At 63.0% G+C, this 56,515-nt stretch carries 52 protein-coding genes and 2 tRNA genes (1 of these 54 cut by a window edge); 35 read left to right on the forward strand and 19 right to left on the reverse strand.

Annotated elements, in window-relative coordinates:
• A partial coding sequence (locus NN5_RS04185) for an ArdC family protein (RefSeq protein ID WP_067732772.1) occupies positions 1-740 on the reverse strand: 740 nt, incomplete at its 3' end.
• Positions 741-977: 237 nt separating this feature from the next.
• On the opposite strand from NN5_RS04185, the gene NN5_RS04190 reads away from it, so the two are divergent.
• Positions 978-1,571 carry a DUF6088 family protein gene (locus NN5_RS04190; protein ID WP_067732773.1) on the forward strand — a complete coding sequence of 198 codons (594 nt, stop codon included), beginning with the start codon at positions 978-980 and terminating at the stop codon, positions 1,569-1,571.
• 136 nt (positions 1,572-1,707) lie between these two features.
• Here the strand turns inward: NN5_RS04190 and NN5_RS04195 are convergent, their stop codons facing one another.
• The gene (locus tag NN5_RS04195) at positions 1,708-2,379 is read right to left on the reverse strand and encodes a HEPN domain-containing protein (protein WP_067732774.1); all 672 of its coding nucleotides are present in this window, start codon (positions 2,377-2,379) and stop codon (positions 1,708-1,710) included.
• 20 nt (positions 2,380-2,399) lie between these two features.
• Positions 2,400-3,383, reverse strand: coding sequence for a helix-turn-helix transcriptional regulator (locus NN5_RS04200; protein ID WP_067732775.1), 984 nt, complete (start codon positions 3,381-3,383; stop codon positions 2,400-2,402).
• 117 nt (positions 3,384-3,500) lie between these two features.
• On the opposite strand from NN5_RS04200, the gene NN5_RS04205 reads away from it, so the two are divergent.
• The 5 genes from NN5_RS04205 to NN5_RS04225 are packed head-to-tail and all read left to right on the forward strand — an operon-like array spanning position 3,501 to position 21,508.
• Positions 3,501-6,794: a TM0106 family RecB-like putative nuclease gene (locus tag NN5_RS04205; RefSeq protein WP_067732776.1), complete on the forward strand. Its 3,294-nt coding sequence runs from the start codon at positions 3,501-3,503 to the stop codon at positions 6,792-6,794.
• Positions 6,795-10,025: a DUF8426 domain-containing protein gene (locus NN5_RS26750; RefSeq protein WP_245656222.1), complete on the forward strand. Its 3,231-nt coding sequence runs from the start codon at positions 6,795-6,797 to the stop codon at positions 10,023-10,025. It begins immediately after the preceding gene.
• The gene (locus tag NN5_RS04215; protein WP_067732777.1) at positions 10,025-11,341 is read left to right on the forward strand and encodes an McrC family protein; all 1,317 of its coding nucleotides are present in this window, start codon (positions 10,025-10,027) and stop codon (positions 11,339-11,341) included. The genes NN5_RS26750 and NN5_RS04215 overlap by 1 nt, the downstream gene beginning before the upstream one ends.
• Positions 11,334-18,851: a sacsin N-terminal ATP-binding-like domain-containing protein gene (locus tag NN5_RS04220; RefSeq protein WP_067732778.1), complete on the forward strand. Its 7,518-nt coding sequence runs from the start codon at positions 11,334-11,336 to the stop codon at positions 18,849-18,851. The genes NN5_RS04215 and NN5_RS04220 overlap by 8 nt, the downstream gene beginning before the upstream one ends.
• 14 nt (positions 18,852-18,865) lie before the next feature.
• Positions 18,866-21,508, forward strand: coding sequence for a DEAD/DEAH box helicase (locus NN5_RS04225; RefSeq protein ID WP_217998592.1), 2,643 nt, complete (start codon positions 18,866-18,868; stop codon positions 21,506-21,508).
• Positions 21,509-21,532: 24 nt separating this feature from the next.
• Here the strand turns inward: NN5_RS04225 and NN5_RS04230 are convergent, their stop codons facing one another.
• The 5 genes from NN5_RS04230 to NN5_RS04250 form a co-directional block, all read right to left on the reverse strand.
• The gene (locus tag NN5_RS04230) at positions 21,533-21,874 is read right to left on the reverse strand and encodes a thermonuclease family protein (RefSeq protein ID WP_245656224.1); all 342 of its coding nucleotides are present in this window, start codon (positions 21,872-21,874) and stop codon (positions 21,533-21,535) included.
• A gap of 201 nt (positions 21,875-22,075) precedes the next feature.
• A complete protein-coding gene (locus NN5_RS04235) occupies positions 22,076-22,456 on the reverse strand; it encodes an XRE family transcriptional regulator (protein WP_245656226.1) in 381 nt (126 codons plus the stop codon).
• The gene (locus NN5_RS04240) at positions 22,453-22,818 is read right to left on the reverse strand and encodes a type II toxin-antitoxin system RelE/ParE family toxin (RefSeq protein WP_067732780.1); all 366 of its coding nucleotides are present in this window, start codon (positions 22,816-22,818) and stop codon (positions 22,453-22,455) included. Before NN5_RS04240 ends, NN5_RS04235 begins: the two co-directional genes overlap by 4 nt.
• A 118-nt stretch (positions 22,819-22,936) precedes the next feature.
• Positions 22,937-24,178, reverse strand: a complete 1,242-nt coding sequence (locus NN5_RS04245; RefSeq protein ID WP_067732781.1) for a tyrosine-type recombinase/integrase — start codon at positions 24,176-24,178, stop codon at positions 22,937-22,939.
• Between the two features lie 119 nt (positions 24,179-24,297).
• The gene (locus tag NN5_RS04250) at positions 24,298-24,957 is read right to left on the reverse strand and encodes a JAB domain-containing protein (RefSeq protein WP_084384726.1); all 660 of its coding nucleotides are present in this window, start codon (positions 24,955-24,957) and stop codon (positions 24,298-24,300) included.
• 53 nt (positions 24,958-25,010) lie between these two features.
• Between NN5_RS04250 and NN5_RS04255 the strand changes: the two genes are divergently transcribed.
• From NN5_RS04255 to NN5_RS04295, 9 genes are all read left to right on the forward strand, one after another.
• Entirely contained in the window at positions 25,011-28,232 is a 3,222-nt protein-coding gene (locus NN5_RS04255; protein ID WP_067732854.1) for an intermembrane phospholipid transport protein YdbH family protein, read from the forward strand.
• Between the two features lie 65 nt (positions 28,233-28,297).
• On the forward strand, positions 28,298-28,522 hold the full coding sequence (locus NN5_RS04260) for a YnbE family lipoprotein (RefSeq protein ID WP_067732782.1): 225 nt from the start codon (positions 28,298-28,300) through the stop codon (positions 28,520-28,522).
• Positions 28,522-28,923 carry a YdbL family probable chaperone protein gene (locus NN5_RS04265; protein ID WP_067732783.1) on the forward strand — a complete coding sequence of 134 codons (402 nt, stop codon included), beginning with the start codon at positions 28,522-28,524 and terminating at the stop codon, positions 28,921-28,923. The genes NN5_RS04260 and NN5_RS04265 overlap by 1 nt, the downstream gene beginning before the upstream one ends.
• Before the next feature lie 296 nt (positions 28,924-29,219).
• The gene (locus tag NN5_RS04270; RefSeq protein ID WP_067732784.1) at positions 29,220-29,540 is read left to right on the forward strand and encodes an AtpZ/AtpI family protein; all 321 of its coding nucleotides are present in this window, start codon (positions 29,220-29,222) and stop codon (positions 29,538-29,540) included.
• A 53-nt stretch (positions 29,541-29,593) separates the two neighbouring features.
• Positions 29,594-30,379 (forward strand): F0F1 ATP synthase subunit A, encoded by a 786-nt coding sequence (locus tag NN5_RS04275; RefSeq protein WP_067732785.1) that lies wholly within the window; start codon positions 29,594-29,596, stop codon positions 30,377-30,379.
• A gap of 40 nt (positions 30,380-30,419) precedes the next feature.
• On the forward strand, positions 30,420-30,644 hold the full coding sequence (locus NN5_RS04280; RefSeq protein WP_008833283.1) for a F0F1 ATP synthase subunit C: 225 nt from the start codon (positions 30,420-30,422) through the stop codon (positions 30,642-30,644).
• Between the two features lie 103 nt (positions 30,645-30,747).
• Positions 30,748-31,242 (forward strand): F0F1 ATP synthase subunit B family protein, encoded by a 495-nt coding sequence (locus tag NN5_RS04285; protein WP_067732786.1) that lies wholly within the window; start codon positions 30,748-30,750, stop codon positions 31,240-31,242.
• A complete protein-coding gene (locus tag NN5_RS04290; protein ID WP_084384728.1) occupies positions 31,235-31,810 on the forward strand; it encodes a F0F1 ATP synthase subunit B family protein in 576 nt (191 codons plus the stop codon). The genes NN5_RS04285 and NN5_RS04290 overlap by 8 nt, the downstream gene beginning before the upstream one ends.
• A gap of 158 nt (positions 31,811-31,968) precedes the next feature.
• The gene (locus NN5_RS04295; RefSeq protein WP_067732787.1) at positions 31,969-32,157 is read left to right on the forward strand and encodes a flagellar FlbD family protein; all 189 of its coding nucleotides are present in this window, start codon (positions 31,969-31,971) and stop codon (positions 32,155-32,157) included.
• 79 nt (positions 32,158-32,236) lie between these two features.
• Here NN5_RS04295 and gloB read toward each other — a convergent pair whose 3' ends face one another.
• The 7 genes from gloB to aroA all read right to left on the reverse strand — a co-directional run bounded on the left by gloB (position 32,237) and on the right by aroA (position 38,366).
• Positions 32,237-33,007 (reverse strand): hydroxyacylglutathione hydrolase, encoded by a 771-nt coding sequence (gloB, locus tag NN5_RS04300; protein WP_067732788.1) that lies wholly within the window; start codon positions 33,005-33,007, stop codon positions 32,237-32,239.
• A 72-nt stretch (positions 33,008-33,079) separates the two neighbouring features.
• On the reverse strand, positions 33,080-33,466 hold the full coding sequence (locus NN5_RS04305) for a hypothetical protein (RefSeq protein WP_157081002.1): 387 nt from the start codon (positions 33,464-33,466) through the stop codon (positions 33,080-33,082).
• Positions 33,467-33,567: 101 nt separating this feature from the next.
• Positions 33,568-35,277 (reverse strand): 30S ribosomal protein S1, encoded by a 1,710-nt coding sequence (gene rpsA / locus NN5_RS04310; RefSeq protein ID WP_067732790.1) that lies wholly within the window; start codon positions 35,275-35,277, stop codon positions 33,568-33,570.
• A gap of 219 nt (positions 35,278-35,496) precedes the next feature.
• Positions 35,497-35,901, reverse strand: a complete 405-nt coding sequence (locus NN5_RS04315) for a c-type cytochrome (protein ID WP_067732791.1) — start codon at positions 35,899-35,901, stop codon at positions 35,497-35,499.
• Complete coding sequence (locus tag NN5_RS04320) at positions 35,898-36,521, reverse strand: (d)CMP kinase (protein WP_067732856.1); 624 nt, start codon at positions 36,519-36,521, stop codon at positions 35,898-35,900. Before NN5_RS04320 ends, NN5_RS04315 begins: the two co-directional genes overlap by 4 nt.
• A 52-nt stretch (positions 36,522-36,573) precedes the next feature.
• Positions 36,574-37,017 carry a nucleoside deaminase gene (locus tag NN5_RS04325; RefSeq protein WP_067732792.1) on the reverse strand — a complete coding sequence of 148 codons (444 nt, stop codon included), beginning with the start codon at positions 37,015-37,017 and terminating at the stop codon, positions 36,574-36,576.
• On the reverse strand, positions 37,014-38,366 hold the full coding sequence (gene aroA / locus NN5_RS04330) for a 3-phosphoshikimate 1-carboxyvinyltransferase (protein WP_084384729.1): 1,353 nt from the start codon (positions 38,364-38,366) through the stop codon (positions 37,014-37,016). Before aroA ends, NN5_RS04325 begins: the two co-directional genes overlap by 4 nt.
• A gap of 320 nt (positions 38,367-38,686) precedes the next feature.
• Between aroA and NN5_RS04340 the strand changes: the two genes are divergently transcribed.
• The 5 genes from NN5_RS04340 to rimM all read left to right on the forward strand — a co-directional run bounded on the left by NN5_RS04340 (position 38,687) and on the right by rimM (position 41,934).
• Positions 38,687-39,004, forward strand: a complete 318-nt coding sequence (locus NN5_RS04340) for a TIGR02300 family protein (RefSeq protein ID WP_067732794.1) — start codon at positions 38,687-38,689, stop codon at positions 39,002-39,004.
• Positions 39,005-39,250: 246 nt separating this feature from the next.
• Positions 39,251-39,326: transfer RNA gene (locus NN5_RS04345), tRNA-Ala, on the forward strand.
• A 163-nt stretch (positions 39,327-39,489) separates the two neighbouring features.
• Positions 39,490-40,944, forward strand: a complete 1,455-nt coding sequence (gene ffh, locus NN5_RS04350; RefSeq protein WP_067732795.1) for a signal recognition particle protein — start codon at positions 39,490-39,492, stop codon at positions 40,942-40,944.
• 33 nt (positions 40,945-40,977) lie between these two features.
• Positions 40,978-41,421, forward strand: coding sequence for a 30S ribosomal protein S16 (gene rpsP, locus NN5_RS04355; protein ID WP_067732796.1), 444 nt, complete (start codon positions 40,978-40,980; stop codon positions 41,419-41,421).
• A gap of 3 nt (positions 41,422-41,424) precedes the next feature.
• A complete protein-coding gene (gene rimM, locus NN5_RS04360) occupies positions 41,425-41,934 on the forward strand; it encodes a ribosome maturation factor RimM (protein ID WP_067732797.1) in 510 nt (169 codons plus the stop codon).
• A gap of 47 nt (positions 41,935-41,981) precedes the next feature.
• Here the strand turns inward: rimM and NN5_RS04365 are convergent, their stop codons facing one another.
• Complete coding sequence (locus NN5_RS04365; RefSeq protein ID WP_067732798.1) at positions 41,982-42,299, reverse strand: hypothetical protein; 318 nt, start codon at positions 42,297-42,299, stop codon at positions 41,982-41,984.
• Between the two features lie 103 nt (positions 42,300-42,402).
• Here NN5_RS04365 and NN5_RS04370 point away from each other — a divergent pair, with 103 nt between their 5' ends.
• The 4 genes from NN5_RS04370 (at position 42,403) to NN5_RS04385 (ending at position 45,166) form a co-directional block, all read left to right on the forward strand.
• Positions 42,403-43,320, forward strand: coding sequence for a LysR substrate-binding domain-containing protein (locus NN5_RS04370; RefSeq protein WP_067732799.1), 918 nt, complete (start codon positions 42,403-42,405; stop codon positions 43,318-43,320).
• A gap of 58 nt (positions 43,321-43,378) precedes the next feature.
• Positions 43,379-44,125 carry a tRNA (guanosine(37)-N1)-methyltransferase TrmD gene (gene trmD, locus NN5_RS04375; protein ID WP_067732800.1) on the forward strand — a complete coding sequence of 249 codons (747 nt, stop codon included), beginning with the start codon at positions 43,379-43,381 and terminating at the stop codon, positions 44,123-44,125.
• A complete protein-coding gene (gene rplS, locus NN5_RS04380; RefSeq protein ID WP_067732801.1) occupies positions 44,122-44,493 on the forward strand; it encodes a 50S ribosomal protein L19 in 372 nt (123 codons plus the stop codon). Before trmD ends, rplS begins: the two co-directional genes overlap by 4 nt.
• 400 nt (positions 44,494-44,893) lie before the next feature.
• Positions 44,894-45,166 carry an HU family DNA-binding protein gene (locus NN5_RS04385; RefSeq protein WP_067732802.1) on the forward strand — a complete coding sequence of 91 codons (273 nt, stop codon included), beginning with the start codon at positions 44,894-44,896 and terminating at the stop codon, positions 45,164-45,166.
• A 108-nt stretch (positions 45,167-45,274) separates the two neighbouring features.
• Here the strand turns inward: NN5_RS04385 and NN5_RS04390 are convergent, their stop codons facing one another.
• Both NN5_RS04390 and NN5_RS04395 read right to left on the reverse strand, forming a co-directional pair.
• Positions 45,275-46,117 (reverse strand): hypothetical protein, encoded by an 843-nt coding sequence (locus NN5_RS04390; protein WP_067732803.1) that lies wholly within the window; start codon positions 46,115-46,117, stop codon positions 45,275-45,277.
• A 34-nt stretch (positions 46,118-46,151) separates the two neighbouring features.
• Positions 46,152-46,982, reverse strand: a complete 831-nt coding sequence (locus tag NN5_RS04395; protein WP_067732804.1) for a TrmH family RNA methyltransferase — start codon at positions 46,980-46,982, stop codon at positions 46,152-46,154.
• Positions 46,983-47,151: 169 nt separating this feature from the next.
• Here NN5_RS04395 and NN5_RS04400 point away from each other — a divergent pair.
• The 3 genes from NN5_RS04400 (at position 47,152) to NN5_RS04410 (ending at position 48,953) form a co-directional block, all read left to right on the forward strand.
• Positions 47,152-47,237, forward strand: a tRNA-Tyr gene (locus tag NN5_RS04400).
• A gap of 91 nt (positions 47,238-47,328) precedes the next feature.
• Positions 47,329-48,078, forward strand: a complete 750-nt coding sequence (locus tag NN5_RS04405) for a phosphatidylserine decarboxylase (RefSeq protein ID WP_067732858.1) — start codon at positions 47,329-47,331, stop codon at positions 48,076-48,078.
• Positions 48,075-48,953, forward strand: a complete 879-nt coding sequence (locus NN5_RS04410) for a CDP-alcohol phosphatidyltransferase family protein (protein WP_067732805.1) — start codon at positions 48,075-48,077, stop codon at positions 48,951-48,953. The genes NN5_RS04405 and NN5_RS04410 overlap by 4 nt, the downstream gene beginning before the upstream one ends.
• Positions 48,954-49,416: 463 nt before the next feature.
• On the opposite strand, the gene NN5_RS04415 is transcribed toward NN5_RS04410, so the two are convergent.
• Complete coding sequence (locus NN5_RS04415; RefSeq protein WP_067732806.1) at positions 49,417-49,968, reverse strand: nucleotidyltransferase family protein; 552 nt, start codon at positions 49,966-49,968, stop codon at positions 49,417-49,419.
• Positions 49,969-50,226: 258 nt separating this feature from the next.
• On the opposite strand from NN5_RS04415, the gene rpsB reads away from it, so the two are divergent.
• The 8 genes from rpsB to NN5_RS04455 form a co-directional block, all read left to right on the forward strand.
• A complete protein-coding gene (gene rpsB / locus NN5_RS04420) occupies positions 50,227-50,982 on the forward strand; it encodes a 30S ribosomal protein S2 (RefSeq protein WP_067732807.1) in 756 nt (251 codons plus the stop codon).
• A 115-nt stretch (positions 50,983-51,097) separates the two neighbouring features.
• Entirely contained in the window at positions 51,098-52,021 is a 924-nt protein-coding gene (tsf, locus tag NN5_RS04425; protein ID WP_067732808.1) for a translation elongation factor Ts, read from the forward strand.
• 162 nt (positions 52,022-52,183) lie between these two features.
• On the forward strand, positions 52,184-52,741 hold the full coding sequence (locus NN5_RS04430; RefSeq protein WP_157081004.1) for a hypothetical protein: 558 nt from the start codon (positions 52,184-52,186) through the stop codon (positions 52,739-52,741).
• A gap of 137 nt (positions 52,742-52,878) precedes the next feature.
• A complete protein-coding gene (gene pyrH, locus NN5_RS04435; protein ID WP_067732810.1) occupies positions 52,879-53,601 on the forward strand; it encodes a UMP kinase in 723 nt (240 codons plus the stop codon).
• 3 nt (positions 53,602-53,604) lie between these two features.
• Entirely contained in the window at positions 53,605-54,162 is a 558-nt protein-coding gene (gene frr / locus NN5_RS04440) for a ribosome recycling factor (protein ID WP_067732811.1), read from the forward strand.
• A 34-nt stretch (positions 54,163-54,196) separates the two neighbouring features.
• On the forward strand, positions 54,197-54,886 hold the full coding sequence (uppS, locus tag NN5_RS04445; RefSeq protein ID WP_067732812.1) for a polyprenyl diphosphate synthase: 690 nt from the start codon (positions 54,197-54,199) through the stop codon (positions 54,884-54,886).
• 3 nt (positions 54,887-54,889) lie between these two features.
• Entirely contained in the window at positions 54,890-55,648 is a 759-nt protein-coding gene (locus tag NN5_RS04450) for a phosphatidate cytidylyltransferase (protein WP_067732813.1), read from the forward strand.
• A gap of 5 nt (positions 55,649-55,653) precedes the next feature.
• Positions 55,654-56,515, forward strand: the 5' portion of a protein-coding gene (locus NN5_RS04455; protein ID WP_067732814.1) for a 1-deoxy-D-xylulose-5-phosphate reductoisomerase. The gene runs 290 nt beyond the window's last position; 862 of the gene's 1,152 nt are visible here — the first part of the coding sequence; it begins with the start codon at positions 55,654-55,656; the stop codon falls past the right edge of the window.

Below are 56,515 nucleotides of genomic sequence, written 5' to 3' on the forward strand. Positions count from 1 at the left end.
AAGGCCACCAGCTCCTCAAAGGCATACTTCTTGGTGCCGAAGCTGCCCGTGAGGTCACGGGCCAACCGGGATGCATGGCCCGTGGCATGCCCCAGCTCATGCAGGGCTGTGCGATGCCAGTTGATCGGCTCGAAATACGCCTGGGGCGGCGGCACCTGCACATAGTCATGCGACGGGACATAGAAAGCGCGGTCCCCGCCGATGCGGAAGTCGATGCCGGTCGCCCGGATCAGGGCCTCGACCTGTGGTTCGATGAGTCCGGGCGGAGGCGGTGGAGCAACAACGGCGACATCCTCCGGCAGGCCGTCGCATTGCGCCGCGTTGAACACCGTGAAGCGCTTGAGGAACGGGATCGCGGCCGCTTCCTCGCCGGCCTCGCGGGCGCGGCGCTTCTCGTCCTCCGGCGTGAAACGGTCGGCATAGACGACGGTGGTGCCGCGTTCGCCCCGGCGGACATTGCTGCCGAGCGACAGGGCCTGGCGGAAGGTGAGCCAGCTCTGGCCGGGAAAGCCGTGCTGGATCACCGCGCCCCAGAGGATCAGCACATTGATCCCCGAATAATGCCGCCCGGTCGCGGTGTTCCTCGGCATGGCGAGGGGCGCCTTGACCGAGGCCGATCCCCAGGGTTGGACCCAGGGGAAGCGGCCTGCCTCCAGCTCGGCGATGATCTTGCTGGTGATGTCGTCGTATAGGCTCGCACGGTCGGAGCCGGCACGCCCGTTGCGGTCGTTCCTGAACATCGCGGTTCTCCGCGACGGGCGCCGGAGACCCTTCTCCAGCCCTCAACCCGTCACGGAAATCCCGTCCGCACTCTCACTCTACTGGGGGCGTTGCGGGGATCTCCCCGCAGAAGGGGGCGGCCGAGACCCTGGCTCGGCCGCGGGGGAAGGCTTTCCCCCTTATCCGGTCTTCTTCTTTCAGGTGGGCTTCCTTGAGACTGTCAGAAAACTGCATATGTTCCTGACAAGGGAAAGACGATGACTCGGCTGTCCGAACAGATTCTGGCGCATGCGGCGGGGCTGCCCGAAGGCGCCCCGGTGTCTGCCAAGAGCCTGCTGCATCTCGGAAACCGGACGGCCGTGGATCAGGCGTTGTCGCGCCTGGCGGAGCGCAGGCAGCTCATCCGCGCCGGTCGCGGCGTCTATCTGCGCCCCATCGCCAGCCGATTCGGCACACGCACGCCTTCGGTCGAGCAGGTTGTTGATGCCCTTGCGACCCAAAAGGGAGAGATCATCGTCTCGAACGGCGCCGCCGCGGCGAACGTCCTTGGCTTGACGACGCAGGTGCCCGTCCGCTCGGTCTATCTGACCTCCGGACGCAGCCGAAAGATGCACCTCGGCAAGCAGGTCGTTGAATTGCGGCACGCGCCGCGCTGGCAATTGGCCCTGGCCAACCGGCTGGCAGGGGATGCCGTGCGGGCGCTGGCCTGGCTCGGCCCGGAAAAGGCAGAGGCCGCGCTCACGACATTGAAGCGGAAAATGCCGCCTGACGCATTCGCCGAGCTGGTTGCTGCTGCGCCCCAGCTTCCAACATGGCTCGCGCAGGCCATCGGGAAGGCAGCGTATTGCTGAGATATTCCTTTCATTTGTCGGCTGTCGGCCTTTGGGGCGCCGTCGACCATCCAGGCTGTCCGTGTCCACCAGCCCGGGAAACTCGGACACGGCCGAAGCAGGCCCTCTGGCCACTATGGCATGCAGCTTCAGGCCTTCATGGCACGACCGGGTAAAAGGGCTTGCCCCAGTCCTTGTCGGGATTGTCCATCATCAGATCGGCGAACACGGGCATGAGGAAGCCGAGGATGGCTGCGCCATCGCGGACCTGGGTGCGGTTGATGCCGCTGTTCCAGGTCGAGCCGCCATGGACAAGTTGATTGCGCAATACGTAAAGCCGGTCGAAGACAAAGCTGAGAACGCGCCTGGTATCGCCGCTTTGGACCGCCTGCGCGAAAGCACGCGAGGACGCTTTGAAGCGCTCCTCCCAATCTTCGAAACCAGCGATTCCGTTATGGTGCTGCCAGAACGGATTGAAGACGTAGCGGTTGTCCATCAGCAGCCGCACCGGTCCCGAAAAGCGCTGCCAGATCGCGCCATAGATCCGGCGCTGGTCGTCGAGCGCAATCAGCCTGCCGAAGAAGTCGGCGAAGGCGGCACGCTCGCCCGGCTGGATCGTCTGGAACTCTCCTTCGTCGGCGTAGGCGGCGTTGAACGCGATCCACAGGAAAATGAAACGGGCATCGTCATCTGCCCCACAAGCTTCGGCGCGGCCGATCCAGCTAAGGGCGCGATGGACGCGCAGGCTCATGGTCGGCGGAAAGCCGTCGCGGATCGCACGCTGCTTGGTCTTCAGTTCTGCATGGGTGATGCCGGTCTTTGTCGTCATTCCGCTTCATTCCCGTTGTCTCATGGCAGGGCGTCGAAATCGCTCCTGCGGTGGTTTTCGACCAAGGTGCGCAGTTCCTCGGGCGCGATGACCTCGACCGCGTCGCCCCATTGATAAAGATGCCAGGCCATCTCGAGCCAGCCCGCGGCATGAAAGCGCACGATCAGGCTGCCATCCTCTTGCGCTTCAACGACCTGTCTTGGGTGAAAGCAAAACTCAGCTGCCCGCGCTGCCGCGTGCGGTGCGAAACGCCAGATGACCTCGTCATATTGAGCCGGGTCCTGGTAGACGCCGAAGGATTGCGCTGCATAATCCTCCAGCGAAAAGCCGGGCATCAGGCTGAAGCTTTCGTCCAGGGTCTGGGCGCTCAGGATCTGGTCCATCCGGAAGTTCAGCATGTCTTCACCGCGTGCCGGCTGGCGCGCCACCAGATAACTGCGATGTCCAAGCAGGAGACCGTGGGGCTCGATGATTCGTTCGGGTGCGTCCTCGGTTCGGTAGCGCAGCCGCAGGCGGAACGGGCCGCGTAGCCCCTCGATTACGGCGTCCAGCACCGCCGGCGCCAGATTGACCCTGGGGCCGGGGCGGGTGACTGATCCCATCGCCAGAAGGACAGCCTCGACATCGGTTTCGGTGCGCAGGGCGTCGCGCGGTGTCAGTCGAGCCAGAAGTCCGTCGCGCAGATCCTCCAGTGCGGATGCATGGCGCAGGCGGCCATCGCCGCGCGCCGTTCTACCGGCGATCTCCAGCGCTTCGATCGCCGTTTCCTGACGGGGCTGGAGTCGGTCGAGCACTGTGTCGGCGACACGCCAGCGCCGCCGCCGGTCTGGGCCGTCCACCGTGTCGACGTTGGTGAATACGGTCTCCAGCGCGTCGGTCATGCGTTGTGCCGTGCGGTGCGAGACGCCGAATTCCTCACAGATCTCATCGAGGCCGATTCCCATCCGCCGGGTGGCGGCCATGCGTGCCAGCCTGATCAGATCCTGAGCCTTGGAGAACGACATGATCCAAATCCCGGCCGTGGACTATGTCAGATATTGACACCCACGCACGCTATGTCAGAGCTTGCAGTCTGTCGAGATGCAAGTCTTGTCGGGACTGCGCTCGCGCAGGGGGCGGTAATGCGAAGTATTGAGGGCGGCCGGATACTATTGTCCGCATCGGATCTGATGCGGTTTATGGGGTGCACCCACGCGACCGCGCTCGATCTCGCTTACATGCGAGGCAAAGGCCCGGTGCCCCGCGAGGACAGCGATGACGCCGCTTTGCTCCAGAAGCAGGGCGATGCCCATGAAGCTGCCCATCTGGCGAAGCTGAAAGCGTCGGGCGTTTCGGTCGTCGAGATCGCTCGGTCCGACCTTGCCGACAACGCGGAGACGACGCGCGCCGCCTTGGCGGGAGGCCCGCAGATCGTCTTTCAGGGAGCGCTGCTCGGCGACAATTGGGGGGGCTGGTCAGATTTTCTCGAGCGCGTCGAGCGCCCGTCGGATCTTGGCCCCTTCAGCTATGAAGTCACCGACACCAAACTCAAGCGGCGTCCCCATCCCAAACATGTGCTGCAACTGGTGCTCTACTCGGACCTGCTGACCGAGGTTCAGGGCGTCGCCCCCGAGTTTGCCCATGTCGAACTCGGCGATGGAAGCCGGGCGCAGCTACGGCTCGCCGACTATCAGGCCTATGCGCGTATGGCGCGCCAGCGACTCGAGGCTTTCCTAGAAAACCCGGCGCCGACCCGGCCGATCCCCTGTGCCGATTGCGGGCTCTGCCGCTGGGGCGATCACTGCGAAAGCTTCTGGCAGACCGAGGACAGCCTGTTCAACGTCGCGAATATCAGCCGCAGCCAGGTCAAAAAACTCGAGGCATCCGGCATCGCGACGATGGAAGCGCTGGCCGGGCTCGACCACCCGATCCGCGGCATGGCCGAAAACACACGGGCACGTCTCGTGATTCAGGCCCGTCTGCAACATGCCCGCAAGACGGGGGCGCCCGCCTTCGAGCTGCGCTTGCCCGATCCCGGCAAGGGCTTCGATCTGCTGCCGGAGCCGCAGCCGGGCGACATCTTCTACGATATTGAGGGCGACCCGCATTACGAAGGCGGCCTTGAATATCTCCATGGCGTCTGGCTCGACGGCCAGTTCAAGGCCTTCTGGGCGCATGACCATGCCGCCGAAGCCCAGGCCTTGTCCGAGCTGCTCGATTTCTTCCGGGAAAGGCTCACCGCTTTTCCCCAAGCGCGCATCTATCACTATGCGTCTTACGAGATCACCGCCTTGCGGCGGCTGACCGCCAAATACGGGATCGGTGAGGCCTTCCTGGACCGCCTGCTGCGCGAGCGACGCTTTGTCGATCTCTTCGCCGTGGTGCGCGGCGCGCTCATCGGTTCGGAAGCCAACTACTCCATCAAGTCGATGGAAGCTTTCTATGGGCGCAAGCGCGATGGGGAGGTGAAAACGGCGGGCGGCTCGGTCGTGGCCTATGAGCGCTGGCGCGAAACCGGCGAGCAGCAGATCCTCGATGAGATCGAGGATTATAACCACATCGACTGTGTCTCGACCGAGGAGTTGCGCGACTGGCTGGTCAGCATCCGGCCTGCGGCGCCATGGCCGGTCCTGGCCGTGGATGCCGGCGACAAGGAGGCCGAGGAAGACGCCGATACGCAGGCTCTGCGCGCGAAGCTCGCCGCGACCGACCTGCCGCAGGACCGACAAGACATGTTGTTCAACCTCGGCCTGTTCCACAAGCGCGAGGCCAAGCCGGCGCAATGGGCGGTTTTCGACAGCACAGGTAAGGACGAGGACGATCTGATCGACGATCTCGCCGCTTTGGCCGGCCTGGAAGCGATCGGCCCCGCCGAACCGGTCAAGCGCTCGATGATGCGCCGCTATCGCTTTCCGGCGCAGGAAACCAAGCTGCGTGCTGGCCGCAGCGCGACAGTCCCGGTCGTCGATGGGCCGCCGGCCAGTATCAGCATCGAGGAACTGGATCGCACCACCCGGATCGTCGCGGTCAAGGCTGGCTCCGCCAAAGCCCATCTTTTGGCTGACCGCCTGACGTTACATCCCGACTGGCCGTTGAATACGGACGTCATTGCTGCGGCTTTGCACGACGTGATCGAGGATCAATGCGGCGCACGCCGCCTGACCGCGATCGATGATCTGCTGGCGCGCGCCGCGCCGCGTCTTGTGACGGGCGCGCGCGCGGATCTGCTGGATGGCGCTGATCCGTTGACGGGTACGATCGCGGCAATTGCCGCCATGGACGGCACCGTGCTGCCGATCCAGGGACCACCGGGAACCGGCAAGACCTATGTCACCGCCCGGGCGATCCTGTCGCTGGTGCGCCAGGGCCACCGCGTCGGCGTTGCCTCGAACAGCCATGAGGCCATCCGCAATGTGCTGATGGGATGCCTCGCCGCGCAGGAAGATGGCGACCCTGTCCGTGGCCTGTGCATCGCTCACAAGGTCGGCAGCGGCGAGGATGGCTATCCGGACAATTTTACCGGCGTCATCCGCTCCACCGCCAATGATGATCCTTTATGGAGCCGCGCCCATGTGGTTGGCGGCACGGCCTTCTTCTTTGCCCGCCCCGAACAGGAGCAGGCGCTCGATTGGCTGTTCGTCGATGAGGCCGGGCAGGTCGGGCTCGCCAATATGGTCGCCATGGGCCGGTGTGCGCGCAACATCGTGCTGGTCGGCGATCCGCGTCAATTGCCGCAAGTCATCCAGGGCGCGCATCCTGATCCGGCAAACCTGTCGTGTCTGGAATGGATGCTGGGCGATCACGCCACGATCCCGCCCGATCGCGGCATCTTCCTGCCGGTTTCGCGCCGGATGCATCCCGATGTCTGCGCGTTCATATCGCGGCAGGTCTATGAAAGCAGGCTTGCCAGCGCTCCTGATACTGCCGTCCAGGCCATAGGCGGGACGGGCGGTCCCGAAGCCGGCGCTTTCTGGGTGCCGGTCGCGCATGAGGGCAATGCCCAGATCGCGGCCGAGGAGGTCGCTGCCATTCGGGCGACGATCACGGATCTGCTGACGGGAACCTGGACTGACAAGGATGGGACAACGCGCCCCGTTTGTCCCGCCGACATCATCGTCGTCGCGCCTTACAATGCACAGGTCAACGCCCTTCAGGATGCCTTGCCCGCCGCCATCCGTGTCGGCACGGTGGACAAGTTCCAGGGTCAGGAAGCGCCTGTCTGCCTGGTTTCCATGACCGCGTCGTCGGTCGAGGAAACGCCGCGCGGCATGGATTTTCTGTTCTCGCTCAACCGCATCAATGTCGCCGTCTCGCGCGCCAAAGGCCTGGCGCTCGTCTTCGGCGCGCCGCGGCTGCGCGAAGCAAAATGCGACACCGTCGAACAGATGCGCCTCGTCAATACGCTGTGCGCATTGCCCGAGTTTGGAGTTCTTTGAATGTGGACGAATTTCGAGGCGCGCCTCGATGAAAATGAGCAGGAACGTCCCATACCGCTGCGACGGGCGCTTTTCGATGTGCTCCGAGGTTCGGGTCTGCGCCCCGGCGAAGGCGTCACCAAGAAGATGGCGTCCCTTGAATTTGGCGCAGGCGAGCGTCTGCTGTGGGAAATTCAGAATCCGGCCAATATCTTTCTCGATGTAAAATGGCGCGATCTGGTCGAGGCGAACGGCTTTGCCACCGAGCTGCGAGCCTATCAAAGTGGTATGAAGGATGGCGGGCGGCATTCCGCCCTTAGCCGCGACTGGTCCTTTGGCGATACTGACTGCTTTGTCGTGCGGATCGACAGCGCCGAGGCCCTGCGCCGGCTGATCGGCGTGCTGTTGCAGTCCGACGATGAGCTGGTGCTCAATCCGGCGGCGGTCACGCGCTGGATCGAGCAGTTACGTCATTTCTTTCCCGCGCTCGACCGCTTCGATCTACCCGACCCGCAATTCGACGAGGCGGAACGGACCTACAAGCTGGAGATCGCAGCCGAGCTCAAGGCCGCGATCCCGCAGGCCGATTCCGATCAGGCGCTGGCCGACGCCGTCAACGCCGCGCTCGTCAAAAGCAATCTGCTACAATGGCGCGCCTATTGGCCGATGTCGTCGAAGGGCGACGCCGATCGCGAAAAGCTCTGGCCGGCGTTGCGAACGCTGGTCGACGCCGCGCTCGGTACGCCGGACGGCCACGCGGCCGCCCTGGAAATTTTCGTCAACGCATGGATCGCAGCGGTTCCAGACGGCAAGCCAGACCCGGCACGCCAGATAGCCGAATTCCTGTTCCTCCATCTCGCCCCTGACGATGGCATCTATATTCGCCATTCCGTGCGTCAGGACCTCTGGCGGGAAGCGGTGGGTCGCCGGTTTCCCGATCATGCGTCGATGGCCGACACCTATCGCGACGAATGGCGCTTCATGCAGGCGGTTCGGCGCGCTTTCGCGGATCGAGGCCTGGCGCCGCGCGACATGATCGATGTGCAAAGCGCGCTCTGGATCGTCCACAACTACAAGGAAGAGGACACGACTGCCTTTTCGCGCGAGGCGGTCGAGGCGGCGATGGATGCCTACGACAGCTACCGCCAGTCGAAGGAGCATAGCTCCATTTTCGATGCCTTTGGCGAGCCGCGTGACTATTGGGTCCGTTCGACACGCGACCGGCCCAACCGGATCTACCCGTCCAAGCCGATCGTCGGGTTCCTGCGCGGCAAGACGCAGCTCAATGGCGGCTGGGGACAGAAGGCCGATGCCGCCGCCCAACTCCATAACGTCGGCTATATCATCGTCGATAGCGACGATGCGCCGGTCACGCCGCCAGAGCGGTACGAGCATCTGATCGGCGATGCCGACCGCATCCGGCTATGCGCACGCAACTATTATGTCGAACCGGCTCGCGAGAAGAGCGTGAGCGAGGTTGCGATCCGCGCCGGTGATCTCGGCCACGACATGGGTCTACTCGACCGGCATCCGGCCATCTGTAGCGCGCTCGGGAGCGAAAAATTCCAGCAATGCGCCCAGGTTCCGCCGCCAACGCACACCCTGCCCAATCCCAGCAGTTCCACAGTTTTCACTTATCAGCTCGCCTCGGCAGAAGGGCACCAAACCATGACGCTTGTACCCGCCACCGCGATGCCCGCTGCCACCAATCTCATCCTTTACGGGCCGCCGGGAACCGGCAAGACTTATGCGACGGCCTGGGAGGCGGTGCGGCTCTGTCTGGGCGATGTGGCGGCCGATCCTCTTCGCGATGACCGCGATGCCGTGATGGTTGAATATCGCCGTCTCGCCGGCGAAGGCCGGATCGAGTTCGTTACCTTTCACCAGTCCTTTTCCTATGAGGATTTCGTCGAGGGGCTGCGGCCGACGACCGGTGTGGAACAGGAAGGTGACGACGAGGTCGCCAGCACTTCGGGTGGCTTCAGTCTCAAGCCCCATGGCGGGGTGTTCAAGATCATCAGCGAGAGGGCGCGTCTCGACACCGGCGATGCGCCGGCCAAGCGGCTCGACCGCTCGCGCGCGATCTACAAGATCGCTCTCGGCCAGCGCGGCAGTCAGGAAGATCGGATCCGCGAAGGCCTCGATGGCGGGCTGATCCATCTAGGCTGGGGCGGCGACATTGACTGGTCCGACGAGCGCTTCGACGATTTCGAAGAAATTCGGAAGGCGTGGAACGACCAGAAGGACCCCGACGCATCCGGCAAGGACCCCAATATCGAGATGCTTTACGCCTTCCGGTCCGGTCTTCAGGTGGACGACTATGTCGTTATCTCTGATGGCCGCGACAGCTATCGCGCCTTTGGCCGCGTGAGCGGTGAGTATTATTTCGATGCTGATGCGGCCGTCCACCCGCACCGGCGCCGCGTCGAATGGATATGGCGCGATGACAATGGCGCCGAGCGCGCGCCTTTCTACGCCCGGAATTTTCGCCGCCAGTCGGCCTATCGGCTCGATCCAGACCGGATCGACTGGGATGCGCTTGAAGCCGTGGTAATCGACCCTAATGCCGAGCGGCCGGTGGCCGGTGCGCGACCGCATGTCCTCATCATCGACGAGATCAACAGAGCTAATATCTCCAAGGTGTTCGGCGAGCTGATCACGCTGCTCGAAGTCGACAAGCGGCTCGGCTGCGAAAACGAGGTCAGGGTCCGGCTTCCCTATTCCGGGACCAGTTTCGGTGTGCCGGCCAACCTGCACATCATCGGTACAATGAACACGGCAGATCGCTCGATCGCGCTGCTCGATACCGCCTTGCGCCGCCGCTTCACCTTCCGCGAGCTGATGCCGGACGTTGAGGAACTGCGCCGGGCGCTGGCGGCACGGCAGCTTGATGCCGAAGATCTCGATGGGATTGATCTGTGCAAGCTGCTGCACACGCTCAACGAGCGGATCGAATTTCTCTTCGATCGCGAACACCAGATCGGCCACGCCTATTTCACCGGCTGCCGCAGCCGGGCTGACGTCGAGGACGTCATGCGCCACAAGGTCATCCCGCTATTGGCAGAGTATTTCTATGAGGATTGGTCGAAAGTCGCCGCAGTGCTCGGCGATGGCGACGGCACCAACGGCGCCCATTTCCTTGAATCAAAGAGTCTGCCGGCTCCGGCCGGCTTTGCCGACGATGAGCTGGGTGGAGACAAGCGGCGCTGGAGTGTGAAGGCTAGTTTCGATTTCTCGGACTTTGCAGCCTGATGCCTGCCTATACGGTTCGAGAATGGGACAAGCTCGCCTATGGCGAGGGCAATGGGCAGATCCCGGCCCACCATGCCGACCGGCTGGCGGGTCTGGCAGCGCGTTCGGTCTTTGCTGGCCGGGGCGGCAGCGGAGTGCTCGAACATGGCCGGCATGCCTTGCGCGCACGCGGCGTGGTGGGGATTCTGGCGGCGGGCGATGCGAGCCTGGAGATACTGCCCAAGATCGATGTGGCGCCCGGTGAAACGCCCGATCACCAGAACGCTGCAATCCGCAAACGCCTGGTTCATATGCTGGCCGTCGCGCTCGATCTCAAGATCGACCTGGGCGTCATCACCGATCTTGCCTGGCAGCGCGAGACTCTGCTCGAAATCCTGATCCGCATCTTTTGCGACAAGCTGACCACGGCCCTGCGCAAAGGGATGCCGCGTCGGTATGTCGAGCGCGAGGAAGACTTGCCGACCCTGCGCGGCCAGCTCGACATCACCCGCCAGTTTGCCCGGCATGCGGTCAACCCCTCGCGCCTTGCCTGCCGGTTCGATCTGTTGTCCGAAGACATCGCCATCAATCGGATCATGAAGGCGGCCGTGGTACGTCTTCTCCGCGTCTCACGGCGCAGTGCCAACCAGCAACGTCTGCGAGAGTTGGCCTTCGTCTACGCCGACATTGCCGATGTACCGGTTTCGGCACTGCGCTGGGATGATGTTGTCATCGATCGCACCAACCGGTCCTGGCAGGAACTCTTCGCCATGGCCCGCCTGTTTTTGCAGGACCGCTATCAGACGACCACGGGCGGCGCGGGTCAGGGCACCGCGATGCTGTTCGAGATGAACGCGCTGTTCGAAGAATATGTCGGGCGGCTGATTGCCCGGGCGCTGGCGGGAACAGGACTGACCGTCTCGTTGCAGGGCGGGCGCCTGTTCTGCCTGAGCGCGCAGGATAGTGAGCGAGGGCTCTTCCAGACCAAGCCCGACATTCTGATCCGCTGGGGCGGTGCGATCACCCACGTCATCGACACCAAGTGGAAGCGGATTTCCTCTCGCATCGATGACCCCAAGCAAGGGGTCTCGCAGGCCGACGTCTATCAGATGATGGCGTATGCGCAGCTCTATCGCGCCCCGCGCTTGACGCTGCTCTATCCGCATCACCCAGGGCTCGGACCCGAAGACCTGGTTCACGCCCGTCATCGTATCACGGGACATGACACTATCCTGGAGACAGCAAGCATCGACGTGTCGAACAGCAACAACATGCTGACGCGGCTGAGATGCCTGTTCTTGAGTGAAGAGCCGAAAGTGCGCTGCGCTTATGCCTGATTTTCACATTTCTCCGATCTCGATCGTTAATCAGATCAAGAGCAATCTGCAGGATCGGTACGATTCCGGGTATCCGATCCTCAAGGAGTTGCTGCAAAACGCCGACGACGCGGAAGCCCAACGATTCAGGCTCGACGCACTGCCCGGCTGGCCAAACGCGGTGAATCCGCTGCTGCGTGGGCCGGGTCTTCTGGTCGCGAATGATGGCTTCTTCCGCAGGCAGGACGAGAGCGGAATCACGTCGTTTGGCGAGAGCAGCAAAGCCGCCGACAATGCCGCGATCGGCAAGTTTGGTTTCGGCCAGAAGGCCGTGTTTCACCTCTGCGATGCGTTTATCGTCTACGCCCGAAGGGAAGACGGCGATGCCTTCTTTACGGTCGTTAACCCGTTCTTGGAGGTGGATGTCGCAGGCAATATCAGTCGGCAGTGGGAGCCTCTCGAGCCTGCCGATGTCGGATTTTTGGGAGGTAAGGTCGCCTCAGACTTCCCGGATCGCTACCTCGTTCTTTGGCTGCCGCTGCGCCGGGATGGTATTCAGCCAGCCCCAGGGGTTGGCTTTTCCAGCAATATGCCATCGGCAACAGAGACGATCAGGGAACTCATCCGACCTGACGATTTGCAGGCTGTCCTGACGACGCTGCGCCACCTGAAATCGATTGAAATTCTAGAAAACGGCGAACCTCGCAGTAGGTTAGAACTCAATGTTGCGCAGGGCCGTTTCGTCGGGCCGAACCGTTTGGGCGATGGTGTTCACGCCTTTGGCGGCAAGATCGAAGCCGCGCCGGAGAGATCAACAGCGTTATTTGTCGGGCGTGAAGCGATGGCTCTTGATGGTCGTCTCGCGGAGTTGAAGCGCACGCCGCATTGGCCGCAAACGATAACTGTTCTCAACCCACAACCCGTCCCGGAGAAGGGAGAGCCTCATGGGGCAGTGACGCTGTTGCGCATCCCCTACACAGAGGAAGTTGCGCGCATCGCGCCTGCGCAACTACGCATTTCTTGGGCCGTGTTCCTGCCCATCTCCGATGAATCCAGCATCGTCATCCCGCTCGACGACAGTGCGCTCGGCCAGTTCCGTTTCCTGCTACACGGCTATTTCTTCCTCGATAGCGGCCGTCGCCAGATCGAGGGGCTGAATGCTGTCGTCGAAACAGGCGTGCCTGCCGATGCTATGGCGCTGCGCCGCGCGTGGAATAGCGAACTTCGTGACTCCGTGGTTCTCCCGCTCCTGCCGACTCTGCTGAGAGACGCGCTTGGCAAGGCGATGGTGACATCATCGGAACTCACTCAGGTTGTTTCGGCGCTCGCCCGTCACGACTGGTTTCGGCGCAATCGCGACGCCATTTGCCGAGAACATGCGTTGGTGCGTGTGCTCGAAGGGCCGGCCATCGTCTGGCGCGTCGTTCCATCGGGGGACGCTCTTCGGCCGCTGCCGGCTTCGGTGGCGGATGCCCCTCAGCGGATTGGGGAATTGTTCGGGGCCATCGGCGCATGGGCCGATTCAAGCGGTGCGCATCTCGTCGTCGATGCCCGCGCCGCGCTGAGTGCTCAGCCGATACGCTGGACCGAGGCGGACCTCAGCACAGTATTCTCCACGCTTTCACCCCGTGCATTCCAATCGCGCGATACCGCGCTCACGCGACTCCTAGTCGATTTCCTCGGCATGGCGATACTCGGCGATGCTGAGAAGTTCGCGACCAGGCCGCACATGGTCACGGCCTTGCGCGCGGCAATGGCGGAAACTCAGGCGCTTGCTCCGTCCGAACTCATTAAATCGGCTCTTGTCCACGTTCCACATGGCGTGTTGTTCCCGCTTCCGCCATCTGTCGAAAACCGACAAGTCCTGCGCGCGCTGGCGTCTGCCCCGGCGAATATCCTGCCAGTTCGCGGCGAATGGATCGACGATGGCCGACGCCCTCCTCGACTATCCGACGAAGACCTCAAGGCGTTGCTCACCGCACTCGAGCCGCTGATTGAAGGCGATCAGGCGGATCAAGCGGCGACCGCCGCGTTGGCGCTGCTCGCTCAGGCCGAGCGGAATATCTCCGAACTGGCGCGCGATCCCGACTTCGCATCCATCAAGGTTCTGCGGGTGCGGGATGTCCGTATCCGTGGCCCGATTGTGCTGTCGCTCCAAGCGCTCGTTGAACACTCCAGAGCTGGACTCTTGTTCGCAAGCTCGCCTCAAGCGAACACATGGCTGCCTTTGCTCGTGGAGGCATTGCCAGACGCATCCCCGCTGATCGTGGATAGCGGTGCGATACCTCTCTTTCGAGATGAGGCAAATCTCACGCTTCAGTCGGCGGGCAGGGAGGCTGCTTTCTCGCTCATCAACAAAGCCGTGAGCTTTGGGCCAGTGAGCGCCCGCCAACGATTGCTTGATGAGATTGCTACCGATAATAAGGACGATCCGGCCGCCGCCCGGCGCCTCTGCGTCGGCATCTACGAAGCGGGATACTCAGCATCGAAACTTTGGACGCTCGACCCAAATCAAAATCCGATAGAGCGCATTGCCACGGCTCTTATTACCCGGAGCCAGAACGAATTTCTTGTCCCGACCGGCATTGCTGACGGATTGTCCAGGACGCAGCGAAATCATCTTCGTATAGAGGTGCTTGACGCTGCCAATCTGGAAACTTTGTTCGAGAAGAACATTGCCGCCATCGCGCAACTGATCCCTAATGTTTCAGAGCGAGAGGCGGTCCTTGATGCCGGCCTGCCCGATGATCTGCTGATCCGGTTGCCTATCCATGAAAGGCAGGACGGAACAGTTGGGGATGGAAAGGGCATCTTTCGCGAAACGAAAGAATGGTCTGTGCCTGAACCGTTGCGGGCAGTCGTTTCTATCGTCCGGCCGTGCCAAAGCCAGAAGGCTCGGGAACGGCAAGGACAGCTTATTGGGGCATGGTCACCGGAAAGCCAGATTGAGGTTGCGCTAAGTTGCAGCGATCCACACCGCCTTCGTGGTGTGATACTGGACGCGCTCGCCGGGTTGCAATCTCCGCCCGATGGACGCTTGCTTGAAGGACTGCGCGCCAAGTCGTGGCTTTTTGCCGATGGACACCCGGTCAAGCCGCAGGATGTGCTCGCCCTTCCACCAGCGGTCGATGAAGCGGCACGAGGGCTTCTCTTGAAGAACGGAGAGACGCCCCCGTTCCTGCCCGCAGCAAGGCTGGCCATCGACGTGCGCGAGCATCGCGGCTTCGATCATCTTGGAAGATGGGTTCTACCGGACAGGTGCTCGTCATTCGGAGCCCTGGCGCTGATGGTCAATGATGGGGGGATCATCGGCCGCCTCGGAACGGCGGATGAGCTTCCAACAGACGATTTTGCGACATTGGCGCAAGATGGCGGCGATGTCGGGTTGCCGGGCTGGCCTCTGCTGGCGGCGGTTCTGACCTCGGAAGCTGATCGCGGCGACACGATGAAGGTTGTCGCCGCTTTCGCGGAGATCCACTCCTCCGGCGCTGATTTGGCAGGAACCCACCTCGACCACCTCGCGGCGCTGGCGGAGGAAAACGGGCGGAAAGGCGAGGCGGCCCGCAGGGTCTATCGCCACGGATTCAATATCGTCACCTGTTGGCCGGAAGAAACCCGCCGTCGGGTGTTCGGCGGAACGCTGGTTCCTACCGAGGCCGGAAATTGGCGCAGCGGCCGGGAGGTCGTCCAAGGCGGTGACGGGCTCGATCCGAACTATGTGTTGGCGCGGGACTACGCATCCGCGCTTGGAAAGCGTGAGGCATCACCTGTCGAGAGGCGTGGCGCCGGATATGAAGTTCATGACTCATCTCCAACCGATCATCGCCGGGGCGAAATCAGGAATGTCGATCTGGCTGCATTGGAAGCCCAGTGGGCAGACCAGCATCGGTCGTTCCTCGCCACATGGCTGGGGCGCGTACCGTCTGACCTGGTGATCGTCTATCTCGGCCTGATCGGCCGCAGCGAGCCTTTCCGGCACCTTGCGAACGAATGGGCGATCGACGCGACCGCCGATGTCGATACCCTTTGGGCCGACCTCGACAATCACTTTCCCAGAGAAATCCTCTATCCGAACTCGTTGGCGGATGAGGTCGATCAACGCCGCTTCCTGATAGAGCCGGTCGCGGGCGAGCATGTGCAGGCCGTCGCTCTGTCGGGGGACGTGTTCGACGCGCCGTTGGGTGATCCCGGCAAGGGAATCCTCATCGGGAATCTGCACAAGAGCCATGAGGGCATCCGGGCTGCCGATGGTAAAGTGCGGTCATTGATCACGCTGCCAGTCAGGCAAGTCGACCCGAGCAGATACGGTCAGAAAGAGGCCAGCGGCATCTTTCGGCGGTTTGTCGAGACAGTCGCGGCGGATTGCCTATGGCTCGGCATGGAACGCCAGCGTGCGGCGTTGCGGGAGATGTTGGACAGGGCGGTTGAGGTCGATCAATCGACGATCGAGGAAACTGAACGCCTGCTTCGGGACCGGCTCCCCACGATTCTCGCTGAGCTGAAGCTCCCCACTGACTACCGAACACAGAAGGCGCTACGCGCATATCAGGCTGAAGAGAGCCGCCTTCTTCACCTTGCCGCACCAGCGCAAAAGATGGAGGAGCTGAAATCGGAGCTGTGGCGAGAAATATCCGGCGGCACACTGGCGACTGAGCTTCTGTCTGCGGTTCGCGCCAAGATCGGGGACTTCGGATATTCCGCCAGCCGGGTTCTGTTCGAGCTTTTCCAGAACGCCGACGATGCCTATCGACAGCATGGTGAACCTGGTTCGAACGCCTGTTTCCGTGTAGAGCCGCTGCCGGGCGACCCAGGCGGGTTTCGTGTCGTCCATTGGGGCCGCCCGATCAATCACATGGGGCAGGACGCAGAGGAGGGGCGCCGCGTCGGTCATGACCGCGACCTGCTCAATATGCTGTTGATGAACTTCTCCGAGAAACGCCCCGGAGACGATCTCACTGGCAAGTTTGGGCTGGGCTTCAAGAGCGTCCATGTGCTGTCGGACGGTATCGGTATCGCCAGCGGCTTCATCGCCTTGCGCACGGCCGGCGGCTTTTTGCCGACGCCATGGCCGGAAGGCATCGACATAGCAGAGGCACGAAAGGCCCCCGGCGGCCGAAAGGCGACCGTTATCGAAGTCCCCCTTTCAGCGGAGACGGCTGACAAAGGCGCCGATGCGATGACGGCGTTCAAAGCCGCCGTGACCTGGCTGCCTGCTTTCGCCCGCACCATTCGCCGCATCGAAATCGAGGACGACGTTCCCACGAGCGTCGATTGCTCGTCTTTGCCACTCCTCGGCGAGAGCCAAGTCAGCGTCGTTTCCATGTCAGGTGGGCGCCGCGAGCGAGCCCTGCGATTCGATCTATTGTCCGGGTTTGCCCTTCTGCTGCGTGTCGGCCCCGCCGGACCGGACAGATTCCCCGACGATCTGAAGCGACTCTGGAATCTGGCCCCGCTTGAGGTGCCGTCACGTTCTGGCTGGCTGCTCAACGGTCCTTTCGCTGTCGATCCGGGTCGCACAGGGCTGGCTGGCTCGATTGCTGATCAGACGGAGAAATTTCAAACGCTTGGCCGGGTATTGGGAGACCGCCTCCTGAAATTACACGATCTCGCGGATGTAGACTGGCGCGGGTTCTCGGAAAGCCTCGACCTGGATGCCTCCGACGCCTCCAGAACAGTGGCGTGGAGCACCTTCTGGTCTCACCTGTTCGATGTTCTCGCGCCGGATTTCGACGACGATCTGGCCCGACACATGCACGCCGATGGTCGTGGATACGGCCACCTCATAGGCCAGCGGCAAGTCGTGCCGACTCGCCTGCCGCCTCCATTCGCTGCGTTGATAAAGGCGTCAGACGCGGCCTATTTCGTCGATGGCGCGTTGTCGGACCTTCCCATGCTCGCCAAAGTCCAAAATTGGCCTGCCCTCGCGGAGCTACGAGACCGGACAGTCGCATCCGAGATAGCCGGGCAATTGAGAAAGCTCGGCTTTGGGAATGTCCGACAATTACGATTCTCAAGGCTTCTCCGTCAGCAGATCGGCGAAGGCAAGCATATCAGCCCAGATTTGGCCAAGGCTCTCGGCCTTGCCCTTACACCTCAATCTATTCGGGAAGCACCACTCGATAGCGAACTTTATGAAATTCTGGACATTGCCAGGCAAGCCTTGTTCCTCGCGCAGGATGGGGCATGGCGGATAGCTCAGCTTCCGAGTCCCGATGCCGCCGATGACCCCGAAGAGCGCAGGCTATGCGCATTTGCGCCCGCGAAGCATCTGCTCGACAGGCAATATACTGGCGCGGCACTGGAGTTTTTCCGGGTCGCCCGCGAACGATCGGGCTTCGGCCCTCAAGCGCGTGATCTCGGGGGCTGGACATCGGAAATCCCTGCCGACGACCAAGGTCGTCAGACAGCGGCACTACGATACATCATTGAGGGTCGCCAAGGCCGAGAGTTGGGTGAGGAGATTCGCCGCCATCGCCCCGGCTGGCTGCCTTGGCCTTCGTCGCAGTTGCGGATCAGCCCGCTGCTCTCTGGCTGGACCGAGAAGGAAAAGGACGATCTCCTGTACGCCCTTCAGGGCCGTGACGCCTTCTTGCCGCAAATGCCTGTTCAGCCTCCGCCGCCTGAGCCTGCGACGGTTCTGGCGGCGATCCATGCCTGGTGGCGCGCCGAGGGCTCCGGCCTCCGCGCCTTATACGCGGAGAGAACCTACCCAGGGCATTTCTCGCCGTTGCAGCTTCGCGAGTCACAGGAGCGCGCGGCATGGTTCACGATGTTCGCCTTGGCCTGCTTCCAGTCGTTCGGCCGCGTGCAGGATGGGCAGCATAAGAGCTTCATCGACGACGGCTTCAGAGAAGGCTGGTGGCAAGAGTTGTCCGAGTCACGGCCTCCCGGTGAGGTGCAGTCATGGCTTGAACGGCTCGAACGATGGAGCGCGCCCGACCATTTCGATCAGCAATACCTGACGTGGCGACGCACATTCGTCGATCTGTATTCCGTTGCTCGTTGGCTGGATGAGTATCGCGAGGTTACGGTCAAGCTACCGAGAATTATCGAGGAGCATGGCGTCATTTCGCTCAACGGCGCCTTGCAGCCGAGCTACTGGCCGCCGGCCATGCGCCTTTCCATCGACGCCGCCCCGATAAACCGTTCTCTCGGTATTGGCATGAACTGGATGATCCGCGAACTGCTGCGGCACGGCGCCTATGAGTCGGGCGATGAGCACCTGATGATTCCCTATGTTTGGGCTCCATCCCAGCGTGTCCGCGTCCTGCTGAATGAATTAGGCGCTGACGTTGGTGAGCGGCCGGACAAGGAAGCAAGTCGGACGATCTGTGATTTCGTAACGAAACATCTCGGAGACGACCGTCGATTTGATGGCGATTTCGATCTCCCGCTTCAATTGATTACCCGGCGCAAGCACAGGGGTGCTTTGGAAACGTGCTTCGCTGAGGTTGGCGGCGCTCCGCCAGACCTAATGGAGTATGACGATGAACGGGAGAACGAGGGCGAGATAGGGGATAGTGGCGAATGACGGAAACGCGACCAATGGCTGCCGGTATTCCCGTTCACCATCCTCGTCACGGCAATGGCCGTGTCGTGGTGGATATGGGAGCCACCGTCGTCGTTCGTTTTGGCGGGACTGTTGAGCAGGTTCTGGCAAGCGAGATTGCCGAGATACCGTCTCTCTACTCGGCTCTCCGCACGGGCACGGGCACGGACACAGATCCCATAGATGCGGTGATCCGTGCCCAGGCGCTTGCCATCCGATCAGTCAATGACCAGTGGGGGGTGTTTTCTCGCTCGCGCGTGCAGTTGCTTCCTCACCAGCTATGGGTTTGCCGCAAAGTAACCCAGGAATGGCCCTTTCGCTGGCTTGTCGCTGACGACGTGGGACTGGGCAAGACGATCGAATGCGGCCTTGTCCTCATGCCGTTGATCGCATCCGGGCGTGTGCGCCGTGTGCTGATCCTTGCGCCGGCGAAGCTCGTGCCGCAGTGGCAATTCCGCCTCAAGGATATGTTCGACATTCGGCTCCAACGCTATGTCACGGAGGCGGACACGGCGCGCGGCGATTTTTGGGCAACCGCTTCGATGGTGGCCGCATCATTCCATACGCTGAGAGACGACCGTCGCGGGGCGCGGCAAAGGCTCCTTAACGCCGATCCCTGGGATTTGGTCATTGTCGATGAGGCTCACCACCTCAGCGTGGATGAACGCGCCGGCGAGACGCTGGCATACAGCCTTGTCTCCGACCTTCAGGAACGGGGTAAGATCAACTCCCTGCTGTTTTTCACCGGAACCCCGCATCGTGGAAAGGACTACGGCTTCTTCGGCCTGATGCGCCTTGTGCGGCCGGACCTCTTCGACCCGGAGCATGACCCGCTAGAACAGCTCTCGCAGCTTTCCAAAGTCATGATCCGAAACAACAAGGCGACTGTCACCGACCTCCAGGGTCAAAAACTCTTCAAGCCTGTTAACGTCTTCAGCCGGGAATACCAATATAGCGACGATGAAACGCAGTTTTATCGGACGTTAAGCGAGTTCGTCATCGACGGCCGGGCCTATGCTGCGACCCTTGACGGGCGGGCGCAGACAGCCCGGATGCTCGTGCTGATCACGCTACAGAAGCTGGCCGCCAGTTCGATCGCGGCAATCCGCAATGCGCTCCGTAAACGTCGAACAATGCTTGCGAACCTCGTTGGCCGTTCAAATGAGTCCGTCCCGCTTCCTGATGACGAGCAGGCGACGTTTGACGATTTGGCGGAAGCCGAGGAGGCGCTTCCCGGTTCTGCTGCCGTCCTGCTGGTGGAGGACGAAATACAGCGTCTCGACGAGCTGATCGCTCTCGCCGACGCCATAGTCCGAGAGACCAAGATCGAGCGCCTACTTCAGATGATCGGCGAGGAATTCGGCCCGGACGAGCCGATCCTGCTTTTCACGGAATACAAGGCAACCCAAGCCCTTATCATCAACGCGCTGCATCGCCGGTTCGGGTTTGGTTCGGCTACGTTCATCAACGGGGATGAACGGCTGGATGGCCTTGAGCAGGCTTCGGGCTCGGCAAAGACTGTCAGCCAGCCTCGCGAGCACGCCGCGGATGCCTTCAATGCGGGGAAAGTGCGGTTTCTTGTGTCCACCGAGGCTGGCGGCGAGGGCATAGACCTTCAAGAGCGCTGCGCTGTGCTGGTCCACGCGGATATGCCCTGGAACCCGATGCGACTCCACCAGAGAGTCGGGCGTCTATCCCGCTATGGCCAGACGCGACCGGTCTCGGTCTACATTTTGCGAAACCCCCAGACCGTCGAGGCGCGCATCTGGGATTTGCTCAATGCGAAGCTGGAGCGCATTCAGGCTGCTCTCTCCTCGGTGATGGAGGAACAGGAGGATATTTCGCAGTTAGTCATAGGCATGGCCGGCAACTCGCTCTTCAACGAGCTGTTCTCCGGGAGCGAAGGGCTTTCTGGCGAGCGATTGGGAGCCTGGTTCGATCGCGCCACCTCCACCCTCGGCGGGCGTGACGTGGTTGAAACCGTGCGCGAGCTTTTGGGCTCCGTGTCGAGGTTTGATTTTCAACAAGTCGGAAGAGACTTGCCGAAGGTCGACCTTCCCGACCTCGAGCGGTTCTTCACCCAAACTGTAGGCAGGCATGGGCGCCGGGTTTTCCGGCGGGATGGTGGTCTGGAGATCAGAACCCCCGATGATTGGAAGGCGCGCAGCTACGCGCTCCGAGACAAGTACGAGGGACTGGTTTTCGACCGCAGCCTCCGGGGCGCCAATGCCGCCTCTAGGGTTCTGGGGATCGGCCATCCTCTGTTCGACATTGCGCTCGACGATGCGCAAGACATCCCAACGCGAGCCGCCTCCGTCGAGGGGCTCGACCGTCCGGTGCTGATCCTAGCTGTTGAAGACGAAGTTACCGGGACTGGCTCGCTCGTCCATAGGCTGATTTTCGGCGTGACGGAGAAGGACGGGAAGATCGAAGTCTTGCGAGATTGGGAACTGTTGCAGGTGATGAACGCGCTCACGGTCAAAAGTCCTCCTGGTGCTGGGTCAGCGACTGAGGGCGCTGAGGCGGTGATTGAGCACCTCAAACAAGCATTTGACGCCAGCCTCTCCTCTCATGCGTCCACGCTACGGCGGCCGATTTCCTGGCCGGAAATGCTCTTTCTTCCGACCGCGGCAGGGTAGCGCGATTGGGTAGCTCCAGAAGCGTCACCGCTTGCCTTTGTCGAGCCCGTTCCCGCCCTCGATGCTCCCGGTCGCGCTCAGCAGGTTCCCGATGGAGCGCCCACCGATCCGGCAGGTGGCCACCACACGGTCGTAGGACCGGTGATTGGCGATGCACTCTGCCTTGCGCCCCATGGCTACTCTCTCCAACGCTGCCTTGGCACCGGGGCCGGAGGGGGAGTGGAGTTCGGGCGCGTAGAAATCCTCCAGCCGGATCTCAACCCAGTTGGCTGGCCCTGAGCCCACGGCTACGCACAGGGAATCACCGTCTCCGACATAGACCACGGGGCCGGAGAAGTGTGCGCCGCGGTGAAGATATGACGGCATCAGGCCACGGTCGGGAATGGCTTTGCAGGGATCGGCCTTCGCCGCTGTTACAGTGGTCAGCGCCCCAAGCAACGCCAAGCCGATAGCGATGCGCATAGTCTTGTTCCTACTTCCCCTTACCGCGTTGCCCGCAACACGGGTTTGCGGGTTCCAATCCGCAGGTCGCTCACTTCCAATTATCATGAAGTCCTTGGGGCGGCTCTACGATCCGGCAACGGCGCGCCGCCGCGCGACGGTACGCGCAGGCCGGTGATTTTCTGCGATGTCTCCTAGGTGGTCGAGACGAAGGGCCGGCGCACCAGGAAGCTGGACGATTAGCTCGAGTTTTCCGCCCACGGCCTCCACATAGCTGCGCAAGGTCGACAAATACATGTCGGCCTGCTTCTCGATCTTGGAGACGGATGGCTGCTTGATGTTCAGCGCGGTCGCTATGTCCTCCTGGGCCTTGCCAGCGATCTGGCGCAACTCCCGCAGACCTTCGACCTCTTGCCGCATCTGCTGATAGCGGGTCTCGATCTCGGTCTGCTGATCCTGCGGCAGCGAGGCGATAACGTCGGTCAGGCTCCGGCCCATATCGGTCATCCCTTCTTTGCGGGTTTCAGATTTTCCAGATGTCCGGAAAACCGGCTGTCCGCCTTTGCAATGAGCTGCTTGTAGAAACGCTGCTGACTGCCGCCCGATTTGTCGCCCGCGACCAGCACGATCGCGTTGCGCTCGGGGTCGAAAGCGAAGGCAACGCGCCATTCGCCATCGGCGGCAGAGAAGCGCATCTCCTTCATGTTGGCATGTTTGGAGCCGTTGAGCGTGTCCACGTAAGGCCGACCAAGCTGCGGGCCGTATTCGCCAAGGAGCTTGGCGACGGCCAGGAGTTCGGTTTGGACGGCGCGCTCAAGAGCGGCAAACTCTGCCTCGAAGGCATCATGCAGCTTAACGTCCCAAGTCATATAGCCTCCAGGCTATGTGAAGTCAAGGACGGTCGGGCAACAGCCTGTTGCACAAATCCGGGGCCGGGACGGTCGCTGACCTTGGAACGGCGAGGTGTGGGCATGGGGCGCTGGAGGCTCATGCCGCGGCCTTCAAGCGTTTCTTGGCGAGCATGGCGCGGACGAATTTGTCCCATTTCGCCATGCCGGCGCGTTTCTCGACCATGTAATTCCAGCGATCGTAATGCTTCGAGCTGATGTCCTGCATGGCGTGGTTCTGGAGGCGGTCGCGGATTTCCTTTGGGACTCCGGCCTTGCCGGCCAGGGTCTTGAAGGTGCGTCGGAGGTCGCGGTTGGTGGCATGCGGGATCACGCCGCGATCCCGCTGACGCCAGATGAAGCTGTAGAGCGTACCGTGGCTGACGGGCTTCGACGGATCCTTGGCGGAGGGGAAGAACCATCCGTATTCGTTCGGAGTGATCGATTCGATCAGTTCGGCTGCGAGCGACGGCACTGGGACGGCGTGCGGCTGAAGATTTTTGGTCTTGGTCCAGTCGATGATCCGCTCTCTGGCGTCCCACTGGTCGACATGAAGGCGGGCGATTTCCTCGACCCGCTGGCCGGTCAGCATGAGGATCTGGACAGCACGTGGGTAGGAGGGGTGAACCGGAGTGTCGGGGCATTCCAGCCAGCGATAGAGCCGAACGAACTCTTCCTCGCTCAGCCAGCGCGTCCCGACTGTCTTGGGCTCGGTCGGTATACCGGCGGCAGGGTTATGGATCAGGCGGAAGCGACGTGCGGCGGTGGAGCGATAGTCGTGCTCGGATTTGATGCCCCAGCTAAAGGCGGACCGAATGTAGCTTCGCACATGGTCGGCCATTGAACGCTTGCCGCGCGCATAGATGGGGCGGATGATCGCCGTGATCTCGTCCGGCTCGATGTCGCGGGCCGGGCGGTTGCGTCCGAGAGTATCGGCGATCTTGTTGAGGCCCTTTTCCGCCTCCTTCCAGGACGGCTTTCCTCCATCCTTGAGGTAGGCGACATAAGCCTCGAAGAGGTCGGCGACAGTCCCTGGCCGCGTATCGCCCGCAATCTTGATGCTGCGGCCTTTCTGGATCATCTCCGCGAAGTCGCGGTTGAACACCTCTCGCGCCTTGCTGAGGGGCATCGACGGATACGAGCCGAGCTTCTTTTTGATCCGCTTCTCATCGCGCCACTGCTGCGCCATCCAGTCGGCGGTCACGCGCGTAGGCATAGGCTTCATCACGAGGATCAGGCGCCCGGTTCCATGGCCGCCGCCGTCGATAAGGCTGAGCTGCTTTCCGGTCGTTTCCACCTGCTTCAGGGCTCTGCGAATTTCTCCATCTGTAAGGCTTGGCACTGGGCTTCTCCGTCGGCTTCCAAGTGGGGTCGCGCGACGGGTTCGTGGGGTCGGCGACTGGGGTCAAAAAGGGGCTCGATCCCCCTAAAACCGACCCCAATATGCCATGATTGCCGACTCTACGACAATTGAAAAAACTGTTGTGTTTCAGTGTGATGTGGCGTGATTGAACGTGATCGAAAAGGGCAAGTGGGGTGGTTGTGGACGAGAATCAGCGCGGTGGCCCCGATGTCCAGCGCGCGGCGGATGACTTCCCGGGGATGAATCGCCGCTTCGTCGATCGAGCCTTCACCCACCAGATCGTCCAGCACCAGCATGTTGCGGGCGTTGAGATAGAGCACCCTCACGCGCTCGACCGTCAAATGGGCCATGTCGATCGTCAGATAGTCGATCAGCGCCTGCCACGAGCCGATCACCGGAGCTTCGCGCACTTTCTCGCGGGCCATGCGCGTTGCCGCGATACGCACGAGTTGCAGTGCTGCGGTCGTGGCCTCGCCCATGCCGGGGTGCCCCGCCAGCGTGCGCGGATCGGCCTGGAGCACGCCGGCGAGTGAACCGAACCGCTGGAGCAGGCTGCGCGCCAGCGGTTTCATGTCCCGCCGTGCAACCGCCTGGGCAAGCAGGAGTTCTATCACTTCGTGATCAGCCAGCGCTTCCAGTCCGCCTTCGAGCAGACGCTTGCGCAGCCGCTTGCGGTGGCCGCTGGGATCGTTTGCGGAATCGACGGGGCGTTGCGCAGGTGCGGCGCGTTCATCGAAGAGTGGGGCGTCGTCTGGCATAGGCTGCACAAACAATTGCCTTTCCCGCGCGGCCAGCGCAAGTGATGGAGCGGATGGCGCAAGAACAGGACCAGTCTTCCGGACCCGACGTCGCGGCCGATGACGTGAGCACGCCACCGGCGCGCCGCGTGCGTTGGCGCGTATGGTTGATGGCCGCCGTGGCCGTGTTGCTGATCGCGCTGGGGCTCGTATGGGGCCTGCGCAAGGACATTGCCGACAACCTGATTGCCGGACAGCTCGATTCGCTGGGCCTGCCTGCCCACTACGAGATCGTGTCGATCGGGCCTTCCGAGCAGGTCGTCCGCAATCTGGTGATTGGCGATCCCAAGGCGCCTGATCTCACCGTTGAAGAGATCCGCGTTGCCACGCAGCTCTATTGGGGCTTGCCGGGCATTGGACGGATCACAGTGGTGCACCCGCGGCTCTACGGCACGTTGCACGGCGGCAAAGTGAGCTTCGGCTCGCTCGACAAGGTGCTGTTCTCCGGGAAGGGCGGGCCATTCGAAATGCCCGATCTCGATGTCGCGATCGAGGATGGCCGCGCCCTGATCGAAAGCGATTACGGCAGCATCGGTGCGAAGCTGGATGGCGCTGGACCCCTGCGCGGAGGGTTCGCCGGGGAACTGGCTGCGATTGCGCCGAAGCTCGCCGTCGAAGGCTGTACGGCCGGACAGACCAGCCTCTACGGCAAGGTTACGATTGCATCGCTCAAGCCGCGTTTCGAAGGTCCGGTGCGGCTCAGGGAGCTTGCCTGTCCGGATGCCGCCTTGCGGCTGGCGCAGGCCGGTCTGCAGCTCGACGTGACGCTCGACAAGGGACTAGATGGCGCGGAAGGCAAGCTGGGGCTGCGTGCCGGGACCGCGCGCTATGGAGAAAACCGTCTCGGCGCTTCCTCGGGAACGGCGCATGTCACGTACCGGGATGGCGCTTTGAACGCGCGCTATGATCTTGCGGCCAGCGATCTCAGCACACCGCAGGCGCGTTTCGCCAGCCTCTCGTTCGATGGCCGTGCGCGCTCGGACGAGGGTTTGACCCGCTTCGATATCGACGGGGACCTCGGGGGCAAAGGCATCGCTCTTGGTTCCGCGATTGATCGTTCGATCGCCGGTGTCCAGAAGACCGGCGAAGGAACGCTCCTTGCCCCGCTGGCCGCGCGCGTGCGGACTGCGTTGAGCCAGGAAACGCGCGGCAGTTCACTGACGGCCAGCCTGATCTTCCGCCGCACGGGTGAAGGCTACAGCCTCGTTGTCCCGCGCGGTGCGCTGCGGGGCGGCAGTGGGGCTTCTCTGCTGACGCTGTCGCGCCTTCAGGCGATGTTCGGGGTGCAGGGGCTTCCCCGCGTGACGGGCAATTTCGCGACCGGCGGGCGCGGGTTGCCGCAGATTTCGGGGCGCATGGAAAGCGGCACCGATGGACGGCTGGCGATGCATGTCACGATGCCTGCATACAGCGCCGGTGCGAACAGCGTGTCGCTGCCGCAACTCGCACTGGTGCAGGACGTGCGCGGGGCCTTGCGGTTTACCGGGCAGGCCGAGCTTACCGGCGATCTGCCGGGCGGGCGTGCCGACAACCTGATCGTTCCGGTGGAAGGTCTGTGGGCCGCCAACGGCGATCTTTCGCTATGGCCTCGCTGCACGCAAGTGGCCTTCCGTCAGCTCCAGTTCGCCAATCTGACGCTCGACCGCCGCAGTCTTTCGGTCTGTCCGGCAGGAACCGGTGCGATTGTCCGCAGCCGCGGCGGTGCGTTCCAGATCGCGGCCGGCGTGGCCGGGCTCGATTTGTCCGGCCGTCTCGGTGAAACGCCGGTCACGATTGCCAGCGGGCCGCTGGGGTTCGCGATGGCCGGGGCTGGGGCTGGTGTGGGGCCGGGAACCGTCAAGGCCAGCACGCTGAAGGTTGATCTCGGCCCGGAAGCCGGAGCATCGCATTTCACAATCAGCGATCTGGAGGCCCGCGTCGGTAAGGATGTCGGCGGCACGTTCGCCGATGCCGATATTCGTCTTTATGCCGTGCCGCTGGATCTGCTCAAGACGGGGGGCGACTGGCATTATACGGACGGTGTCCTCTCGATTGATGGAGCCCACTTCACGCTGGTCGACCGCCAGAAGGTTGCGCGGTTCAATCCGATGATCGCTCGCGATGCGACGCTGCGCCTCGCGGACAACGTGATTGCCGCCCACGCGCTCATTCGCGAGCCGCAGAGTGATCGCGAAGTGGTGAGGGCGGACATCGTTCATGACCTCGCGAATGTCACCGGCCATGCCGACCTGACAGTCGACGGCTTGCGATTCGACGACAAGTTGCAGGCCGATACGCTTTCCACATTGGCGCTCGGCGTGGTTTCCAATCTGGAAGGCTCGGTCGATGGCACCGGGCGCATTGACTGGAACGAGCAGGGCGTGACCAGCCATGGCCGCATCGCCACTGCCGGAGTGGACTTCGCCGCGCCGTTCGGCCCGGTGAAGGGGCTTTCCGGGCAAGTGGTCTTCACCGACTTGCTCGGTTTCGTCACTGCGCCGGATCAGACGCTGCATCTCGCCTCTATCAACCCCGGCATCGAAGTGACCGACGGCATCATGTCGTTCGAGATGAAGCCGGACTATTTCCTGCAGATCAACGGCGCGAAATGGCCCTTCATGAACGGCACGCTGACGCTGGAGCCGGCGCACATGAAGATCGGGGTGGCCGAAACGCGTTATTACACGCTCAAGGTCACGGGGCTGGATGCCACCACGTTCGTGCGCCATCTGGACATGTCGAACCTCAACGCCTCGGGCGTTTTCGACGGGGAATTGCCGCTTATTTTCGATGAGAACGGCGGGCGGATCGAAGAAGGACATCTCGTCTCGCGCCCGCCCGGCGGCAATGTCGCCTATGTCGGCGAACTGACTTACAAGGACTTGTCGACCATGGGCAATTTTGCCTTCGACATGCTCAAGTCGGTCGATTTCAAGCGCATGGAAATTTCGTTGGGCGGTACGCTGGCGGGGGAAATCATCACGCGCGTCAGCTTCAACGGCATCAGCCAGGGGATCGGCGCCAAGCAGAACTTCCTGACGAAGCAGATCGCCAAGCTGCCGATCCGTTTCGAGCTCAATATCAAGGCGCCCTTCTTCAGCCTGTTCGCGCCGCTGCGATCGCTTTATGATCCGAACTACGTGGTGGACCCGCGGACGCTGGGCCTGATCGATACCGATGGCCGGATCAAGGCGGCGGCGCAGCCCGGCGTGCCGGTTTCCGCCATTCAGCCTCCAGTCAGTGAGAAAACTCCATGATGCTACGCGAATTGACCGGAGGCGTTCCGGCTGCAACAAACCCGGCTATGAAAGGGCGGGGTGACATGACACTGCAGCAGGAAGGCCAAAGGTCCGGCAGGCGCGCCGTTCGCGCCGCCAGGGTGCTGATGGCTGCGGGAGCGGTCGGAATTCTCGGGGGCTGCGTGAACGTTTCGGCGCCCGACAAGCCGATCGTGATCGAGCTCAACATCAACATCCGGCAGGAAGTGGTTTATCGCCTTGACGCGCAAGCGGCCAAGACGATCGAGGAGAACAAGGACATTTTCTGATGACCAGGTTGTCTATCAAGAGTTTCAAGGCCGCCGGTATGGCCGTTGCCGCCGCGCTGCTCGCAACCGGGGCTGTCGCGGTTCATGCGGACGGGCGCAGCCCCGAATATTCCGCTGCCCGCGCTGCCGGGCAGGTGGGTGAGCAGCAGGATGGCTATCTCGGCGTTGTCGGCAGCCAGCCGCAGGCCATTGTCGCCATGGTGCGCGATCTCAACAACAAGCGCCGTGCGGTTTACACTGAAGGCGCAGCCGCCTCGAAGAGTACGGTGCAGGAATATGCGACGGCTACTGCCTGCCGCCTGCTGGCGGACACCAAGCCGGGGGAAAAGTATCAGGCACCCGATGGCTCCTGGCAGGTCCGTGGCGCTTCGCTGCCGCCGCGTCCCGCTGGCTGCAAGTAAGGGCGCTTGGGCGCACCGGCGCAAGCATCGTTTGATTCGGAAAAAGGGCCGGGCGGGATATCGCCATCCGGCCCTTTTTTGTGCCGTATCGTTGATGCGGTATTGGGGGATGCGAACTCTGCGGTGAGCTCTGCGGCAAGGCGGGCGTGGCCTTCAGGCCGCAGTGCGGCGCTAAGAGTTGCAGTGCGGCACGAGGCGAGGTTGACTCGTGAAAAGGCGCAACCTAAGGGGGCGGCGCCCTCGGCGGGTAGCCGTTGAACGCGTCAATCGTTCCTGTGTGACAAGAGGAGCCTGACATGAACGACGAGCCACCTGCCCGAGACCCTGTTGGCGAGGACGCGCGCATCGACGCGCTCGACGAACGGCTCAAGGCCCTTCGCGAGCGGGAAGAGAAACGCAACCGGCCGGCAGCGGGCGGGGAAACGGACGAGAATTATCGCGCCGGGAACCGTGTGCTGTCGGAATTGCTGGGGGGTGTTGCGGGCGGCTTGTTTCTGGGCTGGGTGATCGATCACTTTGCCGGAACGTCGCCCTGGGGTCTGTTGGTGATGTTGTTCGTAGGGATCTTCATCGCCTTCAGGAACATAATCCGGATTTCGAACCGGCGTCCTGACTAATCCACGGGGGGTGGAAGGGGCGCTGCTGTTCCATAGGCGACAGGGATATTCGCGTGGCAGCCGAAGGCAAGGTCGACCCGATGCACCAGTTCAGCATCCATCCGTTGTTCGGATCGGATAGCTGGAATATCGGTGGTTATAATATCGCGTTCACCAACAGCACGCTGTGGATGGCAATTGCCGCCCTGCTGCTCTTCGTTTTCGTAGCCGGCGGTGCCAAGCGCCAGCTCATTCCCGGCCGCTGGCAGATGGCGGTGGAAACCTTCACCGGCTTCGTCGATGGGATGCTGGCCGCCAATGTCGGCCCCAACGGCAAGAAGTATGTGCCCTACATCTTCTCGCTGTTCATGTTCATCCTCTTCGCGAACTTCCTCGGCTTGCTGCCGCTGGGCGTGATCGGGCTTCATGCCTTCACGTTCACCAGCCACTTCTCGGCTACCGGTGTGCTTTCGATCCTGTCGTTCTCGATCGTGATCATCGTCGGTTTCGCCAAGCACAAGCTGCACTTCTTCTCGCTCTTCGTGCCGCACGGCACGCCTGCTCTGATGATCCCGGCCATTTTCGTGGTCGAGCTGATCTCGTTCATGGTGCGTCCGTTCAGCCTTGGCCTGCGACTGTTCGTCGCGATGATGGCCGGCCACGTCCTGCTCGAAGTGCTTTCCAGCTTCGTTATCAGCTCGGGTAACGCCAGCCTCGGCCTCTTCGCCATTGCCGGTCTGCCCAGCTTCATCCTGATGGTCGGTATCTGCGCTCTCGAGCTGCTGGTCGCCGGCATCCAGGCCTACGTTTTCGCTCTTCTCACTTGCGTCTATCTCAACGACGCCGAGAACCTTCACTGATTTTACCGTTCAATCGGGTTTACCAAAGGGAGTTTTTGAAATGGACGCAGAAGCTGCAAAGCTGCTTGGTGCTGGTTTCGCCGCTATCGGCGCTGGCCTCGCTTCGATCGGCGTGGGCAACGTTTTCGCCAAGTTCCTCGAAGGTGCGCTGCGCAACCCGGGTGCTGCTGACGCCCAGCAGGGCCGCCTGTTCATCGGCTTCGCCGGTGCCGAGCTTCTGGGCCTGCTTTCGTTCGTTATCGCCGCGCTGCTGATCTTCGCCTGATCGCAACGCGCTAACGGCCGCTCCGGCCGCCCGAACCCTTTGGTGGGGCGGCCGGATGCAGGTCGTGAGAATTTTTACGGCTACCTCGAGACAGGGCTGACCCATGCCTCAGATCGCACAGCTCGCCGCGACGTATTCCAGCCAGATTTTCTGGCTGCTGATCTTCTTCGGTTTTACCTTCTTCGTCGTCGGACGGGGCATGGTGCCGAAAGTGATGGAAACGGTTGCGCAGCGTGACAAGCAGATTGCCGACGACCTCTTCGCCGCGGAGCGTGCCCGCAAGCAGGCGGACGAGGAAGAGGCTTCCTGGCGTGCGCGTGAAAACGCCAACCGCGCCGAGGCGCAGGCCCTGATCGCGGATGCGCGCGGCAAGGCTGCCATCGCCACTGCGGACCGCCTCGCCGCGGCGCAGGCCGTCATTGACGGCAAGCTTGCGGACGCCGAAAACCGTATCGCCGAAGCGTGCCGCTCGGCTGCGGCCGAGATCGAAGACGTCGCCGCGGACGCTGCGCGCGATATCGTCAGCCGCGTTGCCGGCCTTTCGCTCGACGATGCCGCCGTTCGTTCGGCAGTGAAGGAGAACCTGGTCCATGGCTGAGAGTGTTGCCGTAGAACAGGGCATCGCCCACGAGGGTGCTGAAATGGCCGGTGAGACCACTGCCCATGTAGAGCATCACGCCGAACCGGCATTGCTCGGCATTGCGCCGCCGGTGGCCGTTGTCAGCGCGTCGATGATCGTGCTGCTGGCCATCGCGGTCTGGAAGGGGCTGCCGGGCATGTTGACCCGTGGCCTCGATTCCCAGATCGCCGAGATCAAGGCGCAGCTTGAGGAAGCGAAGACCCTGCGTGCCGAGGCGGAAGCCCTGCGCAAGGAATACGCTGACAAGATCGCGAACGCCGAAAAGGACGCGGCCGCGATGCTCGAACATGCCCGTCACGAAGCCGAGGCGATCGTCGCCAAGGCCGAGAAGGACACGGCCGAGGTGATCACCCGCCGCGAAAAGATGGCGCAGGAGAAGATTGCTGCCGCCGAACTCGCTGCCGTCACCGACCTGCGCAACAAGGCTGCCGTGGCTGCTGCCGCTGCCGCCAAGGGGCTGATTGCCGCCAACCACTCCGCCGATGCGGACAAGGTGCTGGTGGACCAGGCTATCGCCGGGATCTGATTTCCCGCCGCATTGCCGGTCAACGGGATAGAAGAGCCTCCGTCGTGTGACGGGGGCTTTTTCTTTTGCGCCGCTTTTTTTCGTTTTTGATTCAGATCTCTGGTTTTGTGCGGGCGAAGGTCTAGGCTCTCGGCATTGCCCATATGGAGAGGTGATGCATGTTCGTGAAGCTGACCAGTGTCGATCGCACCCCGACCGTGATTAACGCGTCGCAGGTCACATTCATCTCGCAGATATCGGAAGGCACGCGCATTCGCTTCGGCGAGGGGCGCAGCATCACTGTCGTCGAGCCGCTTGAGGAAGTGATGAGAAGGCTGGACCGGACCCAGTCGTTCCCGGAGACCTGAGTTTTCCAAAATTTTCTGACTTTCCCGTTCGTGCTTCAACTTCGCTCGACACGAACGGGAGGCTGATGGCGGGCTGCCGTCAGAAGCTGTCCTTGGCGCTCCTGAGGGCAGCGAATGTTGCGACGGCATCGCCCTCATGGCCGGGCGGTGCCCAGCGCGCCTGTATCGCCGAATCATCGGCGCGCAGGAAGGGGTTGGTCTTGAGCTCGCGTTCCAGCTTGGCCGGGACCGTGGGCAGGCCTGCGTCCCGCCATTTGGCAATATCTGCGGCATAGGCGGCCAGATCGGCGTTGTCCGGATCGGCATGAAGCGCGAACCGGAGGTTCGCCTCGGTATATTCATGCGCGCAGTAGAGCATGGTTTCGGGGGGCAGCGCCTTCAATCGCTTGAGGCTGGCCCAGAACTGCTCCGGCGTGCCTTCGAACATGCGTCCGCAGCCCAGTGCGAACAGCGAATCTCCGACAAAGGCCATGCTGGAGCCGGGCAAGTGATAGGCGACATGCCCGAGCGTGTGCCCGCCGGCGTCGATGACTGTGCCTTTCCGGTCGCCGATCGCGACAGTGTCGCCCTGCTTCACCAGACGGTCGGCCCCGGCGATCCTGGCTGCGTCACCGGCGGGTACGGTGATCCGGCAGCCGGTGACGGCCTTGATCGCCTCGTTGCCGCCCGCGTGATCCGGGTGCCAGTGGGTGTTCCAGATCTGGGTGATCTGCCAGCCCTTGCGCCCTGCCTGCCGCAGGTATTCGTCGGCATCGGGCGTATCGATGCAGACGGTCTCCTCGCTCACCGGATCGTGGAGCAGGTAGCCGTAGTTGTCGGATAGGCAGGGAAACTGGTGGACTTCGAGCATGGAGTGTCTCCTTGCCCGCTAATCTAGCGTTTGCAAGGCAAAGCAAAAGCCTTCGTGCCACCTGCTGCGTGTTCAGCTGGCTTTCTTGCCAACGCGCGATGAAGCTAACAGGCTGATGGATAACATGAAGAAAGGAAATGCATCATGTGCTGCGAAGTTGTCATGCTTCCAGCGCCAAAAGCCCGAGAGGATCATGCCAACATAGCTCGATAACAGGAGCCACCGCTCTAGCTTGGGATGGATGGAAATGAGAGCAATATGGTCGCTATCGCTGTTAAGTGCGTAGAGAGCTATCGCTGTTGCGACGCTCAATCCCACCAGCAAGATTACCCAATATATCGCTGAAGGCAGAACTGGCGCCGCGAGGCCACCAATGAAGGAAAGGACGGCTGTTTCGAGCCTTAAGCGGAGCGGCAAGCTCAAGATCGGTCGCTCGCTGTAGAGTTGAGGCTCGGGCATGTGCCGGAATTTATACCATCGATATACAAAGCAAAAGCCCGCCCGGATTGCTCCGGACGGGCCTTTGGTGATTTCGGTGTCCTGGAAGGGAGGCCTCAAGATCAACGGTTCTTGAGCGCCTCGCCGAGGATGTCGCCGAGCGACGCACCCGAGTCGGACGAACCGTACTGTTCCACGGCTTCCTTCTCTTCGGCCAGCTGGCGGGCCTTGACCGAGAAGTTCGGCTTCTTCGAACGATCGAAGCCAGTGACCATGGCGTCGAGCTTCTGGCCGACCTGGAAGCGGTCCGGACGCTGCTCGTCGCGGTCGCGGCCGAGGTCCGAGCGCTTGATGAAGCCAGTGGCGCCATCGTCGCCAGCCTGGACTTCGAGGCCGCCGTCGCGGACTTCGAGAACGGTGACGGTGACGACTTCACCGCGGCGCAGCGAGCCGCTGGCTGCAGCAACGCCGCCGGCAGCCGGGGCGCCGCGCTCAAGCTGCTTCATGCCGAGGCTGATGCGTTCCTTCTCGACATCGACGTCGAGAACCACGGCCGAGACCATCTCGCCCTTGCGGTGCAGGGCCAGCGCGTCTTCGCCCGAGATGCCCCAAGCGATGTCCGACATGTGGACCATGCCGTCGACGTCGCCGTCGAGGCCGATGAACAGGCCGAATTCGGTCGCGTTCTTGACTTCGCCTTCCACGGTCGAGCCGACCGGGTGCTTCTCGGCGAAAGCTTCCCACGGGTTCTGCTGGGCCTGCTTGAGGCCGAGCGAGATGCGGCGCTTGTCGGAGTCGACTTCCAGCACCATGACTTCGACTTCCTGCGAGGTCGAAACGATCTTGCCCGGGTGGACGTTCTTCTTGGTCCAGGACATTTCGGACACGTGGACGAGGCCCTCGATGCCCGGCTCCAGCTCCACGAAGGCGCCGTATTCGGTGATGTTGGTGACCGTACCGGTGAGCTTGGCGCCGACCGGGTACTTGACCGCTGCGCCTTCCCAGGGATCGCTCTCAAGCTGCTTCATGCCCAGCGAGATGCGCTGCGTGTCCTGGTTGATGCGGATGATCTGGACAGTGACGGTGTCGCCGATGTTGATCACTTCGCTCGGGTGGTTGACGCGCTTGTAGCTCATGTCGGTGACATGGAGCAGGCCGTCGATGCCGCCGAGGTCAACGAACGCACCGTAGTCGGTGATGTTCTTGACAACGCCGTCGATCACCTGGCCTTCGCTCAGCTTGTCGATCAGCTCGCTGCGCTGCTCGGCGCGGGTCTCTTCGAGAACGGCGCGGCGCGACACGACGATGTTGCCGCGGCGGCGGTCCATCTTGAGGATCTGGAAGGGCTGCGGCACGTCCATCAGCGGAGCGACGTCGCGCACCGGACGGATGTCGACCTGCGAGCCGGGCAGGAAGGCCACGGCGCCGTCGAGGTCGACCGTGAAGCCGCCCTTGACGCGGCCGAAGATCACGCCTTCGACGCGCTTGCCTTCGCCGAATTCGCTTTCGAGCTTGTCCCACGCGGCTTCGCGGCGAGCGCGGTCGCGCGACAGCATGGCTTCGCCGTCGGCGTTCTCGACGCGGTCGACATAGACTTCGACTTCGTCGCCGACCTTGAGGCCGTGCTCGGCGCCTTCACCGCGCGCGAATTCGCGCAGCGGCACGCGGCCTTCGCTCTTGAGGCCTACGTCGATGACGGCCTTGTCGTTTTCGATAGCGGTGATGGTGCCCTTGACGACGCGGCCTTCGAAGCCGTCATCGGCGACGCCGCCGAGCTGTTCGTCAAGCATTTTCGCGAAATCATCGCGAGTCGGATTGGCAGTAGATGCCATTAACAGGTTCCTTCAAAACGATTTTTCCGGCCAGGCGGTTGGTTCCGCCGGTCTTTCCTCCGCCATCCGCACTATTGCATCGGCGGGCCAAAAGGGCCGAACTGCCACGGGCGCCGGATACGCACCGCAGCGTCCATCAGGCCGCAAGGGCCGTCTGGACCGGCGCGCCCTACGCGCGTGATGGGCGAAATGCAAGGAAAATGGCGGCCTTTGGCCGAATTACCGCTGGGGCTGATATCCCGGTTTGCGCATCGTCAGCATCCACGCGGCGAGATCGTGGGCCTGGGGGGCGGTGACGGTGAAATCCATCGCGGCCGGGAAGTTGTGCGAATCGATCAGGAACTGATCGAGCGTTTCTTCGGTCAGCCCGTTGCGGTTGGCGATATCCTCGAAAGGCGGGGATTCGGGATTGGCTGACAGGGTGTTGGCCGTCACCCCGTGGCACTGGGCGCAGTGTTGCTCGGCGAAGGCAAGGCCGCGCTGCGCGCTCGCAGAGGAGGAGGGCGTAGCGGAAGGATATGCGCCGGAGGGAGAAGTCTCGGCGGGCGGAACGGTGGCGGCGGCGCAGCCGGCGGCAAGTGCGGCGAGGAGCGCGGTGAGTAGCAAGGCAGGGCGGGTTTTCACGATTGGCCTTTCGCGTTGACCATGGCGATGGCTGTGGCGATCGCCTTGTCTCGCGGCAGGTCGGACGTGTCCAGAAGCACGGCATCTTCGGCGGGACGGAGCGGCGCTTCCTTGCGGGTGCAGTCGCGTTCGTCGCGCTGGGCCAGGTCGGCGGCGATTTCGTCGAGCGAGACGTCGCGTCCTTGACCCTGCATTTCCAGGAACCGGCGCTGGGCGCGGGCTGCAACCGAAGCCGTCACGAAGAGCTTCACCTCCGCATCGGGCGCGATCATCGTGCCGATGTCGCGTCCGTCCAGAACTGCGCCGCCCGGCTGCGTGGCGAAGGCGCGCTGGCGTTGATAGAGCGCCGCGCGCACGGCGGGATGCACCGAAACCCGGCTCGCCAGGCCGCCTGACGCTTCGGAGCGCAACTCGGGATCGGAGAGCAGGGCATCGGGGAAGGCGCAGGCGGCAAGCGCATCGGCTTGATCGTCGGGATTGCCGCCGGACAGGATCACTTGCCGGCCCACTGCGCGGTAGAGCAGGCCGGTGTCGAGGTGCGGCAGTCCGAAATGGGCGGCGAGGGCCTTGGCGATAGTGCCCTTGCCCGAAGCGGTAGGTCCGTCGACAGCGATGATCATGGCGTGCCCCATGGCCTGCCTCACCGGGGATGGCAAGGCTCGGCGCGCGGCGTCAGTCGGCGATGTCCTCGGCCCACAGGGCGCCGTTTTCCGCAATGAATCGGGCCATCAGGTCGATGCACCGGGAATCGTCGACGATCTCGACCTCAATGCCGTGATCGCGCAGGAACTGTTCGTTGCCGCCGAAGTTGCGGTTCTCGCAGATGACCACGCGCGGGATCTTGAACTGTACGATCGTGCCCGAGCACATCATGCAGGGCGAGAGCGAAGTGTAGAGCGTGCAGTCGCGGTAGCTGGTCTGGCGTCCGGCGTTCTGCAGGCAGTCCATCTCGCCGTGGAGAATTGGGTTGCCCTGCTGGACGCGCCGGTTGTGACCGACGGCGATGATTGCGTCGCCGCGAGTCAGGGCCGAGCCGATCGGCAAGCCGCCTTCGTTGTAGCTTTTCAGCGCCTGCTCGTAGCAGGCATCGATGGCGCGCTTGTCGATTTCGGTCATGCCATGAGTCCGTCCAGCATGGTTTCGAACACGGGGAAGCTGGTCGCGATCGGGCGGGTGTCGTCCACTTCCACGCCATTCTTGCTGGCGAGGCCTGCAATGGCCATCGACATGGCAATGCGGTGGTCGAGGTGGGTGGCGATGGCGCCTGCGGTGCCGGGCAAGGGTTCGCCCCCGGTTCCGGTGATGACGAGGCCGTCCTCGCGCTCCTCGATGCGGGCGCCGGCGGCTGTCAGGGCCGCGGCCATGACGGCGAGGCGGTCCGATTCCTTGACGCGCAACTCGTCGAGCCCGCTGGTGGTCGTCACGCCCTCTGCCAGCGCGGCGGCCACGAAGAGAGCGGGGAATTCGTCAATCATGCTGGGGGCGATGGCCGGATCGACCTCGATGCCCTTGAGGGCCGAGTGCTTCACCAGCAGGTCCGCGACCGGCTCGCCGCCGACTTCGCGGGCATTCACTTCCTCGATCTGCCCGCCCATCTGGCGCAGGACCGTGACGAGCCCCGCGCGGGTGGGATTGAGGCCCACGTTTTCGATCAGCACTTCACTGCCCGGCGTGATCAGTGCAGCGACCAGGAAGAAGGCTGCCGAGGAGGGATCGCCCGGCACGTCGATAGTCTGAGGCTTGAGTTCGGCCTCGCCGCGAATGGTGATGATCCGGGTGCCGTCAGCCTCCACTTCGACGTTCAGTTCCGCGCCGAAGCCGCGAAGCATACGTTCGGAGTGATCGCGCGTGGGGACAGGCTCGATGACGGTGGTTACGCCCGGGGTGTTGAGGCCTGCCAGCAGAACGGCGCTCTTTACCTGCGCCGAAGCGACCGGCAGGCGGTAGCTGATCGGCACGGCGGGGCAGATGCCTTTGAGAATCAGCGGTAGGCGGCCGCCCTCGCTGGCCTCGAAGCTGGCGCCCATTTGCGAGAGCGGTTCTATCACGCGGCCCATCGGCCGCTTCGATAGCGAAGCATCGCCCACGAATGTCGCAGTGATCGGGTGGCTGGCGACAAGCCCCATCAGCAGCCGTGTCGACGTGCCCGAATTGCCCATGTCGAGCGGCGACCGGGGCTGGAGCAGGGCGCCCACGCCGACCCCGTGCACCGACCATGCGCCTTCCCCGGTGCGTTCGACCGACGCGCCCATGGCACGCATGGCGGCGGCGGTGGCCAGCACGTCCTCGCCTTCCAGCAGGCCGGTCACGCGCGTTTCGCCGACCGCCAAGGCGCCGAGCATGATCGAGCGATGGCTGATCGACTTGTCGCCGGGGACGCGGATCGTGCCTTTCAGCGGCCCTGCGGGCAGGAAGCGGCGGGGACGCGTCGCGGCGGGATGGGCGATGTCGGCGGCGTGGCTCACGGGATGGGCTTTCGCAAGAGGCAGGACGATGAGGGATGGTCTCCATTTCGTCCAGGCGGAGCCGAGAATCGTGATCTTCGAGCACCGTAGCGCAGCGTACTTCAAGTACGTGAGCACCGGCGCGCAGAATATCGCGCTTCGCAGGCCCGAATGGGCGGAATGGAGGCCATCCCGGGTCGCGGCTTTTGACAGCGCGGGCCGCCTATGGCAAGGCGCGCGCCCTGATGCGGCAGGTACGCTTGATTTTGCGCGCGGGCCCTACCATCAAGACACGGAATTTTACACCCGGCCGCCACGGCCGGGCAAGATGAGGACATTTCATGGCAAAGCCTGAGTGGGGCGCCAAGCACGGCTGCCCGAAATGCGGCACCCGCTTCTACGATCTGGGCAAGGATGACCCGGTGAAGTGCATCGAGTGCGGCTATGAGTGGCATCCCGAGCCGGTGCTCAAGTCCAAGCAGCCGATTCCCTTCGAGGAAGTTCAGAAGAAGGAAACGGAAGAGCAGGAAGACGTCGATCTGGCCGAAGACGATCTCGACATCGATGACGACGGCGATTCGCCGGACAACGACGTCGATCTTGGCGGTGACGACGATCTCGGCATCGGTGCCGGCGACGACGACGGTCGCGACGAGTAAGGCGTTGGTCTGATGAGCTCGGCACATTTGTGCTGAGCTTGCGGCACCGGCCCGCGCGCCGGTGCCGTATCCGGACGCCAGTCCGGTAGAATGCTTCGCAGGGCGTCCGGCGAAAAAATCGGGCGCCTTCAAATTCCCTCTTGCCAAGCGGGAGAGCCCCCACTAGAGGGCGGCCTCCCAAGCGGAAGCGATGCTTCGGCAAGGGGCGAACCGGACCTCCCAGGATCGGTTCGGATGAAATGGCACGGGGCCGTAGCTCAGCTGGGAGAGCGCTACAATGGCATTGTAGAGGTCAGGGGTTCGATCCCCCTCGGCTCCACCATTTCGACATATGAGTTTCGCGCAATAGCGATACGCTGGCTGACGAGGTTTCGTCCGCCGGCGTTTTTCGCATGATGTTGCGCTCACGCCGGTCCGCGAGGTTTCGCCCACCGGCGTTTTCGGCGTTCTGGCGGGCCTGTGGTTCGTCAAAAGGGAGTTAGGCCATGTTCGACAGTCTGTCCGATCGTCTCGGCGGCGTGTTCGACAAGCTGCGGGGCCGCGGCGCGCTCAAGGAGCAGGACGTCCGCGATGCCATGCGCGAAGTGCGCATCGCGCTGCTTGAAGCCGATGTCGCGCTCCCGGTCGTGCGCCGTTTCATCGATCAGGTGACCGAGAAGGCGATCGGCCAGTCGGTCCTGCGCTCGGTCACGCCGGGCCAGCAGGTCGTCAAGATCGTCAACGATGCGATCATCGAGATGCTCGGCGGCGATACGACGCCCGAGCTCGATCTCAATGCCGCGCCGCCGGTCGTGATCATGATGGTCGGCCTTCAGGGCTCGGGTAAGACCACCAGCACTGCCAAGATTGCCAAGCTGCTCAAGGAGAAGCAGGGCAAGAAGGCGATGATGGCCTCGCTCGACGTCAACCGTCCGGCGGCGCAGGAACAGCTCAAGGTGCTGGGCGAGCAGGTCGGCGTTGCCACGCTGCCGATCATCCCCGGCCAGCAGCCCACCGAAATCGCCACTCGCGCCATGCAGGCTGCGAAGCTGCAGGCGATCGACGTGCTGCTGCTCGATACCGCGGGCCGCCTCCACGTCGATCAGCAGCTCATGGACGAGATGAAGGCGGTCGCCGAAATCTCTTCCCCGCGTGAAACGCTGCTCGTCGTCGACTCGCTGACCGGTCAGGACGCGGTCAATGTGGCGCAGAGCTTTGCCGGGCAGGTGGACCTGACTGGCGTCGTGCTCACCCGTATGGACGGCGATGCCCGTGGCGGCGCCGCGCTGTCGATGCGTGCCGTCACCGGCAAGCCGATCAAGTTTGCCGGCACCGGCGAAAAGATGGAGGCCCTGGAGGTCTTCCACCCCAGCCGCGTCGCCAACCGCATCCTGGGCATGGGCGATGTCGTCAGCCTCGTCGAGAAGGCGGCCGAGGCCGTCAAGGTCGAGGATGCCGAAGCTCTGGCCAAGCGCATGGAGCAGGGCAAGTTCGACATGAACGACCTGCGTATGCAGCTCAAGCAGATGCAGAACATGGGCGGCCTCGGGATGCTGGCAGGCATGATGCCGGGCATGAAGAAGGCCAAGGCGGCGATGCAGGCCTCGGGCATGGATGACCGGGTGTTGCTGCGCATGGATGCGATCATCGGTTCGATGACGCCCAAGGAACGCAGCAATCCCGCGCTGCTCAATGCCAAGCGCAAGATTCGCGTCGCCAATGGCTCGGGCACACAGGTTCAGGACGTCAACAAGCTGCTGAAAATGCACATGGAGATGTCCAAGGCGATGAAGCAGATCAAGAAGATGGGCGGCCTCAAGGGTCTCGCCGCGATGTTCGGCAAGGGCGGCCTCGACGCCGCGATGCCGGGGCTTGGCGGGCAGGGGCTTGGTCCCGGCGCGGGCGGAATGCCCGGGCTTGGCGGCGGAGGGCCCGATCTCAGCAAGTTTTTGAAGAAATAAGCATTCGAACGAATTTGAAGGAAAGGTAGAACAATGTCCGTTTCGATCCGTCTGTCGCGCGGTGGTGCGAAGAAGCGCCCCTACTACAAGATCGTCGTTGCCAACTCGCGCGCGCCGCGTGACGGCAAGTACCTGGAGCAGGTTGGCACCTACAACCCGCTGCTCGCCAAGGACGACGAGAACCGCGTCAAGCTGAACGAGGACCGCGTGAACTACTGGCTCGGCGTTGGCGCCCAGCCGACCGACCGCGTTGCCCGTATGCTCGACAAGGCCGGCATCAAGGAGCGCGCCGCGACCAACAACCCGAAGAAGGGTGAGCCGGGCGAGAAGGCCAAGGACCGCGCCGAGGAAAAGGCCGAGAAGCTGCGTGAGGCCGAAGAGGCCGCCGCTGCTGCTGCCGCCGCTCCGGCCGAGGAAGCTCCGGCTGCTGAGGAAGCTGCCCCCAAAGCAGCCACTGAGGATTCGACCGAGGCGTAAGTCTTGGCTGGTAACGATCGCCCCGTCACGCTGGCTGCCATCACTGGCGCCCACGGCGTGACGGGCGAAGTGCGCCTCAAGCTGTTCGGAGAAGGCGTGGCTGCGCTCAAGCGCTACCGCGCCTTCAACGATTCCGCGCTCACGCTGAAAAAGCTGCGCGATGATGGCAAGGGCGGCGCCATTGCCCGCTTCGAGGAAGTGGCCGATCGCAATGCCGCCGAAAAGCTGCGCGGCACCGCGCTGACGGTGCCACGCTCGGCAATGCCCGATCTGGGCGACGGCGAGTATTATCACGCCGATCTGATCGGACTGCCTGCCGTCTCGAACGAAGGCGAGGCGCTCGGCACATGCGTCGCGGTCGAGAATTTCGGTGCGGGCGATGTGATCGAGATCGAGCGTCTGCCCGGCGAAGACGGCAAGCGCCGCCGCTTCATGGTGCCGATGACGCAGGCGGCCGTGCCCGAGTGGGACCACGAAAAGCTGGTCGTGAACGCCGCATTCGTCGAGGAATGACGGGCAAGAGGCTGCGTCTGACGGCGCGGCCTCTTGCTGTTTCCGGCTCAGGCAAGCGGCAGCACTGTCGTGCGGATCGCCGTAACCGGTTGACCGTGCGCCGGGGGCGCCATGGCGGCCAGGGCCAACAGCACGGCGGCAATGCCGGAGCCGGCCGTGACGCCACCTATCACAGCGATCATGACAAGCCGCGCCTTGCGAGCAAGCGGGGTTTCGTGGGGCTCTTCATAAGTATTCTCTATCGGTGACTGGCCGCGCATCCGCGATCGCAGGCCTCGCGCGATCCTTGCGAAAACCATGGCGATGCCTGCCGAAAACTGGCTGTGACCGGCGCTCCACTGCCTCATGAAGTGTTCATCCTGCATGTTTCCGGTTCCTTTGATGGGGTGCCGAGGAAATGCGCCTTTCGGCAGGGATCGGCCAACAAAAGCTCTGGCCACATATATAAGGTGAGCTTATCAAGTTCGGATGGATCGCCTTCCTCCGCTCAGTGCCATTCGGGCCTTCGAAGCCGCAGGGCGGCATGAGAACTTCTCCCGCGCGGCCGAGGAACTGGGCATGACTCAGGCGGCGATCAGCTATCAGATCCGTCAGTTGGAAGACCGCGTCGGCCGGCCGCTGTTCGTCCGGGAGAAAGGGCGGGTGCACTTGTCGGAAAGCGGCCGCCAGTTGCTGCCTGCGGTGAGCTCTGCCTTCGGCACGCTTACAGATGCTTTTTCCGCCATTCGCAGCGAGGACGAAGACGTTCTCGCCATCAATACATTGATCTCGTTCGGGGCGACCTGGCTCAGTGGGAAAATCGGCCGGTTCCAGCTGCGTCATCCGGATATTGCGGTTCGGATCTCGCTGGCGAACGAATTGATCGATCTGGCCGCATCCCGTTATGACGCGGCCATTCGGGTTGGCATGGGCGTGTGGGAGGGGCTGCGCAGCGAGTTTCTGTTCCGCCAGCACTACACGCCGGTCTGTTCCCCTTCGTTTCTGGAAAAGAACCGTATCACCTGTCCGGCAGATCTGCTGACGGTAGAGCGCTTCGCGCCCAATAATGTGTGGTGGGGGTGGTTCGCGGCAGTCGGGGTCCGGCTTGGCACGCCCCCGCCGCCGCGCCGCGGGGTGGTGATGGACAACCAGTTGCAGGAGGCCAACGCAGCCCTGAGCGGTTATGGTGTGGCCCTCCTGTCCCCCTTGTTCTGGCGCGCGGATCTGGAGAACGGCCGTCTCGTGCAGCCGTTCGAGACGCTTTACTATCCGGGCGGTGCGCAGTGGCTGGTTCACTCCGAATCGCGTGCCGGTGTGCGCAAGATCGAGCGCCTGCGCGAATGGCTGCGCGAAGAACTCGCCGCAGACCGTAATTTCCTTCCGGCTGAGGTATGGGAGCCTTTCTGATGGGCTTTCTTGTCCATGCCCTCTTGCCGGAGCGGGCGATTTCCGCTTTGCGGCGCGCATGACTTTCGCGGCCACTGTTCTTACTCTCTATCCGGACATGTTTCCCGGTCCGCTCGGCGTGTCTCTGGCGGGCCGGGCGCTGGCTGAGGGCAAGTGGTCGATCACGCCGGTCCAGATCCGCGATTTCGCGACAGACAAGCATCGCACTGTGGACGATACGCCCGCCGGGGGCGGCGCGGGCATGGTGCTCAAGGTGGACATTCTCGCCAGCGCCATCGATCACGCGCGAAGCCTCAATCCCGATGCGCCGGTCATTGCCATGACGCCGCGCGGGAAGCCCATCACCCAGGCCCGCGTGCGCGAGCTGGCGGCGGGGCCGGGCGTCATTGTCCTGTGCGGCCGTTTCGAAGGTTTCGACGAGCGGATCTTCGAGGGCAGGGATGTGGAAGAGGTTTCGGTCGGCGACATCGTGCTTTCTGGCGGAGAACCGGCGGCTTTGATGCTGTTAGACGCTTGCATTCGCCTGCTTCCCGGCGTAATGGGCGCGCCTTCCAGCGGGACCGAGGAATCGTTCGAGGACGGTCTTCTTGAGTATCCGCACTATACCCGGCCCACCGAGTGGGAAGGGCGCACGATCCCTGAAGTGCTGCGATCGGGGGATCACGCGAAAATCGCCGCCTGGCGGAAACAAAGGGCGGAGAACGATACACGGTTACGCAGACCGGACCTTTGGGAGCGTCATACCGGCGCTCGGGACCAGTCTGCCTCTGGCGCGCGGCAGGAAACGAAGGACTTGGGTTCATGAACCTGATTCAGCAGATCGAGGCCGAGGAAATCGCCAAGGCCGCCAAGGACATTCCGACGTTCCGTCCGGGCGACACCGTTCGCGTCGGCGTGAAGGTCATTGAAGGCACCCGCACCCGCGTGCAGAACTTCGAAGGCGTGTGCATCGCGCGTTCGAACCGTGGCTTCAACTCGAACTTCACCGTTCGTAAGATCAGCTTCGGTGAAGGCGTGGAACGCGTGTTCCCGCTGTACTCGCCGAACATCGATTCGATCGCCGTTGTTCGCCGCGGTGTCGTGCGCCGCGCCAAGCTGTACTACCTGCGTGGCCGTACCGGTAAGCGCGCCCGTATTGCCGAGCGCCGCGAGGTCAACGAAGCCAAGGCGTAAGTCTGGCTCGACCGGCTCTATGCAGCCGGATGGAAAGAGGCGGTTCGGTTTCGAGCCGCCTTTTTTATGCCGGGCTCTTTTTCGGAGGCCGGTCCGCTCTTCGATTAATCTTTTTTCACCGAATCGTTGGATAGCCAGACAGCGCTGAAGACCGCGTTCTTCAATGCTGCGCTGCAGTGTCTCCGGCGGCCGTGTGAGTGCATGTTGCGCGCTGTGCAACATGCTGCGCTGCACAAGGGAAAAATGGTACGCGAATGGCGGAAAAACACGATAAACTGCGGGTTTCACGGTGGTTTAGGCCTTGCCACGGCCATCAAAACCCGCTCAATTCCGTCGTCATCTCGAGGCGACTCAATATCCCATCATAACCGGTTCCACTGAAAGGTAGGGGGTTCCCATAATGAACAAGAACGATCTCATCAGCGCTGTTGCCGATTCGAGCGGCCTGACCCGCAGCGACGCGACCAAGGCAGTCGAAAGCGTGTTTGACGCCATCACCGGTGCGCTGAAGAAGGGCGACGAAGTGCGCCTCGTCGGTTTTGGCACTTTCTCGGTTGCCAAGCGCAAGGCTTCGACCGGCCGCAACCCGCGCACGGGCGAGCCGATGGAAATCAAGGCTTCGGCTCAGCCGAAGTTCAAGGCCGGCAAGGGCCTGAAGGACGCCGTCAACTAAGACGGCCGGCAGCCTGTAACGCCTCACAGGCTGAAAGAATTACGCCGCGCCAACTCGGGTTGGCGCGGCGTTTTTCGTTTCCGTCTGAATGGTGGCGATCGTCAGGCCTCAGGGGGCCATTTTCAGGAGCGCAGTGGGCGCCGCTTTCGTACGCGGGTTGACCGGCCAGGTCAGGGCTTGTCCGCCGGGACCCGGCTTGGGGCCTTCGTCCGTGTTGTTGGCCAGAATTTGCGCATCGGTGGTGATGGTGAAGGTGCCATCGGCCATCGCGGTCGGGCCGTTCTCATCAGCGCCCTCGCTCTTGGCCATGCCGGACATCATGCCTGCCATGGCCGCGCCGCCGCTGGGCGGGCCGAAGCCGGGCGCATCGACCCGCACCGAGCCGTCCTGCCGCAGCGAGACCTGCACGAAGGCATTGCTCATCGCGAAGCCTTCCATGGTCGGGAAGACGAAGTCGTGGTCGAGTTTGCCTGAAAGCGCGAAATCGACGTCGAATTTGCCGTTGCCGATATATTCGACTTTGTTCCAGCCGGCCTGACGGTGCAGCTTCGCTGCGAGTTCCTTGCCCGATTCGGGATTGCTGGGGTCCATCCCGCCCAGGAACATCTGGGCGGCCTGGGCATCGCTCTTCTTCTTTTCCTCGCGCTGCTTTTCCCACTCGGCCTTCTGATTCGCAATTTCCTCGCTCGTGCAGGCCCGGTCCTCGTAAGTTTCCTCATCGTGGCAGGCTTCGGGCGAGAACGCCTCTTCCTTGTCCGACTTCATCATCGGCACCATCAGGATCTCGCCGGTGTAGCGGAACGCAAAGCTGTGATCCTTGCGCAAGTCGAGCTGTGACGTGAACTTGCCCGGCGCAAAGATGCAGGCCGCCAGCAGCAGCGACAGCGTGACGGCGGCCAGCCCGGCAGCAAGACGCCGCCGGGCTCCGGGTTGATGGAATGTCCCCTGCATATGCCCCTCCTTCAAAATAACTCCCGGCGCCTTGTTACACCGGTTCGCGAGTCGCCGCGGCATAAAGCGCGATCGCCGCGGCGTTGCTGACATTCAGGCTTTCCATCGCCGCGCTGATCGGCAGGCGGGCGATAGCATCGCAATGCTGTACGATGTTGTGGCGCATGCCTTCGCCTTCGGCGCCGAGGACAAGGGCGACCGGGCCGGCGGGCAGGGCCTCGCCCAGGGTGCTCTGGGCTTCGCCGTCCAGTCCGATGCGCCAGTATCCGGCCTCGGCAATCTCCTCCAGCGCGCGGGCCAGATTGACCACGCGCACCCAGGGCAGGATCTCCAGCGCGCCTGACGCGGACTTGGCCAGCGTTCCCGATTCGGGCGGCGCATGGCGATCCTGCGTGACGATGGCGCAGGCATCGAAGGCCGCGGCGGATCGCATGATCGCGCCGACATTGTGGGGGTCGGTGACCTGGTCGAGCACGACCACCGGCCGGCCCGGGTCGCCGTCGAGCACGTCGGCGAGGAACATGTCATCCAGCGGTTCGCATTCGAGGACGAGCCCTTGATGCGGAGCATCACGCGCGACAAGGCGGGCGAGATCCGCAGGCTGGGCCCATTCGACGGGAAAATCGCTGGGCAGTTCGCCATCGAGCGAATCGACGCCTTCGCGCGTAGCCCAGAGCTTGCGGTGGCGCCGGTCCGGATTCTTGAGGGCAGCCTCCACTGCGTGACGGCCCCACAGCCGGACCATGCCCGATGAGGCACGGCCGCTGCCACGGCCGTTTTTCATCCGGCCCGCACGGCCGCGCAGGGCCCGGCCCGGGCGTTTGCTGTCCCGTCCACCCTCCCGGTCTTCGCCGCGCTTGTTCATCAATTATCCTTTCCGTGAAAAATCTGTTCCCGCTTTGGCAGCGACCCCATTGACAGGCAAGGCTCGGTTCGGCAAAGGCGCGGCTCCTCGGCAACGGGGGCTTCTTTCGAAGCTCCAAAAAACGTCGGTATCTCCCGTTCGGGATGGCCGGCTAGCCAGCAACTGGTGTGGACAGGTGGCCGAGTGGTTAAAGGCAGCAGACTGTAAATCTGCCCGCGCAAGCGTACGTTGGTTCGAATCCAGCCCTGTCCACCACCAGCTCTCTTCCCCAGCAGTCCCCGGTGATCAGAGCCGCCCGCCAGAGGGCAGCATTGCGGTCGCTGGGCTCACGGACTAGATGAAGGCGATGCCCTCAGACATTCTCGATAATCAGGGCCGCGGCGAAGCATCGTGGCAATGGCCCTCCGTTCACGCCGAAGGGCGCAAGTTCGGCGCAATCGCCGGTGGTATTGCGCTGATTGGCTGGCTGATCCTAGGCCCCTGGGTGGGCTGGCCGCTGGCCGTGCTCACTCTGTGCGTGCTTGCGTTCTTCCGCGATCCGGTGCGCGTGACGCCGCAGGACGACCGCTGCATCGTGGCGCCGGCCGACGGGCTGGTCACGCTGATCCAGAAGGTCCCGCCGCCGCGCGAACTGACGATCGATGACGGCAGCGGCGCGTTGCCGCTGCCGGTCGATCCGGTGACGCGGATTTCGATCTTCATGTCGGTCTTCGATGTGCATATCAATCGCGCGCCGATCGGAGGCACGGTTCAGCGGGTGATCTATATCCCCGGCAAGTTCGTGAATGCCGATCTCGACAAGGCCAGCGAAGAGAACGAGCGTCAGCACATTCTGATAGAGCGGGGCGACGGCACGCGAATCTGTTTCACGCAGATCGCCGGACTGGTCGCGCGGCGCATCGTCCCGTTCATCAAGCCGGGGGACATCATTGCCGCCGGGCAGCGCATCGGCCTGATTCGATTCGGCAGCCGCGTTGACGTCTATTTGCCGGCAGGCACCGAGCCGCGCGTGCTTATGGGCCAGCGCATTGTGGCCGGCGAAACCGTGTTGGCCGAAATGGGCTCGGCACCGGTGATCGAGGGCATTGCCCAATGAACGACGGCCCGCGTGAAAATCCTGCGGGGGAACCCGACGGATTTACCGAAGGGCAGCCGGTCCCGCGCCGCCGCTTCGCACGCGGCCTTTCGATGCGCGCGATCGTACCCAATGCGATTACCGCCGCGGCGCTCTGTTCGGGCCTCACCGGTATCCGTTTCGCCATCGGCGGCGATTTCGATCGTGCTGTTCAGGCGGTGATTCTGGCTGGCCTGCTCGACGGTATCGATGGGCGGGCGGCACGGCTGCTCAGGGCGCAGACGCGTTTCGGTGCGGAACTCGACAGCTTGGCCGATGCGATTTCCTTCGGCGTCGGCCCGGCGCTGATCGTCTATCTGTGGACGCTGCATCAGGTGCCCAGCGTAGGCTGGATCGCGGCGCTTGCTTTCGCGATCTGCTGCGTGCTGCGGCTGGCGCGCTTCAATGCGCGGCTCGACATGCTTGAACAGCCGCACAAGCAGGCGGGATTTCTGACCGGGGTTCCGGCGCCGCTGGGCGCGGCTCTGGCGTTCCTGCCGATGTACCTCTGGATCGCCAGCGACCGTCCCGAATTCGCCAATCCGATTGTGGTGAGCGGATGGATGGCGCTGATCGCTTTCCTGATGATCTCCAGCCTGCCGACGCTGGGCTGGTCGCGGTTGCGCCCGCCCAATAGTTTGCGCCTCGGCATGATCGCTGTTGTCGGCCTTATCGTCGCGGCTCTGCTGACCGAACCCTGGTTCACGCTTGCCGCGATCACCATCGGCTATCTCTTGCTGATACCTGTGGGCCTTGCGGCTTATGCCAAAGTCAGGCGGCAAGCGCCGCACCCGGCCACTCCAGCCCCGGCGCCTGAAGGTTTCGACGAGCAGGGCGCTCCGCTCGGCCCTTCCTGAGGGGCGCGAGCGCGGGCTGTTGCCGGTGTTCCGTGGATTTCCAGAAGATCACGATGCTTTCCGGGCAAGCGGCAAGCTGCGCCCGCAGTGCGAGCGCGCCTGAGCCATAGCGCCGCCATGTGGCAGCCATGATCCAGACCGACGTCAGTGCGGCAAAGGCGAAGAGGCACGCGGCAAATGCAGTCATGACCGTTCCTTTCGAACCCTGGTCCACGGCCTGTTGCCAGTCTGGTGGACAGCTTGTGGAAAACACAAAAATGTTCTAACAATGTTCCGACTGGCCCCTTGTTCTCTTTTTGTTCCATCATTGTCAAGCGATTTTTCCGAAAGGATTATGCGAGGTGCTGCTTGCAGGACGGACGAAGGCTGAGATCCGTTCGCCAGGCTGCTTGTTCCCGATGGGATGAAGGTCGAATTGTGGGGGCCATGTCCGGTGCGGGCCGGAAGGACGGGGCAGGGCTGGCTAGCCGCTCACCAGACCGGGATAGCGTTCCCGCCAGCGCTTGGCGCAAACCCTCTGTTCAAAGATCGGGCGTCTTGTTCCGGCGAAATGCGGCGTGGGGCGCAGGCGGCCGCGGTAGAGGTCTTCCAGCCCCAGCGGGGCGTTGATTTCCACCCGGCCGGCCGCAGTCAGGTGCGCGGCAATGGCCGTTGCGGTTTCGGGCCAGTGGGTCATGGCATCGGCGCAGTCGCGATAGGGCGCGTCGCCGTTGCGCAGATGCATTCGGGCCTGATTTTTGACCGACCAGTCCAGCGCGGGCATCTGCGCGTGCAGCCGGGCTTCCAGTGTCCTGTCGAAGCTGCTGTCCATCCGCTCCGGATCGAACCAGATCACGTCGATGTCACCGGAAAGGGGCGAAGGTGCCCGGCCGTGGATATGGTCCCACACGGCATCGCGCACGAAACCGGCACCGATCCAGCCATCGGGCAGGGCGAGGGCGTGGACGGCCGTCATCGCTTCCATGCGGAGCGCATCGGCTTCGAGCAAGGCGGCAAGGTCGGCTTTGCGGCTCATGGCGTCAGCATAGGCGCAGGGGCGGTTCCGGCAAATGGCGCGCCCGATTGATCGGGGCTGGCGATTGGGGCTGGATTTTCGGGAAAAACGCGTCTAAGGGCGGCGCCGTCAGGAAAGGTCCGGCCGAATTCGCGGCTGTCCCGGTCCTGGCAAATCCACATGGAAAGCGCACATACCGGTGCCGCAGCGGGTCAGGCTCCCACGGGGGTATCCGCACGGTTCCAGCTTTCCAGAGGTTGAACCGGAAAGGAATTATCTATGGCGGCTCCTGTCGTCACCATGCAGCAGCTCATCGAGGCCGGCGCTCACTTCGGCCACCAGACCCACCGCTGGAATCCGCGGATGAAGCCGTACATCTTCGGCGCCCGCAACGGCATCCACATCATTGACCTGTCGCAGACCGTGCCCCTGATGGCCCGTGCTCTCGAGTTCGTTTCGGCCACCGTGCAGGCCGGCGGCAAGGTGCTGTTCGTCGGCACCAAGCGCCAGGCTCAGGAGCCGATCGCCCAGGCTGCGCGCGCTTGCGGTCAGCACTTCGTCAACCACCGCTGGCTGGGCGGTATGCTCACCAACTGGAAGACGATCTCGCAGTCGATCAAGCGCTTCAAGGCTCTGGAAGAGCAGCTCGCCGGCGACACCCACGGCCTCACCAAGAAGGAAATCCTTCAGCTCACCCGTGAACGTGACAAGCTTGAGCTTTCGCTCGGCGGTATCCGTGACATGGGCGGCATCCCGGACGTGATGTTCGTGATCGACGCCAACAAGGAAGACCTGGCGATCAAGGAAGCCAACGTGCTCGGCATCCCGGTCGTGGCGATCCTCGACTCCAACGTTTCGCCGGACGGCATCGCGTTCCCGATCCCGGGCAACGACGACGCCAGCCGCGCCGTGCGCCTCTACTGCGACGCGATCGCTCAGGCCGCGACCAAGGGTGGCCGTGAAGCCGTGATCGACAGCGGTGCCGACATCGGCGCCATGGACGAGCCGGTCGCAGAGGAAGCTGTCGAGGCCTGATCGGCCCCGGCGACGACTTTTCGTCATGGAATTGTCGCGCGCCGGGTCCAATGGGCCTGGCGCGCATCCACATTCGGGCAGTCATCTGCCCTGCCAAACAAGAGGATTTTGAGCGATGGCTTACACCGCCGCTGACGTGAAGAACCTGCGCGAGCGCACCGGCGCCGGCATGATGGACTGCAAGAAGGCTCTGGACGAGACCGGTGGCGACCTTGAGGCCGCTGTCGACGCGCTGCGCGCCAAGGGTCTGGCTGCTGCCGCCAAGAAGTCCAGCCGCACCGCCGCTGAAGGCCTCGTCGGCGTGGCCGTCTCGGGCACCAAGGGCGTGGCTGTCGAAGTCAACTCGGAAACCGACTTCGTTGCCAAGAACGAGCAGTTCCAGGATTTCGTGCGCAACACCACCGAAGCCGCGCTGAACGTGGCTGGCGACGATGTCGAGGCGCTCAAGGCTGCGGCTTACCCGACCGGCGGCACTGTCGCCGACGCGCTGACCAACAACGTCGCGACCATCGGTGAGAACCAGCAGGTTCGCCGCATGAAGACCGTCGAAGTGTCGAACGGCGTGGTTGTGCCCTACATGCACAACGCCGCTGCCCCGAACCTCGGCAAGATTGGCGTGCTCGTCGCGCTCGAATCGGAAGCCCCGGCTGACGCTCTGGAAGCGCTGGGCAAGCAGATCGCGATGCACATCGCCGCGGCTTTCCCGCTGGCGCTGACCGCTGAGGATCTCGACGCCGATCTGATCGCGCGCGAACGCAAGATCGCCGAGGAAAAGGCTGCCGAATCGGGCAAGCCGGAAGCCGTGCAGGCCAAGATGGTCGATGGCGCGATCGCCAAGTATGCCAAGGAAAACGCGCTGCTCTCGCAGGTCTTCGTGATGGACAACAAGACCCCGATCCAGCAGGTCGTCGACGCGGCCGGCAAGGAAGCGGGCGCCAAGATCGTCCTCAAGGACTATGTGCGCTTCCAGCTCGGCGAAGGCATCGAAAAGGAAGTCTCCGACTTCGCAGCCGAAGTGGCCGCGGCGGTGGCGGGCTGATTTCAGCCAGGCTTCCTTCGAGAACGAACAAGGCGGGCCGGGGAGCGATGGCTTCCCGGCCCGTTTTCTTGTGATCGTGCAGACGGTTGATTATCACTAAGTGGTTAGCAAGCTGGTAAGCTGAGGTTGACCGGAGATCCTATGCAGTCACCAGTGCGTATCATGGGCGCTCTTCTTGCTCTTGTAGTTCCAATGCAGGCACAGGCAAAAGGAGAGCCATCGACTGATCTTGTCGAGGGGTTTCAAGGGGCACTGGTGGGGTGTCAGGAATGGGTTCTGAACCCTGCGAGTTGGAGCAGCGGTCCAGGGCCTTTCATGGAAAAGGTGGGGTTGGGAGACAAGATGGGTCAGGTCGGGCAGACCGATCCCGTGACTCTTCCCCCTGAGCCTTGGAGGAAGGGAAATCACTATTGGCGGATAAACTCCCTACCTTCGGCAGGTTACGTTCTTGTCGTGTCAGACCGATTGCCCATCTGCCACATCACGGGTGGCGGTTCTCTGGATCTTCAGCCAGTCGTTGAGCGGGTGCTAGTGTCAGAAAAGTTCAAGCGTGATTGGAAAGAGGGCGATACCTACCATCGTGAGGACATGGTTTCGACGACGTATACGAGTGCCGAGGAGCCGCGTTTTTCCATGGTTGTGAGTCGTGCTGACAAGGCTGGCGCGCGGCTTGATAGGGTCCAAGTTGTCGTTTCAGCTTCAATGACCATGAACAACTAACATTCGACAGCACGTAACATTCGGCGGCACGGCGATGGCAGGTGTACGACATCGCTGCGCATACCCACCCAACCCCTTGGCAATCATCACCGCTCCTCCTAAAGCCGCACCACCAATTCCCTGGAGAACCGAGCGGCATGTCATCCTCCCCCTACAAACGCGTCCTGCTGAAACTGTCAGGCGAAGTGCTTATGGGGAGCCAGCAGTTCGGGATCGATCCGGAATTCGTCGCGGAACTGGCCAAGGAAGTGAAGGCGGCCAAGGAGACCGGGCTGGAAGTCTGTCTTGTCATTGGCGGCGGCAATATCTTCCGCGGCATGGCGGGTGCGGCCAAGGGCATGGACCGGGCGCAGGCTGACTACATGGGTATGCTGGCCACGGTCATGAATGCGCTGGCCATGCAGAACGCGCTGGAGCAGCTGGGCGTGGAAACGCGCGTGCAGTCGGCGGTGCAGATGGATCAGGTCTGCGAGCCGGTGATCCGCCGCCGCGCCGAGCGCCATCTCGAAAAGGGGCGGGTGGTGATCTTCGCCGCTGGCGTGGGCGCCCCCTATTTCACCACCGATTCCGGCGCGGCGCTGCGGGCTGCGGAAATGCGCTGCGACGCGCTGCTCAAGGGCACCAGCGTCGATGGGGTCTATGACAGCGACCCGAAGACCAATCCGGACGCCAAGCGATACGAATCCGTCGATTACGACACAGTCCTCGCCGGCAATCTGAAGGTGATGGACGCCTCCGCCGTGGCCCTGTGCCGCGATAACTCTATTCCGATCGTCGTGTTCTCGATCCGCGAGAAGGGCAATCTTGCCAAAGTGCTCGTGGGTGAGGGGACGCAGACGGTTGTCCAGCAAGGAGCCTGAATCATGGCCAAGTATGACAAGGCCGATCTCGAACGCCGCATGAAGGGCGCGGTGGAATCGCTCAAGGGCGATCTCGCCGGCCTGCGTACCGGGCGCGCCAGCACCCAGTTGCTCGATCCCGTAACGGTCGAGGTTTACGGTGCGCATATGCCGCTCAATCAGGTCGCCACGGTTTCGGTGCCCGAACCGCGCCTGATCTCGGTGCAGGTGTGGGACAAGTCGAACATCGGTCCCGTCGAAAAGGCGATCCGTTCGGCCGGGCTGGGCCTCAATCCGATCAACGACGGCAACACCCTGCGCCTGCCGATCCCGGATCTCACCGAAGAGCGCCGCAAGGACCTCGTGAAGATCGCGGGCCAGTATGCCGAGAAGGCCAAGGTTGCGATTCGCAACGTGCGCCGCGACGGCATGGAAGCGCTCAAGACCGACGAGAACAAGAAGGAAATCTCCGAGGACGAGCGCAAGCGCGCCGAGGGCGATGTCCAGAAGCTGACCGACGAGCAGATCAAGGCCGTCGACGATGCGCTGGCGCACAAGGAAAAGGAAATCCTCAACAAGTGAGGCTGATATACAGCCTTGCAGTGAGGGAAATGTAATGGGCAAGGATGAGCCTGCGCGCGCGCGCCATGTTGCGATCATCATGGATGGCAATGGCCGTTGGGCCAAGAAACGCCACTTGCCGCGCGCGCTGGGCCATCAGCGCGGCGTGGAAGCGGTGCGGCGCGTCGTGCGCAGTGCGCGCGAACTGGGGTTGGAAGCTCTGACGCTTTACGCCTTTTCGACCGAGAACTGGCGCCGGCCGGAAGAGGAAGTCTCCGACCTGATGAGCCTGATGAAGCGCTTCATCGTCTCGGATCTCGAAGAGTTTGCCGAAGCAGGCGTCCGGTTGAAAATCATCGGTGATTACAAGGCCTTCAAGCCCGATGTTGTCGAGCTGGTTGAAAAGGCCATGGCGCGGACGGCGGGCAATAGCGGCACGACGCTGGCCGTGGCGTTGAACTACGGTTCGCAGGATGAGATCGCCCGCGCCGCCACCAAGGCAGCGGCCAAGGGGCCGATCACGCCCGAGACCATTTCCGCCGAACTGGATACCGCGGATCTGCCGCCGCTCGATCTGCTGATCCGCACTTCGGGCGAAGTGCGGCTGTCGAACTTCCTGCTCTGGCAGGCCGCCTATGCCGAGATGCTGTTTACCGATGTGCTCTGGCCGGACTTTACCGGAGATCATCTCAAGGATGCACTGGAAACTTTCGCTGCCCGCGAGCGGCGCTATGGCGGGCGCTGAGCCATGAGCGCCAAGAAATCCGATTTCGGCGCGCGCGCCGTTTCGGCGGTGGTCATGGTCGCCGTGGCGGCTAGCGCCTTGTGGCTGGGCGGGGCCGTGTGGATCGCGTTCGTCTGTGCCGTGGCGGTGGTCGTGCTGTGGGAATGGGTCCGTCTGGCGCGCAGCGGCACGGCCAGTCCGGCCGAACGCGGGCTGTGGAACTTCGGCGGGATGCTCTACGTGGGCATGGGGGCGGCGATGCTGCTGTTCCTGCGCAACCCGGCGTTCACGCTGGCACCGCTGCTGACGGTGCTGGTGAGTGTCATTGCCGTCGATGTCGGCGCCTATTTCACCGGGCGCACATTGGGCGGCCCGAAGATCGCACCGGCCATCAGCCCGTCGAAGACCTGGTCGGGCCTGCTTGGCGGCATTCTCGGCGCCACGCTCGCCTTGTTCGGAGCTGCCAAGCTCTGGCAGGAGGGTGTGATTGCCCTCACGCCTGCAGGCATCGCTGCCGACAAGGTCGCGTGCTTCGGAATGCAGCCGTGCTGGTATCTGGAAGCGGGGGCCGTTCCTCTCTTCGCGACCTGTCTGCTGACCGGCATTCTCCTCGCCATCTGCGCGCAGGCCGGCGATTTCTTCGAAAGCTGGATGAAACGCCGGGCAGGCGTGAAGGATTCGGGCCATCTGATCCCCGGCCACGGCGGCTTCTTCGACCGTGTCGATGGATTGCTGGCCGTGCTCTTCGTGCTTGCGCTCATGCTGTTGTTCCAGCCACGATGACGGCTATGCGCACGCTATCGGTTCTGGGAGCCACGGGCTCGGTTGGCGCTTCGACGCTCGATCTGGTGCGCCGCCAGCCGGAGAGCTGGCGCGTGGTGGCGCTGACCGCGCATTCCAACGCCATGGATCTCGCGCGGCTCGCGCATGAATTCTCTGCCGAAGTGGCTGTCATCGCCGACGAGGCGCGGCTTCCCGAACTGCGCGAGGCCTTGGCAGGGACCGGTATCGAGGCCGCAGGCGGCCCCGAAGCGCTGATCGAAGCGGCTGCGCGCGGGGCCGACGTGACGGTGGCGGCTATCGTCGGCTGCGCCGGACTGGCCCCGACCATGGCGGCGATCGAGCAGGGCGGAATCATCGCTCTGGCCAACAAGGAAGCGCTGGTCTCGGCCGGCGATGTCATGACGGCCGCCGTTGCCCGCCACGGCGCGACGCTGCTGCCGGTCGATTCCGAGCACAATGCGATTTTCCAGTGCCTTCAGGGCAACGACCCGGCGCATGTGCGCTGGATCACGCTGACGGCCAGTGGCGGTCCGTTCCGCGACTGGTCGTGGGAACAGCTCTGCGTTGCCACTCCGGCTCAGGCGATCAAGCATCCCAACTGGGACATGGGCGCGAAGATCAGCGTCGATTCCGCCACGATGTTCAACAAGGGCCTCGAACTGATCGAGGCGCATCACTTGTTCCCGGTCGGGCTCGACAAGTTGCGGATCATCGTTCACCCGCAGTCGATCGTTCATTCGATGGTCGAATATCGCGACGGCTCGACGCTGGCGCAGCTCGGTCCGTCCGACATGCGCGTGCCGATTGCTTCCGCGCTGGCCTGGCCGGAACGGATGGACACGCCGTGCGAACCGCTCGATCTTGCCG

It is taken from the genome of Novosphingobium naphthalenivorans NBRC 102051 (assembly GCF_001590985.1).
GTDB lineage: Bacteria > Pseudomonadota > Alphaproteobacteria > Sphingomonadales > Sphingomonadaceae > Novosphingobium > Novosphingobium naphthalenivorans.

Excerpts from the sequence above, each read along its gene's own strand:
- NN5_RS04190 (WP_067732773.1), top strand. The coding sequence starts at position 978 with ATGACTCGGCTGTCCGAACAGATTCTGGCGCATGCGGCGGGGCTGCCC.
- NN5_RS04195 (WP_067732774.1), bottom strand. The coding sequence starts at position 2,379 with ATGACGACAAAGACCGGCATCACCCATGCAGAACTGAAGACCAAGCAG.
- NN5_RS04200 (WP_067732775.1), bottom strand. The coding sequence starts at position 3,383 with ATGTCGTTCTCCAAGGCTCAGGATCTGATCAGGCTGGCACGCATGGCC.
- NN5_RS04205 (WP_067732776.1), top strand. The coding sequence starts at position 3,501 with ATGCGAAGTATTGAGGGCGGCCGGATACTATTGTCCGCATCGGATCTG.
- NN5_RS26750 (WP_245656222.1), top strand. The coding sequence starts at position 6,795 with ATGTGGACGAATTTCGAGGCGCGCCTCGATGAAAATGAGCAGGAACGT.
- NN5_RS04215 (WP_067732777.1), top strand. The coding sequence starts at position 10,025 with ATGCCTGCCTATACGGTTCGAGAATGGGACAAGCTCGCCTATGGCGAG.
- NN5_RS04220 (WP_067732778.1), top strand. The coding sequence starts at position 11,334 with ATGCCTGATTTTCACATTTCTCCGATCTCGATCGTTAATCAGATCAAG.
- NN5_RS04225 (WP_217998592.1), top strand. The coding sequence starts at position 18,866 with ATGGCTGCCGGTATTCCCGTTCACCATCCTCGTCACGGCAATGGCCGT.
- NN5_RS04230 (WP_245656224.1), bottom strand. The coding sequence starts at position 21,874 with ATGCCGTCATATCTTCACCGCGGCGCACACTTCTCCGGCCCCGTGGTC.
- NN5_RS04235 (WP_245656226.1), bottom strand. The coding sequence starts at position 22,456 with ATGACCGATATGGGCCGGAGCCTGACCGACGTTATCGCCTCGCTGCCG.
- NN5_RS04240 (WP_067732780.1), bottom strand. The coding sequence starts at position 22,818 with ATGACTTGGGACGTTAAGCTGCATGATGCCTTCGAGGCAGAGTTTGCC.
- NN5_RS04250 (WP_084384726.1), bottom strand. The coding sequence starts at position 24,957 with ATGCCAGACGACGCCCCACTCTTCGATGAACGCGCCGCACCTGCGCAA.
- NN5_RS04255 (WP_067732854.1), top strand. The coding sequence starts at position 25,011 with ATGGCGCAAGAACAGGACCAGTCTTCCGGACCCGACGTCGCGGCCGAT.
- NN5_RS04260 (WP_067732782.1), top strand. The coding sequence starts at position 28,298 with ATGACACTGCAGCAGGAAGGCCAAAGGTCCGGCAGGCGCGCCGTTCGC.
- NN5_RS04265 (WP_067732783.1), top strand. The coding sequence starts at position 28,522 with ATGACCAGGTTGTCTATCAAGAGTTTCAAGGCCGCCGGTATGGCCGTT.
- NN5_RS04270 (WP_067732784.1), top strand. The coding sequence starts at position 29,220 with ATGAACGACGAGCCACCTGCCCGAGACCCTGTTGGCGAGGACGCGCGC.
- NN5_RS04280 (WP_008833283.1), top strand. The coding sequence starts at position 30,420 with ATGGACGCAGAAGCTGCAAAGCTGCTTGGTGCTGGTTTCGCCGCTATC.
- NN5_RS04285 (WP_067732786.1), top strand. The coding sequence starts at position 30,748 with ATGCCTCAGATCGCACAGCTCGCCGCGACGTATTCCAGCCAGATTTTC.
- NN5_RS04290 (WP_084384728.1), top strand. The coding sequence starts at position 31,235 with ATGGCTGAGAGTGTTGCCGTAGAACAGGGCATCGCCCACGAGGGTGCT.
- NN5_RS04295 (WP_067732787.1), top strand. The coding sequence starts at position 31,969 with ATGTTCGTGAAGCTGACCAGTGTCGATCGCACCCCGACCGTGATTAAC.
- gloB (WP_067732788.1), bottom strand. The coding sequence starts at position 33,007 with ATGCTCGAAGTCCACCAGTTTCCCTGCCTATCCGACAACTACGGCTAC.
- NN5_RS04305 (WP_157081002.1), bottom strand. The coding sequence starts at position 33,466 with ATGCCCGAGCCTCAACTCTACAGCGAGCGACCGATCTTGAGCTTGCCG.
- rpsA (WP_067732790.1), bottom strand. The coding sequence starts at position 35,277 with ATGGCATCTACTGCCAATCCGACTCGCGATGATTTCGCGAAAATGCTT.
- NN5_RS04320 (WP_067732856.1), bottom strand. The coding sequence starts at position 36,521 with ATGATCATCGCTGTCGACGGACCTACCGCTTCGGGCAAGGGCACTATC.
- NN5_RS04325 (WP_067732792.1), bottom strand. The coding sequence starts at position 37,017 with ATGACCGAAATCGACAAGCGCGCCATCGATGCCTGCTACGAGCAGGCG.
- NN5_RS04340 (WP_067732794.1), top strand. The coding sequence starts at position 38,687 with ATGGCAAAGCCTGAGTGGGGCGCCAAGCACGGCTGCCCGAAATGCGGC.
- ffh (WP_067732795.1), top strand. The coding sequence starts at position 39,490 with ATGTTCGACAGTCTGTCCGATCGTCTCGGCGGCGTGTTCGACAAGCTG.
- rpsP (WP_067732796.1), top strand. The coding sequence starts at position 40,978 with ATGTCCGTTTCGATCCGTCTGTCGCGCGGTGGTGCGAAGAAGCGCCCC.
- NN5_RS04365 (WP_067732798.1), bottom strand. The coding sequence starts at position 42,299 with ATGCAGGATGAACACTTCATGAGGCAGTGGAGCGCCGGTCACAGCCAG.
- NN5_RS04370 (WP_067732799.1), top strand. The coding sequence starts at position 42,403 with ATGGATCGCCTTCCTCCGCTCAGTGCCATTCGGGCCTTCGAAGCCGCA.
- trmD (WP_067732800.1), top strand. The coding sequence starts at position 43,379 with ATGACTTTCGCGGCCACTGTTCTTACTCTCTATCCGGACATGTTTCCC.
- rplS (WP_067732801.1), top strand. The coding sequence starts at position 44,122 with ATGAACCTGATTCAGCAGATCGAGGCCGAGGAAATCGCCAAGGCCGCC.
- NN5_RS04385 (WP_067732802.1), top strand. The coding sequence starts at position 44,894 with ATGAACAAGAACGATCTCATCAGCGCTGTTGCCGATTCGAGCGGCCTG.
- NN5_RS04390 (WP_067732803.1), bottom strand. The coding sequence starts at position 46,117 with ATGCAGGGGACATTCCATCAACCCGGAGCCCGGCGGCGTCTTGCTGCC.
- NN5_RS04395 (WP_067732804.1), bottom strand. The coding sequence starts at position 46,982 with ATGAACAAGCGCGGCGAAGACCGGGAGGGTGGACGGGACAGCAAACGC.
- NN5_RS04405 (WP_067732858.1), top strand. The coding sequence starts at position 47,329 with ATGCCCTCAGACATTCTCGATAATCAGGGCCGCGGCGAAGCATCGTGG.
- NN5_RS04410 (WP_067732805.1), top strand. The coding sequence starts at position 48,075 with ATGAACGACGGCCCGCGTGAAAATCCTGCGGGGGAACCCGACGGATTT.
- NN5_RS04415 (WP_067732806.1), bottom strand. The coding sequence starts at position 49,968 with ATGAGCCGCAAAGCCGACCTTGCCGCCTTGCTCGAAGCCGATGCGCTC.
- rpsB (WP_067732807.1), top strand. The coding sequence starts at position 50,227 with ATGGCGGCTCCTGTCGTCACCATGCAGCAGCTCATCGAGGCCGGCGCT.
- tsf (WP_067732808.1), top strand. The coding sequence starts at position 51,098 with ATGGCTTACACCGCCGCTGACGTGAAGAACCTGCGCGAGCGCACCGGC.
- NN5_RS04430 (WP_157081004.1), top strand. The coding sequence starts at position 52,184 with ATGGGCGCTCTTCTTGCTCTTGTAGTTCCAATGCAGGCACAGGCAAAA.
- pyrH (WP_067732810.1), top strand. The coding sequence starts at position 52,879 with ATGTCATCCTCCCCCTACAAACGCGTCCTGCTGAAACTGTCAGGCGAA.
- frr (WP_067732811.1), top strand. The coding sequence starts at position 53,605 with ATGGCCAAGTATGACAAGGCCGATCTCGAACGCCGCATGAAGGGCGCG.
- uppS (WP_067732812.1), top strand. The coding sequence starts at position 54,197 with ATGGGCAAGGATGAGCCTGCGCGCGCGCGCCATGTTGCGATCATCATG.
- NN5_RS04450 (WP_067732813.1), top strand. The coding sequence starts at position 54,890 with ATGAGCGCCAAGAAATCCGATTTCGGCGCGCGCGCCGTTTCGGCGGTG.